Genomic DNA, 56,448 nt, shown 5'->3' with positions numbered 1-56,448 from the left:
TCGACCGCGGCCCCGAGTACGGCCCGGAGTTTGTCGACTCCGGTGACGGCTCCGAGCCCGACGGCGACCGTTACATGGAGTTCTGGAACCTCGTGTTCATGCAGAACCTCCGCGGCGAGGGCACCGGCAAGACCGACTTCCCGATCCTCGGCGACCTGCCCGCCAAGAGCATCGACACCGGCATGGGCATCGAGCGGGTGGCCATGCTGCTGCAGGGCGTGCCCAACGTCTACGAGACCGACCTGATCCGCCCGGTCATCGCCAAGGCCGAGGAGCTCTCCGGCCGCCGCTACGGCGCTGACCAGGTCGACGACGTGCGCTTCCGGGTCATCGCCGACCACGCCCGCAGCGGCGTGATGCTCGTCGGCGACGGCGTCACCCCCGGCAACGAGGCCCGCGGCTATGTGCTGCGCCGCCTGCTGCGCCGCATCGTGCGCTCCATCCGCCTGCTCGGCGTGCAGGAGCCGGTGCTGGGCGAGTTCACCAAGGTCGTCGCCGACGCCATGGCCCCGTCCTACCCGGAGCTCAAGACCGACTTCGACCGCATCGACGCCGTCATGCGCGCCGAGGAGGAGGCCTTCCTGGCCACCCTCTCCAGCGGCTCGAAGATCTTCGACACCGCCGCCGCGCAGACCCGCGCCGGCGGCAGCACCAAGCTGCCCGGCGACAAGGCCTTCCAGCTGCACGACACCTACGGCTTCCCCATCGACCTCACCCTGGAGATGGCCGCCGAACAGGGCCTCTCCGTCGACGAGGACGGCTTCCGCACCCTGATGGCCGAGCAGCGCAACCGCGCCAAGGCCGACGCCGCCGCCCGCAAGACCGGGCACGGCGACCTCACCGTGTACCGCTCGGTGCTGGAGCAGCACGGCCCGACCGAGTTCCTCGGCTACACCGACCTGGCCGGCCAGGCCAGGGTGGTCGGCCTGCTCGTCGGCGGCCAGCCGGTGCGCAGCGCGGGCCAGGGCGCCGAGGTCGAGCTGGTGCTCGACCGCACCCCGTTCTACGCCGAGGGCGGCGGCCAGATCGCCGACACCGGCCGCCTGCTCGGCGCCGGGGCCGAACTGGCCGTCTCCGACGTGCAGCGCAGCGTGCCCGGCCTGTTCGTGCACCGCGCCACCGTGGTCTCCGGTGAGGTCGGCCTGGACGACCTGCTCGAAGCCGAGGTCGACGTGGCCCGCCGCAACGCCATCCAGCGCTCGCACTCGGCCACCCACCTGGTGCACGCCGCCGTCCGCGGCGCCTACGGCAAGCGCGCTGCCCAGGCCGGTTCGCTCAACTCGCCCGGCCGGATGCGCTTCGACTTCACCACCCCCGCCCCGGTGTCGGCCTCGGTGCTCGGCGAGGTCGAGGAGGAGGTGAACGCCTACCTGCAGGAGGACGTGGAGGTCAACTCCTTCACCACCACCATGGACAAGGCCCTGGAGCTGGGCGCGGTCGCCCTCTTCGGCGAGAAGTACGGCGACAGCGTCCGCGTGGTCGACATGGGCGAGTACTCCCGCGAGCTCTGCGGCGGCACCCACGTCCGCAACATCGCCCAGCTCGGCGTGGTCAAGCTGGTCGGCGATGCCTCCATCGGCTCCGGCGTGCACCGCGTCGAGGCCCTGGTCGGCATGGACGCCGTGCGCTACATCAACAAGGAGCACCTGCTGGTCACCCAGCTCGCCGACCAGTTCAAGGTGCCCGCCGCCGAGCTGCCCGAGCGGATCTCCGGCGTGGTGGCCAAGCTGCGCGCCGCGGAGAAGACCATCGAGCAGCTCCGCGTCGGCGAGGTCCTGCGCTCCGCGGGCGACATCGCCGGCCGCGCCGTCCAGCTCGGCGAGCTCTCCGTGGTCGCCGAACAGATCACCGACGGCGTCCCGGCCGGTGACCTGCGCGCCCTGGCCACCGAGGTGCGCAACCGCCTGGGCTCCCGCCCCGGCGTGGTCGCGCTGTTCTCGGTCGACCCGGACGCCGGCAAGGTCGCCTTCGTGGTGGCCACCACCACCGCCGCCCGCGACCTCGGCCACGCCGCCGGCAAGCTCGTGCCGAGCTTCGCCGGTGACCTGGGCGCCCGCGGCGGCGGCAAGCCCGACATGGCCCAGGGCGGCGGCGACAACCCGGCCGGCGTGCCCGCCGCCATCGCCGCCCTGCACCGGACCTTGGGCGGCTCGTGACCCGGCCTGACCAGCCAGCACGTCAGCCTGACCGCCCCGGCGCCCACGACGTGGGCCCGGGGCGGCGGCTCGCCGTGGACGTCGGCTCGGTGCGGGTCGGCATCGCCCTGAGCGATCCCGCTCCCATGCTCGCCACCCCGCTGGTTACCCTGTCGCGTGACGAGAAGACCGGCCGGGACCTGGACCAGCTGGTCGCACTCGTCGCCGAACACGAGGTGGTCGAGGTGGTTGTGGGCCTGCCCAGGACCCTGGCCGGGCGGCACGGCGACGCGGCGCAGACCGCGGCCGCCTACGCCGACCTGCTCGCCGAGCGCGTCGCGCCGGTGCCGGTCCGGTTGACCGACGAACGCCTCACCACGGTCAGTGCCGCGCGGATGCTCAGTCAGCGCGGCGTCAAGGGCAAACGGCAACGTGCCGTCATCGACCAGGCGGCCGCCGTGGAGATCCTGCAGTCCTGGCTGGACGCCAGGGCCAACGCGGTGGCCGCACGCGGCGAGGAGAAACGGTGAGCAGCGACGATCTCGGGTTGTTCGACGAGGGGCAGCACTCCTCGGAGGAGCGCTCCGCCCGTGACAAGAAGGCCAAGCGCACCAAGTTGCTGATCGGCGCCGGGGTGGCCGCCGTGGTCATCGGCGTCGGGGTGTGGATGGGCGCGCTGGAACTGATCGGCATCGGCTCCTACGACGACTACGAGGGCTCCGGCGAGTCCGACGTGGTCGTGCAGATCGAGGCCGGCACGATCTCCAAGACCGGCAAGACCCTCGCCGACGCCGGCGTGGTCGCCAGCGCCCGCGCCTACACCGAGGCCGCCGAGTCCAACACCAAGCTCGGTGGCGTCCAGCCCGGCTACTACCTGCTCAAGGCCAAGATGTCCGGCGCGGCCGCGGGCGCCCGCCTGCTGGAGAAGGAAGCCCGCGTCGGCGACTTCGAGGTCAAGGGCGGCTACCAGCTCTACGACACCAAGCAGCCCGACGGCAAGACCAACCCCGGCATCCTCTCCCGCATCGCCGAGGCCAGCTGCGCCAAGGTCAACGGCAAGGACACCTGCGTCAGCGCCGAGGCCATCCGCGAGGTCATGGAGAAGGCCGACCCCGCGTCCCTTGGCGTGCCGGACTGGGCGATCGGCGGCGTCACCAAGGCCGACCCCAAGCACCGCCTGGAAGGCCTGATCATGCCGGGCCGCTACGACGTCAAGCCGGGCGCGGCGCCCGAGGAGCTGCTCAAGGCGGTGCTGAGCACCTCGGCCACCCGGCTCCAGGCCGTCGGCCTGCCCAAGATCGCCAGGGACACCGGTTTCAGCGACTACGACGTGCTGGTCATCGCCTCCCTGATCGAACGCGAGGGCATCACCAAGGACTTCGCCAAGGTCTCCAGGGTGCTGTACAACCGGCTGGCCAAGGACATGAAGCTGGAGCTGGACTCCACCATCAACTACGCCCTGGACCGTCCGCTGGTGCGCACCACCAAGGAGGACCGGGAGCGAGCGGGCGCGTACAACACCTACGCCAACACCAACCTGCCGCCGACCCCGATCGCCTCCGCCGGCAACGAGGCCATCCTGGCCGCCACCAAGCCCGAGGCCGGGAACTGGATCTTCTTCGTCAAGTGCTACAAGGACGGCACCTCCTGTTTCGCCGAAACCAACGCCCAGCACAACCAGAACCGCAGCGAGGCCCTGGCCCGTGGCGCCTACTGAGCCGCCTGCCGGAGCACGCGGACCACTCGCCGGACCACACCGGGCGGCGATCCTGGGCTCACCGGTAGCCCACTCGCTGTCCCCGGTCCTGCACAACGCCGCCTTCGCCGCGCTCGGCCTGCCCGACTGGCACTACGAGCGCGTCGAATGCGACGAGCACCGCCTGCCGAACCTGCTCACCGAGGCCGCCCAGGCCACCCCGGCCTGGGCCGGTTTCTCGGTGACCATGCCCGGCAAACGCCGTGCCCTTGACCTCGCCACCGAGGCCACCGCACGAGCCAGGCTGGTCGGTGCCGCCAACACCCTGACCCCGTTGCCGGGCAACGGCTGGCGTGCCGACTGCACCGACATCGACGGCGTCACCGGCGCCCTGCGCGCCGCGGGCGGCTTCACCCCGGTCACCCGGGGCCACGCGACCATCCTCGGCGCCGGTGGCACCGCCTTGGCCGCGATCGTCGCCCTGGCCGAACTGGGCCTGACCGAACTCACCCTGGTGGTCCGCGACCCGGCCCGCGCCACCGACGCACTCGACTGCGCCGCCAGGGCAGGCCTGAAAACCGAGACAACCCTCCTCTCCGAAACCGACCTCGCCGACCTGGCCGCGAGCTCCCTGATCCTGGTGAGCACCGTGCCACCGGCCGCGACCGAACCACACGCCACCGCACTGGCCGCGGCCCCCTGCGTGCTGGACGTGATCTACCACCCGTTCCCGACACCACTGGCCACCGCGGTCCTGGCTCAGGGCCACCGCCTGGCCACCGGCCTGGACATGCTGCTGCACCAGGCTTTCGGCCAGTGCGAGCAGTTCACCGGCCGCCCGGCGCCCCGGGAGGCGATGCGCGCGGCCCTGCGCGCCGCCACGGACAACCTGCTGGAACTACCGCTGTAGCACCGGCGGCGGCCCGCGTCCGCCGTTCAGACCCCGGCTAAGCGGCTCTCCAGCGCGGCGGGCGCGTAGCCGTGGGCGTGCCCCAGCGCGTTGGCATGGAAGGAGTCCGTGCTGGGGGAGACCAGTGGGTTGACCCAGCGCGGCGAGCCGCAGATCCCGTGTCCGGCGAACCGGTCCCGCACGTCCGCGTACCGCACCCCGGCGGCCTTGGCCCGCGCCGCGGTGGTGTCCGCGAGCAGGTCCGCGCCCGCGTTGAGCGCCGCGCGCTTGGCCGCGCTCAGCCCGCCGGAGCAGGACTTCGCCTCGAACAGCCGCGGGTAGCCGAGCACGAGCACCTTGGCGTTGGGAGCCTTCGCGCGGATGGCCGCGTAGGTGCGGTCCAGGCGGGCCGGCAGCTCGTCCCGGACGAAGGCGGCGGCCCGGTCCGCCCTGCGCTTGCAGGCGGAGTCTCCATTGAGGACACAGGTGGTCATGACGTCGGTGAAGCCGAGGTCGTTGCCGCCCACCGTGAGCGTCACCAGCGCGGTGTTCGCCCCGAGCTTGTCCAGCTGCCGGTCCACCACGTCCACAGTGGACGCGCCGGAGCAGGCGGGGAAGAGGAAAGCGCTGGGCTGTAAGGACTTCGCTATCAGGTGTGGATAGGCGTTGCGACTTCGCCTGCACGCGCCGCTGCCGGGTTCGTAGGCACCGGCGCCCACTCCGGAGGCGTAGGAGTCGCCCAGCGCCACGTACTCGCCAGCACCGGAGGCGAAGGCGGGCAGCTGGCCGAGGAGCAGGGCGGTCAGGGCGAGCAGACAGGGGAGCAGGGCACGCATGGGGACTCCAGGGGGCGGAAGGGATGTGCCATTCCGGAGTACCACCCTGGCCTGCCCGATCGCGAGCCGCGCGGGCCCACTTGACCCCTTTGTGTACAACGAAAGCCCCTGTGGATAAGTGTCGCGACACTTATCCACAGGGGTCGTCAGCGGAGTGGGATCAGGCCGGTTGCTCCTGGTCGAGGTCGGTGCCGATGAGCGCGGCCACCGCTGCCAGGGCCGCCTCGGCGCCCTCGCCCTCGGCGGCGAGCACCACCTCGTCGCCGTGCATGGCGCCCAGGGTCATCAACCCCAGGACACTGGCCGCGGCCACCGGCTCGCCACCCTCCTTGCGGATGGTGACCGGCACCGGCTGCTCCGCCGCGGTCTTGGCCAGCACGGCGGCCGGCCGTGCGTGCAGACCGACTCGGCTGGCCACCGTGACCCGCAGTTCCGGCATGTCCTACTCCTCCTTGGTAGTGCCCGCTCAGCCCTTGGTGGACCGGGCGGCCTTCTTGTCCTCTTCGGCGTCGGCGGCCGCACTCGGGTCGATCGCCGTGGCGTCGTCCTCGCGACCGGGGGTCGCCAGGTTCCACTTCGTGATCACGAACCGGAACAGGAAGTAGTACACCGCGGCGAAGGCCAGGCCGATCGGGATGAGCAACAACGGCTTCTGCGCGATGCCGAAGTTGAGCACGTAGTCGATCGCACCCGCCGAGAACGAGAAGCCGTGGTGGATGTCCAGCGCGTTCACCAGTGCCAGGGACACACCGGTCAGGATGGCGTGGATGATGTACAGCGGCCACGCGACGAACATGAACGCGAACTCCAGCGGCTCGGTGACGCCGGTGAGGAACGCGGTCAGCGCCGCGGAGAGCATGATGCCGCCGACCAGCTTGCGCTGCGCGGGCTTGGCGGTGTGCCAGATGGCCAGCGCCGCGGCGGGCAGGGCGAACATCATGATCGGGAAGAACCCGGTGAGGAAGGTGCCCGCGCTGGGGTCGCCAGCCAGGAACCGGTTGTAGTCACCGTGCACGACCTTGCCCGTGGCGTCGGTGAAGTCGCCGAAGACCTGCCACACGGTGGTGTTGACGATGTGGTGCAGGCCCAGCGGCAGCAGGAACCGGTTCAGCACGCCGAAGGCGCCGCCGCCGATGACCGCGTTGGCGGTGATCTGCTGGCCCAGCCAGGTGAGGCCGTCGTTGAAGTACGGGTAGATCAGCGCCAGCGGCACCGCGAGAACCGCGATCACCACCGACAGCAGGATCGGCACGAACCGGCGCCCGCCGAAGAACGCCAGGTACGGCGGCAGCTTGATGCGGTGGTACTTCTGCCACAGCAGCGCGGCCACCACGCCGACCAGGATGCCGCCGAGCACCTTGTAGTCGACCAGCGGCTGTTTGGCGCCTTCCGCGGCCTTGCCCAGCACCACGGGGGACAGGGCCTTGAACACGCCCTGCATCACCAGGTAGCCGACCACCGCGGACAGCGCGGTGGAGCCGTCGGCCTTGCGGGCGAACCCGATGGCCACGCCCACCGCGAACAGCAGCGGCAGCCCGTCCAGGATCGCGCCACCGGCCGCGGCGATCACGGCCGCCGCGTCCTGGAACCACGTGAACGAGCCGAGCATGTCCTTGTCGCCCAGACGGGCGAGCAGACCAGCCGCGGGTAGCACCGCGATGGGCAGCATCAGGCTGCGGCCCAGCTTCTGCAGTGTCGCCAGGCCCTTCACTTCGCGACCGCCGGTCGCCGGAGTGGCGCTCATGACCGCTCCTCGCTCATCGGGTACCTCCCGGGTCGGGGTGGGAGCCGGAACCGGGCAGGTTCCGGTCGAGCTGCATGGTCACCTGGTAAAGATCGCCCCGGTACCACGAGGTCATGTCCTCCACCGGCCGCCCACCGCAGGTGGAGACGCGGCGGAAGACCAGCACGGGACTGCCGGGACGGACCCCGAGCAGCCGTGCCGTGGCGGGATCGGCGCCGTCGGCCAGGACCGTCTGGCGGCCATGGTCCAACTGCACCCGATAGGTGTCGGCCAGCAGGCCGTACAGCGAGCGGGACAGGTTCTGCTGCAGGAGTCCGGGCACCTCGCGCGGGTTGTACCAGCCGCGTTCGACCGCCATCGGCGTGCCGTTGGCCGTACGTAGCCGGAACAGCCAGTAGGCGGGCTCGTGCGGACGCAGGCCCAGCGCCGCCGCGGTGTTCTCCGGGGGAACCACCTCGGCGTAGTCGAGTACCTCCGTCGCCGGTTCCATGCCCCGGCGCCGCATGTCCTCGGTGAAGGAGGCCAGGTGCAGCTGTGCCTCCACCCGAGGACGCGCGGTGAACGTGCCCTTGCCGCGGACCCGGCTGAGCAGGCCCTCTGTGACGAGCTGGCCGACCGCTTCGCGCACGGTCAGCCGGGAGACCCCGTAGTGCGTGGCGAGATCCCGTTCCGAGGGCACCGGGGAGCCGGGGGGCAGGTGCTCCTCGGCGAGTCGGCGCAAGATCTCGCGCAGTTGCGCGTGCTTGGGGGTCGGCCCCTCCACCAGGCGTGCCGCCGGTCCGAGGAACGGGTCCTCGATGTTGCTGTCCCCGGCCACGCACACCTCCTTGTCGCTGTCCGGTCCTTCTCGTGGACCACCGTCTCGCCCCACCGCCCGTGGATTGGTACGGTCCGGTCTAAACCAGTTAGTGCGGGAGGATGCTCCGCGACCGCGACGGGTGTCAACGGCCGTTATGGCTTCGTGTCGCCCTGGTGGCAGCATCCGCACACCGCGGATCGAGCAGGACAGTCAGAGGAGGTCACGGTGGCGGACAAGGCGGCGGCGATTCTCGCCGGGCTCGGCGGAGCGGAGAACATCGAGGACATCGAGGCGTGCATCACCCGCCTGCGGTGCGAGGTGGTCGACGGCGGGAAGGTCGACCAGGCGGCGCTCAAGGCCGCGGGGGCGCACGGGGTGATGCAGCAGGGCACCGTGGTGCAGGTCGTGGTGGGTCCGGAAGCGGACAACCTCGCCGACGACATCCAGGACCTGATGTGACCCTGTCGATCCTCTCCCCGGTGACGGGCACCGTGGTGCCCATGAGCGAGGTCCCCGACCCGGTCTTCGCCCAAGCCATGGTCGGCCCCGGCCTCGCGGTCGACCCGGCCCGCGAGGCAGGCGAGGCGGTGGCCCCGATCGACGGCACGGTGGTGACCCTGCACCCGCACGCCTTCGTCGTGGCCACCGACAACGGCATCGCGGTCCTGGTCCACCTGGGCATCGACACGGTGAAGCTCAAGGGCGAGGGCTTCACCCAGCACGTGGTCAAGGGCGAGAAGGTCCGCGCCGGCCAGCCCATGATCACCTGGAACCCGGCGGACATCGAGACCACCGGCTACTCCCCGGTCTGCCCGGTGGTCGCACTGGACGCCCCAGCGGACAAGCTCACCGACCTGCGCGAACCAGGCCCGGTCACCGCGGGCGACCCGCTGTTCACCTGGAACTGAAGCGACGGCCGCTCTCGGCGAAACTCCACCCGAGAGCGGCCTTTCGAATGTCGGTTGGCTTGCCTTTCTTGCATTATTAGTGCTTTGCTTCAGCATTCTGCTGTTCTTCAGATCGCTACTCATTCCTGGTCGGCCGCTTTCGCGCCGCGTGTCACCGCTGATTTTCAGCCTTCAGCGGTTTCCAGTTTTCCGCTTCCGGCCACGTGCCGCTCGCCGCGATACGGCGCCTTACGCGGTGGATCCGCTGTCTCATTTCGCCGTCGCAGCCCTTTCTCCGTCCCTGCGGCCTCCGTCGCCGAGCCGTTCGGCTACCACCTCCCGGCTACCGCACTACCCAACTTCCAGTTCTGCCATTAGTCACCAAGTCCCCGCGTGCTTGCCTCTCCGGTCCTGCGTCCGGTCCAGTCCCGCCGCGTTTCTACTCGCTCTGCCTCGCCCGGCCGCTTCGCACTGACCAACGCCGCCCTGCCCGTCTCGTCTCAGCCCGCTTCGCCCGACTCGCTTTCCTTGCTTCGGCACACTCCTCTCCGCCTTGCTTCGGTCCGCTTCATCCCGCGCGACCCATCGCGCTCCGTCTCGCCTGGCTCTGCCGCGACTCGTCCCACTCCGCCGTGACCTATGAGCCCTCACGGCCCAGTCTTTTCCCGCACACCTCACCTCCGACCCGCCACTTCCCGTGCCCCAGCCGCCTGTTCCCGGCTTCCCGGCCTCCCATCTCCCGCTCAGCCGTTCCCGTCTCGCCATCTCTCGTCCCGCCGCCTCTCGTCCCGCCGCCTCTCGTCCCGCCGCCTCCCGTCCTGCCGCGCCCCGCCCTGCCCCGCCGCGTCCCGCCCAGCTACGTCCCGTCCAGCCGCCTCCGACCTCGCCTCACCATCTCCACCAATTCCCCCATTAATCCCCGCCCGCGCGCGAGGGGGACCCCCCATTTCCACAATATCGACCAGCCTGGCAGTTTCCGCAAATCGCTCATCCACAGGCTGCCAGTTATCCACAGTCTCGTGAATGTTCGCCAATGGCGAACCTTGGCGCCTGATTCCGCAAATACCCACCTTCGAGTGACGGCTTTTGGTCGGAGTCCTCCGCTGAATATGGCAGCATCAATGCCATGCCCCATCTCCTCCCCACATTCATCGCGATCATTCTCGGCGCGCTCCTCGGCCTCCTCGCCGGAACATCCACCCGTGCCCTGCTCCGCAGAACCCCACGTGGCACCGCCATCCCACCGCCCTGGCTCGTGCCCGCCACCGCCATGCTGACCGCGGTCCCCGCCGGTCTGGCCGGGGCCGGTCTGCTCTCCTGGGCCTGGTTGCCGGTTCCGGTCGCGCTCGCCTGGGTCGCGGTGCCGCTGGCGGCCGTGGACATCCGACATCGGCGACTGCCGGATGTCCTCACCCTCACTGCGCTGCCGGTGTTCGCGGTGCTGGTCACGCTGGCCGCGGTGTTGGGCCCGGATGGTGGGATGGCGATACGCGCCGCGCTGGGCGGTGCCTTGTTCTTCCTCACACACCTGGTCGTGCATCTGCTCAGTCCCGGCTCGCTCGGGGCCGGGGATGTGAAGCTGTCCGCCAGTCTCGGTGCGGTGGCGGCTGCGGTGTCGTGGCCTGCGCTGATCGTGGTCGCGGCGGCGGCTGGGACGGTGACCGCGGTCGCTGATCTTGTTCGGCGGCTACGCGTGCGGGCGCCGCCCGCGCCGGCCGGGATGCCGCACGGGCCCGGGCTGCTGGCCGCGACCTGGCTGGTCACGGTGCTGGCGGGGCAGGGCGGAGTCCTCGGCTAACCGGCTGACATGGCAGGATCGACCCGTGTTGCGCTGGATCACCGCTGGAGAGTCGCACGGACCGGCCTTGGTCGCCGTGTTGGAAGGTCTGCCCGCCGGGGTGGAAGTCACCACGGGAGAGCTGGCCACCCAGCTAGCCCGGCGGAGGCTTGGCCACGGTCGTGGGGCCCGGATGAAATTCGAGGCCGATGAGGTCGAGTTCCTCGGTGGTGTCCGGCACGGGCGCAGCCAGGGTGGGCCGGTCGCGGTCCGCGTGGGCAACTCGGAGTGGCCCCGCTGGGACAAGGTCATGTCCGCCGACCCGGTTGACCCGGAAGAGCTGGCCAACCTTGGTCGCAACGCGCCGCTGACCAGGCCGCGGCCCGGTCACGCCGATCTGCCCGGGATGCTCAAGTACGGCTTCGACGACGCGCGTCCGGTGCTGGAACGCGCCAGCGCCCGGGAGACCGCGGCCCGCACCGCGCTGGGCACGGTGGCCAAGGCGTTCCTGAAGCAGACCCTTGGCGCCGAGGTGCTCAGCCACGTCATCTCCATCGGCACCGTCGCCGCCCCGGCCGGAGTGCTGCCCCAGCCCGCCGATCTGGACGCGGTGGACGCCAGCCCGGTGCGGGCGTTCGACCCGGTGGCGAGCGAGGCGATGGTCGCCGAGGTCGACGCGGCGAAGAAGGACGGCGACACCCTCGGCGGTGTGGTCGAGGTGCTGGCCTACGGGCTGCCGCCGGGACTCGGCTCGCACGTGCACTGGGACCGGCGACTGGACTCCCGGCTGGCCGGGGCGCTGATGGGCATCCAGGCCATCAAAGGCGTTGAGGTCGGCGACGGGTTCGAGACCGCCCGGCGGCGCGGCAGCCAGGCGCACGACGAGATCGAACCGGGTGGCGGACCGAGCGGAGTGCACCGCAGGTCCAACCGAGCAGGCGGACTGGAAGGAGGCATCACCAACGGCGAGATTCTGCGCGTGCGCGCCGCGATGAAGCCGATCTCCACCGTGCCCAGGGCGCTGGACACCATCGACACGGCGACCGGTGAGCCCGCGGTGGCCATCAGCCAGCGTTCCGACGTGTGCGCGGTGCCCGCGGCCGGTGTGGTCGCCGAGGCGATGGTCGCGCTGGTGCTGGCCGACGCCGTGCTGGAGAAGTTCGGTGGCGACTCCGTCGAGGAGACCCGGCGCAACGTCGAGTCCTACCTCAAGGCGCTGGAGCACCGCCGGTGAGCCCGCGAGCAGTGGTCGTCGGACCGCCCGGATCCGGCAAGACCACGGTCGGCCGGCTCCTGGCGCAGCGGCTCGGGCTGGACTTCCAGGACACCGACGTCATGGTGGAGCAGACCGCGGGCAAGGTGGTCTCGGAGATCTTCACCACCGACGGTGAACCCGTGTTCCGGCGGCTGGAGGAACAGGCCATCGCCGACGCGCTCGCCGAACACGACGGCGTGCTGTCCCTGGGCGGCGGCGCGGTGCTCTCCGAACGCACCCGCGCGCGGCTGACCGGGCAGACCGTGGTGTTCCTCAACATCGGCATGGCCGAAGGCGTGCGGCGCACCGGGCTGTCCACGGCGCGGCCGTTGCTGGCCGGGGTGAACCCCCGGGCCACGTTCAAGGCGTTGCTGGACGCGCGGCTCCCGCTGTACCGGGAGGTCGCCACGGTGGAGGTGGTGACCGACTCGCGGACCCCGGAGGAGGTCGTCGACGCGGTGATCGCCGGACTGGACGCGGCAACCGCGGCGCCCGGGACACCTGCGGCAGCCACTGGGCCGGGTGTGGCGGCGCCGGACGGCGATGGTGGGCGGCAGGCGCGGATTGAGGAAGGGACACGATGACCGAGCCGGTGCGGATCCGGGTTGCCACTGACTCGCCCTACGACGTGATCGTCGGGCGGGGACTGCTGGGCGAGCTGGTGGAGACGCTGCGGGGAGTCGGCAAGGCGGCCATCGTGCACCAGCCGACACTCGCCGAGACCGCCGAGACGGTGCGGGCCGAACTGGCCGCGGCCGGGGTCGACGCGCACCGCGTGGAGGTGCCCGACGCCGAGGACGGCAAGGCGCTGGGCGTGGCCGCGTTCTGCTGGGAGGTCTTCGGCAAGATCGGGCTGGACCGGACCGGGGTCGTCATCGGGCTCGGCGGCGGGGCGGTGACCGACCTGGCCGGGTTCGTCGCGGGCACCTGGATGCGCGGGGTGCGGGTGGTGCACGTGCCCACCACGCTGCTCGGCATGGTCGACGCGGCGGTCGGGGGCAAGGCCGGGATCAACACCGACGCGGGCAAGAACCTGGTCGGGGTCTTCCACGAACCCACTGCGGTGCTGGTCGACCTGGCCACCCTGGAGGGGCTGCCGCGCAACGAGCTGGTCGCCGGGATGGCCGAGGTGGTCAAGGGCGGGTTCATCGCCGACCCGGTGATCCTCGACCTGATCGAGGCCGACCCGCAGGCCGCGCTGGACCCGGCGGGGGAGGTGCTGGCCGAACTGGTGCGGCGCAAGATCCAGGTGAAGGCGGACGTGGTGTCGGCCGACCTCAAGGAGTCCTCGCTGCGGGAGGTGCTCAACTACGGGCACACCCTGGCCCATGCCATCGAGCGGCGCGAGCGCTACCGATGGCGGCACGGGGCCGCGGTCAGTGTCGGGCTGGTGTACGCCGCCGAGCTCGCCCGCGCCGCCGGACGGCTCGACGACGCCACCGTGGAACGGCACCGCAGCGTGCTCCAGTCCCTCGGGTTGCCGGTGAGCTACGACGCCGACGCCTTCCCGCAGCTGATGGAGGGCATGCGCTCGGACAAGAAGAACCGGGCCGGGGTGCTGCGGTTCGTGGTGCTCGACGGGCTGGCCAAACCCGGCAAGCTGGAAGGTCCCGACCCGAGCCTGCTCGCGGGGGCCTACTCGGCCATCGCCAAGGACGACACCGCGGGCGGGGGAGTGCTGCTGTGAACGTGCTCGTGCTCAACGGCCCCAACCTCGGCAGGCTCGGCACCCGCGAACCCGTCATCTACGGCAGCACCACCCACGACGACCTCATCGCCCTGTGCCTGCGCACCGGGGCCGAGCTGGGCATCGAGGTCGAGGTGCGGCAGACCGACCACGAGGGCCAGATGCTCGAGTGGCTGCACGAGGCAGCCGACGCGCAGCGGCCCGTGGTGCTCAACGCCGGGGCCTGGACGCACTACTCGATCGCGGTGCGGGATGCCTGCGCCGCGCTCACCGCGCCACTGGTCGAGGTGCACATCTCCAACGTGCACAAGCGGGAGCAGTTCCGGCACCACAGCTACCTCTCCGAGCTCGCCGCGGGGGTGATCGTCGGACTGGGAGTGGACGGCTACGCGCTGGCGTTGCGGTGGCTGGCCGGAAACGCATGAGTTTGCCGGTCCTGCGCACCGACCGCCTCGTGCTCCGGCCGTTGCGCGCCGAGCACGAGGAACCCCTGATCACCGCCTTCGCTGACGAAGGACGGGACGGCTCGCCCTACACCTCGGTCGAGCTGGCCGATCCGGGCGCGCTGCGGGCGCTGCTGACCACCAACCTGGCCGAGGAACGCGCCGAGGGGCTCGGGCACTGCGTGTTCGAGGTGGACGGGGTGGTCGCCGGGTTCGGGCGGCTGGCCGGGTTCCGGCAGTTCCCGCCGCCGTTCGTCTCCATCGGCTGGGCGCTGGGCGGCGGCTACCGCGGCAAGGGACTGGCCACCGAGGCGGTGCGAGAGCTGGTCCGGCACGCGCACGAGACCGTGGGCGTGCCCGCGGTGTGGGCGCTGATCCACCCCGACAACCTGCCCAGCAAACGGCTCGCCGAACGAGCCGGGTTCGTCTTCGTCGGCTGGCGGGAGAAGCTCGGCCACCAGGTGGAGGCGCACGTGGCCCTGCGCCCAGGCGCCCGCTGGCCAGTGGGAGACGCCGACTGGCCGGCCGGGAGCGACCGGTGACCAGGGCCGGAGGCGACCCGTGACCGCGGCCGGAGGCGACCGGTGACCCAAGAGCGGAGGTCGCCGATGACGAGGGCGGAGGCGACCCCGACTGTGGACGGAGGCCACCGGTGACCGTGGGCGGAGACCACCGATGACCGTAGGCGGAGACCACCGATGACCGCGCCCGGGGGTGACCGGTGACCGCGGCGGTGTTGCGGACCCGGCGGCTGGTGCTACGGCCGCTGGAGCTGGCCGACGCGCCCCGGCTCGCCGAGGTCTTCGCCGATCCCGGCGCCTCCCGCTGGCTCGGGCGGGACCTGTCCCAGCCGGGGGCGGTGCGGGAGTGGGCGCTGGAGCGGACCGCCGCCGACTACCCCGAGGGCATGGGGTACTGGACGTTCTGGCTGGACGAGGCGGTCATCGGCTACGGGCACCTGCGGCCCTCGCACGAGCTGCCCGCGCCGATGGTGGAGACCGGCTGGTCCATCGGGCCCGGCCACTGGGGACGTGGACTGGCCGGGGAGGCGGCGCGGGCGCTGCTGGAGCTTGGGTTCGGTGAGCTGGGGCTGCCCGCGGTGTGGGCGCTGGTGCGGCCGGAGAACGAGCCGAGCCTGCGGCTGGCCGGGCGGCTGGGCTTCCTCGAGGTCGCCACCGGGCGGCACTACGGGGCCGAGCACCGGGTGATGGTGCGGCTGGGGCAGGTCACGCCGAGGGTGGGCACGCTGCCCAGGCGCTGACCGGCGGCAACCGGAGCCGGCCCAGCCGGCTGGGTCAGGTCGCTGGATGGCTGGGGCGGCGGCCCAGGAGGGTGCCCAGCAGGGCTGGGGCCGCGATGAGCAGGGCGGTGAAGGCCGCGCCGCCGGTCATCGCCGTGCCCAGGGACTCCAGGCCGGTGGCGTCCAGCAGGGTGGACTGGGCCAGGACGCCCAGCAAGCCTGCGATGGGGCCGGCGAGCAGGCCGGTGTAGAACCAGGTCATCGCGCAGGCGGGGCGGCGGCGGCCGTCGACCGTGCCCCAGGCCAGGGTCAGGGCCACCAGGAAACCCAGGGTGAGGGTTTGGGCGAGGGTGGTGGCCGGGGGGTTGTGGATGCGGATGGCGGCGATCGCGGTCTGCCCGGCGGCGTGCAGCAGCGCCAGCACCAGTGCCCGCCACACCCAGGTCCGCATGAGGGCGCACAGTATCGCGCGGGCACCGTAGGCTCCACTCATGCCCGAGTCGCACGCCCGTCGCCGTGCCGCGCTGCGCACTGAACTGCGCGCCCGGCAGCTGGACGCCATGCTGGTCACCAACCTGCTCAACGTCCGCTACCTCACCGGCTTCACCGGCTCCAACGCCGCCTTGATCGTCGCCGCGGCCGACGACCCCGCCGACGAGCGCGGCAGCCTGTTCTGCACCGACGGGCGCTACCTCACCCAGTCCGCGGCCCAGGTCCCCGATCTGGAACGGCGCATCGACCGGCCCTGTGACGTGGCGCTGCTCACCGCGTTCGAGGCCGGGCGGGTCGGGTTCGAGAGCCACCACGTCACCGTGGACGGCTACGACACCCTCGCCGCCGCGGCCGAGAAGATCGAGCTGGCCAGGGCGCCCAAGCTGGTGGAGAAGCTGCGGCTGGTCAAGGACGAGGACGAGGTCGACGCGCTGCGGATGGCCTGTGCGGCCGCCGACCGAGCCCTGGCCGACCTGATCTCCCACGGCGGGCTCCGGCCCGGCCGCACCGAGAAGGAGGTCGGGCGGGAGCTGGAGGACCGGATGGTCGAACACGGCGCGGCCGGACCCTCCTTCGAGACCATCGTGGCCGCCGGGGCCAACTCCGCGGTCCCGCACCACCGGCCGACCGACACCGTGCTGGCAGCCGGTGACCTGGTCAAGCTCGACTTCGGCGCGCGGGTCGGCGGCTACCACTCCGACATGACCCGCACCCTCGTCCTCGGCCGCGCCGCCGACTGGCAGCGGGAGCTCTACGAGCTGGTCGCGGCCGCGCAGGCGGCCGGGCGGGCCGCACTGGCCCCCGGCGTGGAGGTCACCGCGGTGGACGCCGCCGCGCGCGAGGTCATCGAGGCCGCCGGGCACGGCGAACGGTTCCTGCACGGCCTCGGCCACGGCGTCGGACTCGAGATCCACGAGGCTCCGAGCCTGTCCAAGCTGGGCGTAGGTACACTGGCCGCCGGCATGGCGGTCACCGTCGAACCTGGCGTGTACCTGTCCGGTCGGGGCGGCGTCCGCATCGAGGACACGCTCGTGGTGCGCGAGGGCGCGCCCGAGCTGCTCACCCTGACCACTAAGGATCTTGTGGTCGTCTAGCCGCACGAACCTCGTTCACGACAACAGGAGATCCCACCACCGTGGCCACGACCAACGACCTCAAAAACGGGCTGGTTCTGAAGATCGAAAACCAGCTCTGGACGGTCGTCGAGTTCCAGCACGTCAAGCCGGGCAAGGGCCCCGCGTTCGTGCGGACCAAGCTCAAGCACGTGCTTTCCGGCAAGGTGGTGGACAAGACCTTCAACGCGGGCGTGAAGGTCGACACCGCCACCGTCGACCGTCGCGAGATGACCTACCTCTACCGCGAGGGCACCGAGTTCGTGTTCATGGACCTGGACACCTACGACCAGATCCCGGTCAGCGAAGCCGTCGTCGGCGACGCCGCGAAGTACCTGCTGGAGAACTCCAACGCGATGGTCGCCTCGCACGAGGGCGCCCCGCTGTACGTGGAGCTCTCGGCCTCGGTCGAGCTGATCATCCAGCACACCGACCCCGGCCTGCAGGGCGACCGCTCCACCGGCGGCACCAAGCCGGCCACCCTGGAGACTGGCGCGGAGATCCAGGTCCCGCTGTTCGTCTCCACCGGAGAGAAGGTCAAGGTGGACACCAGGGACGGGCGCTACCTCGGACGCGTCAACTCCTGATGGGCGCCAGGAGCAAAGCCCGCAAGCGCGCGGTGGACGTCCTGTTCGAGGCCGACCAGCGCGGCCTCGACCCGGTCACGCTGCTCTCCGGCCGGGTCGGCTCGCCGGACGTGCCGCCGGTCAACGACTACACCGTCACCCTGGTGGAAGGTGTCACCAGCCACCGTGACCGCATCGACGAGCTGATCATCGAGCACTCCGAGGGCTGGAGCCTGTCCCGGATGCCCGCGGTCGACCGGGCAGTGCTGCGACTGGGCCTGTTCGAGCTGCTGTGGGCCACCGACGTGCCCGACGCGGTCGCCATCGACGAGGCGATCGAACTGGCCAAGGCGCTCTCCACCGACGACTCCCCGCGGTTCGTCAACGGCGTGCTCGGCCGGATCGCCGGCATCGCCGACCACCTGCGCGCCGCCAACAACGGCTGAGGCGGTACCAGAGCCAACCCGTCACAGGGGCGTCCCGGACCGGGGCGCCCCTGCGGCGCGTCCGACCTCAGGGGGACAGGCGGCGATGGACTTCTCCCGGCCACTCGGGCCAGGACTGCTCGCCCGGCAGCACTGCCGGCCCGGCGAGCGGCTGCTGTGGGCCACCCGCGGCCAGGTCTTCTACTACGACGTCGACGGCCTCGACCCGCTCGGCCAGCCGCGCAAGAACGCCCTGGTCCGAGGCGTCGGCGCGGTCGGCAGGGGCGTGGGCGGGTTCGTGCTCACCGGGATCGGCGAGGTGCTGCTCGGCGGCGGCAACGACAGCAGCAGCGACAAGCCACCGGAAGCCGACCACCTGATCTTCGGGCCCCGGCCCGGCTGCCTGGCCGAAGCCACCGTCGCGCGGCTCGGCGTGGCGCCCGGGAAGAGGGTGGGCAGGCTGTGGATGCTGACCAGCACCCGGCTCGCCGTGCTCGGCCCCCGCCCCGCACCCGAGCCGCCGCCGGAACCCGAGCCCGCGCCGCAGACCCGCTCGCTGCTCGGCAAGGCCACCGGCTTGGGCAAGGGACTGCTCGACGTCGGCCGGGACATCGCCAAGATCGTCGCCGACACTCGCCGCAGCTACGGGGCACACGTGGAAGGCGAACCGGTGCCCGTGCCCGACCTCGTCCCGCTCGCCGAGATCCCCCGCCAGCGCATCGCCGCGGTGCACGCGGTGGACCGCAAACGCGAACCCTGCCTGCGGGTGTCCCTTGTGGACGGTTCCGGCGTCGACTTCCGGCTGGCCGACCCCGAGCTCGCCGCCCGCGTCGTCGAGCTGACGAACGGGACGCGATGACCAAGCCACTGGACCCCGAGGACAAGATCGTCGAAGCGGAGCTCACCCAGTTCTGGATCCAGCGGGGGGAGCGGCTGCTGCTCGGCTGCCCACCGGTGCGCGGCTACGTCTGCGCCTGGCTCGCCGGGCAGACCCGCCTGCCGCACGAACCGATCTCCGCGATGCCCGAACTGGACCTCGGCCGCCACCGCTGGCCACTGCCCGCAAAGATCACCGCCACCAGCCCCGCGCCCGCCGAGGACTGGGCCGAGGACCCCACCGTCGGCTACTGGGCCGCCGCCACCGACCCGGCCGCCGACGCCATCCGGCTGGCCGACCACCTCGCGCACAGCCGCGGCGAAGCCCGCCTGGTCCTCACCGACCAGCGGGTCGCGATCGTCTACCCGACCAAGCTGTTCCAGCCCAAGAACCCGGCGACGGTGTTCACCACCGGCCTGGAACTGCCCGCGGGGCGGATCGCCGGGGTGCGCGCGCCGTTCGTCGGCAGGGGAGTGCCGATGCCGAGGGTCCTCGAGATCACCTTCGCCGAGGGCTCGGTACTCCAGCTACGTCTGCCACAGGCCGCGGCGCGGGTCCAGCGTGCACTGGCGCGCGGGGCGGCCTGAGGCGGTGACGGGGTGGGTGGTTCCACGACAACCACCCACCAGCCGTTCAGTCCTCCTTGGCCGGACGGGCCTCGGGGGGCAGCACGCCCCAGTCGATGAGCTGCTCGGTGAGCTCACCGGGGGACATGTCGTAGATGATCGCCAGCGAACGCAGGTCCTCGGTCCGGATGGAGAGGACCTTGCCGTTGTAGTCCCCGCGCTGGCTCTGGATGGTCGCGGCGTAGCGGGCCAGCGGACCGACCTTCTCCGCTGGTAGCTGCTGCAATCGCTCCAGGTTGATCACGATCTTGGTGGCCGGTTCGGCGCCCGAGGGGACGCGGCCCTCCGGCAGCAGCTCCGCCACCGGGACGCCGTAGAAGTCGGCCAGCTCTGCCAGTTTCTGCACCGTGACGGCACGGTCCCCGCGCTCGTAGGAGCCGACGACAACGGCCTTCCAGCGACCGCCCGACTTCTGCTCCACGCCATGCAGGGACAGGCCCTGCTGCTGGCGGATCGCGCGGAGCTTGGCACCCAGCGCCTTGGCGTAGTCGCCCATGTGGCGGTTCTCCGTTCGTTCGCCCCGTCAGCCGGTACCACTTACCGCGGGGAAAGCTCAGATCAATACGGAGAGTAATGGTTACTCGTCGAAGTCACCAGGTCAAGCTGATCTCGTTGCGGCATGCGGGCGAGCGGGGCGCAACCACCCGGATGGTTGACCCTTCGCACGTCATCGCCCCAGTTGAGCGGGCAGTAACCGGCTCTGTGTCAGCCCGTGAGCAAGTTGGTGACGGGGTGTCGTTCACCCTGCGGTCATTCGGGTGATGTCCGGTCTTCGCTAGTTGGCTCCTCGTAGACGGCAATCTTCCATAACACGTCTAGACCACTTCGAAGGAGGATGCATGCGGCTACCACTGCGTAGCTCAGCGGGGGCGATTGCTGCGGCGATCGGGCTACTGCTCACCGCGATTTCACCTGTCGCGGCCGCGGCGCCGGCGCCGAAGGTGCTGGTCATCGGCATTGACGGGCTGCTGGTGTCCAAGATCGCCGAGGCCAAGGCGCCGACCCTGCAGGGCCTGCAGCGCACCGGCACCGACGCGCGCAGCCTGCTCTACGCCGGCCCGATGGCCGCCACCTCCTCCGGCCCCGGCTGGTCCACCATCCTCACCGGCGCCTGGCCCGACCAGCACGGCGTGAAGGAGAACAGCTTCACCGGCAACCGCCTGGCCGAGCACCCGGACTGGCTCAGCCGGGTGGAGGCCGCCGACCCGAGCAGGGACACCTGGGCGGCGATGGACTGGAAGCCGATCGGCGACCGGATCATCGGGAACAAGCTGGACACCAAGATCGTCCTCGACGGCGACCGGGACGGCTACGTCCAGCACGACGCCACCATCGTCGAGCGCGCCGAGGCGCACCTGCGCGAGGACAAGGCGGACGCGAGCTTCGTCTACCTCGGGCAGCAGGACATCGTCGGGCACAACAAGGGCGCGGCCAGCCCCGAGTACCTCGCCGAGATCGCCAAGGTGGACGGCTACGTCAAGCGGCTGCTCGACGCCGTCGCCGCCCGCGCCGGCCGGTCGGCGGAGAGGTGGCTGGTCATGATCACCACCGATCATGGCCACACCCCCGGCGGCGGTCACGGCGGGCCCAGCCTGGACGAGCGGTCCACCTTCGTCCTGGCCACCGGGGACGGCGTGCCCGCGGCCAAGCCCACCACCACCCGCCTGGTCGACGCCGCGCACACCGCGCTCACCCACCTCGGCGTGGCACCCGACGCCAAGCTGGCCGGGCGCTCGCTGTTCGCGCCGGTGACCGACGCCTTCGAGGGCGCTCGGCTCACGCCCGCGCAGACGGAGCAGATCCCGGCCTCGGTGCTCGGCTGGACCCAGGAGCTGCCCGGCGGCTGGAGTGTGGACAACGCCGCCATGCCGGCCGGGGGCGTGCCGGAGTGGCGGGGCTGGACGCTGACCTCCGACGCGTTCTGGTCGCTGACCCAGGGCGGGCAGAACCGGGAGACCTTCGTCCGCGGCCGCGGCGTGATCGCCGTCGCCGACTCCGACGAGTGGGCCGACACCGACGACGCCACCGGCAAGAAGTTCGACTCCACCCTCTGGGCCCCCGCCGACACCGGCGCCGGCAGCAAGCTGAAGGTGGACCTGACCCACTACTACCGGCAGGAAGGCGGCCAGCTCGCGCAGCTTCTTCTGCAGGTCGACGGCGGCACGCCGGTCGAAGTGCGGAAATGGACCGCCGACACCACCGGTGGGCGCGAATCCGTGACCGTTCAACTACCCAGTGGCGCGAAAACCGCCCGAATCGGGCTCCGGCTCAGTGGCGTGAACAACTGGTACTGGGCGGTAGACGAGGTTTCTGTCACTCGGCAGCCCTGAAACCACAGATGGGGACCGGTGGTGCTTCGCCGGTCCCCGTCTTGTTTGTTACCGTGCGGACACATCCTTTAAGGACCCGTCCCGTGAGGCGGAGAAGGAGGTCTCCCTCGTGCCACGCCCGCAGCGGGGTGGCGCGGCGGACCCGGCCGGAGAGCGCGAGCTGCTCTCGGTCGGCGATGTCGCGCGCACCATCGCCAGGATGGCCCACCAGGTCATCGAGAAGACCGCGCTGGACGCGGCGGGCAGCGCGCCCGTGGCGCTGCTCGGCATCCACACCCGCGGCGCCCCACTGGCCCGCAGGCTGGCCGAGCGGATCGCCGACTTCAGCGGCGTCGAGGTCGAGCTGGGCTCCCTGGACGTCACCCTCTACCGCGACGACCTGCGCCGCCGCCCCAACCGGCCCCTGGAGCGCACCCGGCTGCCGGAGAGCGGCATCGACGACCACCTGGTGATCCTGGTCGACGACGTGCTCTTCTCCGGCCGCACCATCCGCGCCGCCCTGGACGCGCTGCGTGACCACGGCCGCCCCAGCGCCGTGCAGCTGGCCGTGCTGGTCGACCGCGGCCACCGCGAACTGCCCATCCGCGCCGACTACGTCGGCAAGAACGTGCCGACCTCCCGCACCGAGGAGGTGGCCGTGCTGCTGTCCGAAGTGGACGGCCACGACGCGGTCGTGCTGCGCCGGAGCGAAGAAGGAGACAACCAGCGGTGAAGCACCTGCTCTCCACCGCGACGCTGGACGCGAGCTCGGCGACCACGCTGCTCGACACCGCCGCGGAACTCAAGACCACCCTGCTCGGCCGACAGGTGCGCAAGCTGCCCACCTTGCGCGGGCGCACCGTGATCACCCTGTTCTACGAGAACTCCACCCGCACCAGGGTCTCCTTCGAGGTCGCCGGGAAGTGGATGAGCGCCGACGTGGTCAACGTCTCGGCCAGCGCCTCCTCGGTGAACAAGGGCGAGTCCCTGCGCGACACCGCGCTCACCCTCTCCGCCATCGGCGCGGACTGCGTGATCGTCCGCCATCCCGCCTCCGGCGCCGCGCACCGGCTGGCCGGCTGGCTGGCCGGCACCGGCACCGTGGTGATCAACGCCGGGGACGGCATGCACGAGCACCCCACCCAGGCCCTGCTGGACGCGGCCACCCTGCGCGAACGCCTCGGCGAGCTGGCGGGCAGGCGGATCGGCATCGTCGGCGACCTGCTGCACAGCCGGGTGGCCCGCTCCAACGTGCACCTGCTGCGCACCCTCGGCGCCGAGGTGGTGCTCATCGCCCCGCCCACGCTGGTGCCTGCCGGCATCGAGCAGTGGGGGGTGCCGGTCTGCTACGACCTGGACGCCGAACTGCCCGCGCTGGACGCGGTGATGCTGCTGCGCGTGCAGGCCGAGCGGATGCACGGCGGGTTCTTCCCCTCCGCCAAGGAGTACTCGATCGCCTACGGCCTCAACGAGGCCAGGCTGCGGATGCTGCCCGAGCACGCGGTCGTGCTGCATCCCGGCCCGATGCTGCGCGGCATGGAGATCGCCTCCGCGGTCGCCGACTCGCCACGCGCGGCCATCACCGACCAGGTCAGCAACGGAGTGCACATGAGGATGGCGGTTCTGTACCACCTGCTGGCCGGAGAGGAGGCGGTCGCGTGAGCACCCTGATCAAGGGCGCCAAGCTCTACGGCGACGGCGAGCCGGTGGACGTGCTCGTCCGCGACGGCGTGATCGCCGGCATCGGCGCCGGCCTCGCGGCCGGGGACGCCGAGGTCATCGAGGCCGGGGGAGCGGTGCTGCTGCCCGGGTTCGTCGACCTGCACGTGCACCTGCGCGAACCCGGCCGCGAGGACACCGAGACCATCGCCACCGGCTCGGCCGCCGCCGCGCTCGGCGGCTACACCGCGGTCTTCGCCATGGCCAACACCGACCCGGTCGCCGACAACGCGCTCATCGTCGAGCACGTGCATGCCGAGGGGCAGCGGGTCGGCCTGGTCGACGTGCACCCGGTCGGCGCGGTCACCGTCGGCCTGGCCGGGACCAAGCTCGCCGAGCTGGGCACCATGGCCAAGTCCAAGGCGAACGTGCGGATGTTCAGCGACGACGGGCACTGCGTGCACGACCCGCTGATCATGCGCAGGGCACTGGAGTACAGCAAGGCCCTGGACGCGGTGATCGCCCAGCATGCCGAGGAGCCCAGGCTCACCGTCGGCGCGCAGGCCCACGAAGGGGAGAACGCGGCCCGGCTCGGCCTCCAGGGCTGGCCCGCCGCGGCCGAAGAGTCCATTGTGGCCCGTGACTGCCTGCTCGCCCAGCACGCCGGGGCGCGCCTGCACATCTGCCACGTCTCCACCGCGGGGACCGTGGACGTGCTGCGCTGGGCCAAGGACCGCGGCACCCAGGTCTCGGCCGAGGTCACCCCGCACCACCTGCTGCTCACCGATGAGCGGCTGGAGACCTTCGACCCGGTCAACAAGGTCAACCCGCCACTGCGCGCGGCCAGTGACGCGCAAGCGCTGCGCGCCGCGCTGGCCGAGGGCGTGGTGGACTGCGTGGCCACCGACCACGCCCCGCACGCGGTGCAGGACAAGGACTGCGAGTGGGCCGCGGCCCGCCCCGGCATGCTCGGCCTGCAGACCGCGCTCTCCGTGGTGGCCCGGACCATGGTGGAGACCGGCCTGCTGGACTGGCGCGGCGTGGCCCGGGTGATGAGCGAGCGCCCGGCCGCCATCGCCGGACTGCCCGACCAGGGCCGTCCCCTGGCCGAGGGCGAACCCGCCAACCTGGTGCTCGTCGACCCGGACGCCCGCTGGAGCGTGCGCGGCAAGGAGTTCGCCTCCCTCGCCGACAACACCCCCTTCGAGGGCATGGAACTGCCCGCCAAGGTGGTGCTGACCATGCTGCGCGGCAAGGTCACCGCCGCCGACGGGAAGGTGCGCGCCTGATGCGCCTGCTGCTCACCCTAGCCGTGCTCGCGCTGATCCTGCTCTGCGCCTACGGCATGCTGCACGGCTGGCGCAAGCGCTCCCGCAGCCAGGCCGCCGAACTGCCCCCGTTCCCCGCCCCGCCCGCAGGACTGTCCACAGTGGATCCGGTGCTGTCACCGGAGACCGGCGTGTACGTGGGCACCACCGCGGCGGAGAACTGGGTGGACCGGATCACCGCCGGCGACCTCGGCCACCGCGCCGAGGCCACCGCGACCCTGTACCCGCAAGGACTTCTGCTCGACCGCACCGGCGCCAGTCCACTGTGGATCGACACCGGCGCCGTCCGCGCGGCCCGCACCGCGCGCGGGCTGGCCGGCAAGGTGGTCGGCCGCAACGGGCTGCTGGTGGTCACCTGGCAACACGGCGACCACCTGCTGGACACCGGTTTCCGTGGCGATGACAAGACCGGCTACGCCGACTGGGTCACCGCCCTCACTCCTCAAGGGAAGGCTGCTCGATGAGTTCGCGAAACGCCGCCGTGCTCGTGCTGGAAGACGGCAGAACCTTCCGCGGCGAGGCCTACGGCGCCACCGGCACCTCGCTCGGCGAGGTCGTCTTCTCCACCGGCATGACCGGCTACCAGGAGACCCTGACCGACCCCTCCTACCACCGGCAGATCGTGGTGCAGACCGCCCCGCAGATCGGCAACACCGGCTGGAACGACGAGGACGACGAGTCCAGCCGGATCTGGGTGGCCGGCTACGTCGTACGCGACCCCGCCCGCACCCCGTCGAACTGGCGGGCCACCCGCTCCCTGGACGAGGAGCTGGTGCAGCAGGAGATCGTCGGCATCGCCGGGGTGGACACCCGCACCCTGACCAGGCACATCCGCGAGCGCGGCGCCATGCGCGCCGGGATCTTCTCCGGCGCCGGCCTGGCCGGGGCCGAGGAGCTGCTCCAGCGGGTCCGCCAGGCCCCGGAGATGAAGGGGGCCAACCTCGCCGGGGAGGTCACCACCGAGCAGACCTACGTGGTGCCCGCGATCGGGGAGAAGAAGTACACCGTGGCCGCGCTGGACCTGGGCATCAAGGCCAACACGCCGCGGATGATGTCCGCCCGTGGCATCGAGGTGCACGTGCTGCCGGTCGGCTCCGGCATCCAGGACATCCTCGCGCTCAACCCCGACGGGGTGTTCCTGTCCAACGGGCCCGGCGACCCGGCCACCGCCGACCACGCCGTCGCGGTCACCCGCGAGGTGCTCGGCCGGAAGCTGCCGCTGTTCGGCATCTGCTTCGGCAACCAGATCCTCGGCCGCGCGCTGGGCCGCGGCACCTACAAGATGCGCTACGGGCACCGGGGCATCAACATCCCGGTCATCGACGTGGCCACCGGCAAGGTCGCGATCACCGCGCAGAACCACGGCTTCGCCGTGCAGGGCTCGCCCGGCGAGCGCTTCGACTCCGAGTTCGGCGCCGCGATGATCAGCCACTACTGCCCCAACGACGACACCGTGGAAGGCCTGCGCGCACTCGACGTGCCCGCCTTCAGCGTGCAGTACCACCCCGAGGCCGCGGCCGGTCCGCACGACGCCGCGCCCCTCTTCGACGAGTTCGTGAGCCTGATGGCGAACAAGGACGGGAAGAACTGATGCCGAAACGCACCGACATCAAGCACGTCCTGGTGATCGGGTCCGGCCCGATCGTGATCGGCCAGGCCTGCGAGTTCGACTACTCCGGCACCCAGGCGTGCCGGGTGCTGCGGGAGGAGGGCCTGCGCGTCTCGCTGGTCAACTCCAACCCGGCCACCATCATGACCGACCCGGAGTTCGCCGACGCCACCTACGTCGAGCCGATCACCCCGGAGTTCGTGGAGAAGGTCATCGCCAAGGAGCGCCCGGACGCCATCCTGGCCACCCTGGGCGGGCAGACCGCGCTCAACACCGCGATCGCCCTGCACGAGCGCGGCACCCTGGAGAAGTTCAGCGTCGAGCTGATCGGCGCCGACATCGAGGCCATCCAGCGTGGTGAGGACCGGCAGAAGTTCAAGGACATCGTCGCCTCCATCGGCGGTGAGACCCCGCGCAGCCGGGTCTGCCACACCATGGAGGAGGTCCGCGCCACCGTCGCCGAGGTCGGCCTGCCGGTGGTCATCCGCCCCTCCTTCACCATGGGCGGCCTGGGCTCCGGCATGGCCTACACCGACGAGGAGCTGGAGCGGCTGGCCGCCACCGGCCTCGCGGAGAGCCCGGTCACCGAGGTGCTCATCGAGGAGAGCGTGCTCGGCTGGAAGGAGTACGAGCTCGAGCTCATGCGCGACCACCGGGACAACGTGGTGGTCATCTGCTCCATCGAGAACATCGACCCGATGGGCGTGCACACCGGCGACTCGGTCACCGTGGCCCCCGCGATGACCCTGACCGACCGCGAGTACCAGCACATGCGCGATGTCGGCATCGACGTGCTGCGCGCGGTCGGGGTGGACACCGGCGGCTGCAACATCCAGTTCGCCATCCACCCGCAGACCGGCCGCATGGTCGTCATCGAGATGAACCCGCGGGTCTCCCGGTCGAGTGCGCTGGCCTCCAAGGCCACCGGCTTCCCGATCGCCAAGATCGCCGCCAAGCTGGCCATCGGCTACACCCTGGACGAGATCCGCAACGACATCACCCAGGAGACCCCGGCCTCCTTCGAGCCGACCCTGGACTACGTGGTGGTCAAGGTCCCGCGCTTCGCCTTCGAGAAGTTCCCCGGCGCGGACCCCACACTGACCACCACCATGAAGAGCGTCGGCGAGGCCATGTCCATCGGCCGCAACTTCACCGAGGCCCTCGGCAAGGCGCTGCGCTCCATGGAGACCAAGGCCGCCGGGTTCTGGACCAGGCCCGACCCCGAGGACGCCACCCTGGAGTCCGTGCTGGCCAAGCTGGAACGCGGCCACGACGGGCGGCTGTACACCGTGGACCTGGCGCTGCGCCTGGGCGCCACCGTCGAGCAGGTGCACGAGGCCTCCGGCATCGACCCCTGGTTCATCGACCAGATCCTGTCCCTGGTGGAGCTGCGCGCCGAGGTGCTGGCCGCGCCGGTGCTCGACGAGCAGCTGCTGCGCCGGGCCAAGCGGGCCGGTTTGTCCGACCGGCAGATCGCGGTGCTGCGCGACGAGCTGGCCGGTGAGGACGGGGTGCGCACCCTGCGGCACCGGCTCGGCGTGCGCCCGGTGTACAAGACGGTGGACACCTGCGCCGCGGAGTTCGCGGCCAAGACCCCGTACCACTACTCCGCCTACGAGCTCGACCCCGACGCCGAGTGCGAGGTCACCGCGCAGCCGGACAAGCCCAAGGTGCTCATCCTCGGCTCCGGGCCCAACCGGATCGGCCAGGGCATCGAGTTCGACTACTCCTGCGTGCACGCCGCGCTCGCCCTGCGCGAGGCCGGGTACGAGACGGTGATGGTCAACTGCAACCCGGAGACCGTCTCCACCGACTACGACACCTCCGACCGGCTCTACTTCGAGCCGCTCACCTTCGAGGACGTGCTGGAGGTGGTGCACTCCGAGCAGCGCTCCGGCACCGTGGCCGGCGTCATCGTGCAGCTGGGCGGGCAGACCCCGCTGGGCCTGGCGCAGCGGCTCACCGACGCCGGCGTGCCCGTGGTGGGCACCCCGGCCGGGGCGATCCACCTGGCCGAGGACCGCGGCTCCTTCGGCGACGTGCTGGTCGGCGCGGGCCTGCCCGCGCCCAAGTACGGCACCGCCACCTCCTTCGCCGGGGCCAAGAAGATCGCCGACGAGATCGGCTACCCGGTGCTGGTGCGCCCCTCCTACGTGCTCGGCGGGCGCGGTATGGAGATCGTCTACGACGAGCAGTCCCTGGCCGGCTACATCGCCCGCGCCACCGAGGTCAGCCCCGAGCACCCGGTGCTGGTGGACCGCTTCCTCGACGACGCCATCGAGATCGACGTGGACGCCCTCTGCGACGGCCAGGAGGTCTTCCTGGGCGGGGTGATGGAGCACATCGAGGAGGCCGGCATCCACTCCGGCGACTCCGCCTGCGCGCTGCCGCCGATCACCCTGGGCCGCACCGACATCGAGGCGGTCCGCCGCTCCACCGAGGCCATCGCCCGCGGCATCGGCGTGCGCGGCCTGCTCAACGTGCAGTACGCGCTCAAGGACGACGTGCTCTACGTGCTGGAGGCCAACCCGCGCGCCTCCCGCACCGTGCCCTTCGTCTCCAAGGCCACCGCGGTCCCGCTGGCCAAGGCGGCCGCGCGGGTGATGCTCGGGGCCAAGATCTCCGAGCTGCGCACCGAGGGCATGCTCCCGGCCACCGGCGACGGCGCCGAGCTGCCGGCCAACGCGCCGGTGGCGGTCAAGGAGGCGGTGCTGCCCTTCCACCGCTTCCGCACCCCCGAGGGCAAGGGCGTGGACTCGCTGCTCGGGCCGGAGATGAAGTCCACCGGCGAGGTGATGGGCATCGACGTCTCCTTCGGCAAGGCCTTCGCCAAGTCCCAGGCCGCCGCCTACGGCTCGCTGCCCACCAGCGGCAAGGTCTTCGTCTCGGTGGCCAACCGGGACAAGCGGGCCATGGTCTTCCCGATCAAGCGGCTGGCCGACCTCGGGTTCGAAATCCTTGCCACCGAGGGCACCGCCGAGGTCCTCCGGCGCAACGGGATCCCGTGCACCGTGGTAAGGAAGCACTTCGAGGGTCAGGGCGACATCGTCGAGCTGATCAACGACGGCGCGGTGGACATGGTCATCAACACCCCCTACGGCAACTCCGGGCCGCGCATCGACGGCTACGAGATCCGCACCGCCGCGGTGGCCAAGGACATCCCGTGCATCACCACCGTGCAGGGCGCCGCCGCCGCCGTGCACGGCATCGAAGCCCTGATCAGGGGCGATATCGAGGTCCGGCCGCTGCAGGCGCTGCAGGCCGCCCTCAAGGACGCCCGGTGACCGCCGCCTTCGGCGCTCGCCTGCACGCAGCGGTCTCCGCCAGGGGACCGCTGTGCGCGGGCATCGACCCGCACCCCGGCCTGCTCGCCGCCTGGGGCCTGGACGCCGACGCGGCCGGCCTGGAGCGCTTCGCGCTGACCGCGGTGGAGGCCCTGGCCGGGGAGGTGGCCGTGCTCAAGCCGCAGGCCGCCTTCTTCGAGGCCTACGGCTCCCGGGGCGTGGCGGTACTCGAACGGGTGATTGCGGAGGGCAGGGCGGCGGGCGCCCTGGTGCTCGTGGACGCCAAACGGGGTGATATCGGGTCCACCATGGCCGCCTATGCCGCCGCATATCTGACCGAAGGTTCACCTTTGGCCGGGGACGCGGTGACACTTTCGCCGTATTTGGGATTCGGTTCTCTGGACCCGGCCGTGCGCGCCGCGCAGGAAAACGGCAGGGGAATTTTCGTGCTGGCGCTCACATCGAACCCGGAGGCGCGCACCGTCCAGTCCGCGCGCACCGAGCACGGCAAAACGATCTCACAGTCCATTGTGGACGCGGCGGCGGAGGTCAACTCCGGCGCCGCCCCGCTGGGTGCGATCGGCGTGGTCATCGGGGCCACCGTCGGCCGTCACGGACTGGAGTTGTCGCAGCTCAACGGCCCTATCCTGGCTCCTGGCTACGGGGCGCAGGGGGCCGGTCCGGCCGAGCTGAAATCGGTCTTCGGGGACGCCCTGCCGCTGGTCCTGCCGAGTAGTTCGCGAGACATCCTGCGGCACGGTCCGGACGTCGCAGCACTTCGCGGGGCTGCTCGCAAAACTCTCGAAGACGTGGCCGCGCTGTCCTCCGTGTGACCTACAAGATCGAGGCGACCGACCGCGGCGGGTGGCGTCAACAGGGTCTGAGCTGGTAGTAGTTGCGGCCGGTGCCAGATACGGCCGACGAGAACGGCGTCCCGAACTGGGTTCGAAACCAGGCCGGAACCGGAAATTTCGAAGGACGACATCGAACCAAGTCCGTCGCGAGAACGACGACCCGGCGCACGGGATTCAGCCCTCAGGCTGATTTCCGGCGGAGGACGGGACTACTCCAGCGCTAGCTTGCGCCAGAGAATCCGGACCCGCGTTGTGCCGAGTCGGAAGCCCTCGGTACGGTCGCGGCACCTTTCCAGAGGACACCCCACATACGGAGGAATAACGTGGCCCTTCCCCAGCTGACCGAGGAGCAGCGGGCCGCAGCGTTGGAGAAGGCGGCTGCGGCTCGTCGTGCCCGCGCGGAGCTCAAAGAGCGCCTCAAGCGCGGCGGCACCACTCTCAAGGACGTGCTCGCGGCCGCGGAGACCGATGAGGTCCTGGGCAAGATGAAGGTCTCGGCCCTTCTTGAGGCCCTTCCCGGCGTTGGCAAGGTTCGCGCCGCTCAGATCATGGAGCGGTTGGAGATCGCGGCGAGCCGTCGTCTTCGCGGACTCGGTGAGCGGCAGCGCAAGGCGCTGCTGACCGAGTTCAGCGGCGAGTGACTGACTCAACCACGAGGGGCCGGCTGGTAGTACTGGCCGGCCCCTCGGGCGTCGGTAAGAGCAGCGTGGTCGGGCGGCTGCGCAAGATCATGCCCGACCTGTGGTTCAGCGTGTCCGCCACCACCAGGGCCCCGCGCCCCGGTGAGGTGGACGGGCGGGACTACCACTTCGTCAGCCCCGCCGAGTTCGATCGCATGATCGAGGCGGGGGAGCTGCTGGAGTGGGCGGAGATCCACCGGGGCACCCACCGTTCGGGCACCCCGAAAGGACCGATCGAGCAGCGTCTCGACCAGGGACTTCCCATCCTGGTCGAGGTCGACCTCCAGGGCGCGCGGGCCATCCGGCAGGCCGCCCCCGAGGCCGTCCAGGTCTTCCTGGCGCCGCCGAGCTGGGAGGTGCTGGTCGGCCGCCTGGTCGGTCGCGGCACCGAACCGGAGCAGGTCGTGCGCCGCCGCCTGGACACCGCCCGGGAGGAACTGGCGGCCAAGGCCGAGTTCGACGTGGTGATCGTCAACCACGACGTGCAACGCGCCGCCGAGGACTTGGTAACCTTGTTGACCGGCACTGATACTCATCCGGTGCGCAACACGACCGCAGGAGCATGCGAGTGAGCATCCCCACTGAGCTGGGTGTGCTGGCCGACCCGGCCAGCACCCCGCTGGGCATCACCAACCCGCCGATCGACGACCTGCTCGAGAAGGTCACCTCGAAGTACGCGCTGGTGATCTACGCCGCGAAGCGGGCCCGTCAGATCAACGACTACTACGCGCAGCTCGGCGAGGGCCTGCTGGAGTACGTCGGACCGCTGGTGGAGCCGGGCGCGCGGGAGAAGCCGCTGTCCATCGCCATGCGCGAGATCCACGCCGGTGTGCTCGAACACACCGAAGGCGAGTGAGTTCCACCCCAGCAGAGCACCGGCCGCGGGTCGTGCTCGGCGTGGGCGGCGGGATCGCCGCCTACAAGGCCTGCGAGGTCCTGCGCAGGCTGACCGAGTCCGGCCACGCGGTGCGCGTGGTGCCGACCGAGGCGGCTCTCCGCTTCGTCGGCGCCGCCACTTTTGAAGCGCTCTCCGGCCAGCCGGTGGCCACCGGCGTGTTCAGCGACGTGCCTGAGGTCCCGCACGTGCGCATCGGGCAGAGCGCCGACCTGGTCGTCATCGCCCCCGCCACCGCCGACCTGATGGCCAAGGCCGCCGCGGGCATGGCCGACGACCTGCTCACCGGCACGCTGCTCACCGCGCGCTGCCCGGTGCTGATGGTCCCGGCCATGCACACCGAGATGTGGGAGCACCCGGCCACCCAGGCCAACGTGGCCACCCTGCGCTCCCGGGGCGTGATCGTCGCCGAACCCGCCGCCGGGCGGCTGACCGGCAAGGACACCGGCAAAGGCCGCCTGCCCGAGCCGAGTGAGATCGTCGCGCTGGCCACCCTGCTGCTGGAGCGCCCCGACGCGCTGCCCCGCGACCTCACCGGCGTGCGGGTGGCCATCTCCGCCGGCGGCACCCGCGAGCCCCTCGACCCGGTGCGGTACCTGACCAACCGGTCCTCCGGCAAACAGGGCTACGCGCTGGCCAGGGTCGCCGCCCAGCGCGGCGCACAGGTGACCCTGGTCTCCACCGTCACCGGCGGCGCGCTCAGCGACCCCGCCGGCGTGACCATGGTCTCCGCGAGCACCGCCGAGCAGCTGCGCGCGGCCATGCTCGAGGCCGCCGAACAGGCAGACGTGGTGGTCATGGCCGCCGCCGTCGCCGACTTCCGACCGGCAGAGTTCGTGGATCACAAAATTAAGAAAACCGAAGGTTCCGAGCCACACCCGCTTGAACTCCGGCGAAACCCTGACATCCTGGTGGAGCTGGTCAAGGGACGACGCCCGGGGCAACTGGTCGTCGGGTTCGCCGCGGAGACTGGAGATCCAGGCGGCGATGTGCTGGACCACGCACGAGCGAAGCTCGCCCGCAAGGGTTGCGACCTGCTGGTCGTCAACGCGGTGGGCGACGGCAAGGCCTTCGAGGTCGAGCACAACCAGGGATGGCTGCTCACGGCAGACGGCGCAGAGGCGCCCATCCCACAGGGCTCGAAAGCCCGGTTCGCGTCCACAGTGTGGGACGCGATCGCGCGGCTTTCCGGCTCTGCCCGCCTGTGAGCCATGCTCTAGGCACCCCCACTAAGCTACTTAGCCATACCTAACTTGTCTCCAGGGGAGAACCGTGAGCCAGAACAGCCGTCTGTTCACCAGTGAGTCCGTGACCGAGGGGCACCCGGACAAGATCTGCGACGCCATCAGCGACTCGATCCTCGACGGGCTGCTGTCCAAGGACCCGCGCAGCCGGGTCGCGGTGGAGACGCTGATCACCACTGGCCAGGTGCACGTCGCGGGCGAGGTGACCACCGAGGCCTACGCCGACATCCCGACCATCGTGCGGGAGAAGATCCTGGAGATCGGCTACGACTCCTCGGCCAAGGGCTTCGACGGCCACTCCTGCGGCGTGAACGTCGCCATCGGCTCGCAGTCCCCCGACATCGCGCAGGGTGTGGACACCGCGCACGAGTCCAGGGTCGAGGGCGCCGAGGACGAGATCGACAAGCAGGGCGCGGGCGACCAGGGCCTGATGTTCGGCTACGCCAGCACCGACACCCCGGAGCTGATGCCGCTGCCGATCGCGCTGGCGCACCGCCTGTCCCGCCGCCTGACCAAGGTCCGCAAGGACGGCGTGCTGCCCTACCTGCGCCCCGACGGCAAGACCCAGGTCACCATCGAGTACGCCGGTGACCGCCCGGTCCGCCTGGACACCGTGGTCGTCTCCTCCCAGCACGCCGCCGACATCGACCTGGAGCAGATGCTCGCCGTCGACATCCGCGAGCAGGTCGTGCTGCCCGAGCTGGCCGGCCTGGACCTCGACACCAGCGACGTCCGCCTCCTGGTCAACCCCACCGGCCGCTTCGTCATCGGCGGCCCCATGGGCGACGCCGGCCTGACCGGCCGCAAGATCATCGTCGACACCTACGGCGGCATGGCCCGCCACGGCGGCGGCGCCTTCTCCGGCAAGGACCCGTCGAAGGTCGACCGCAGCGCCGCCTACGCCATGCGCTGGGTCGCCAAGAACGTCGTCGCGGCCGGCCTGGCCACCCGCGCCGAGGTCCAGGTCGCCTACGCCATCGGCAAGGCCGCCCCGGTGGGCCTGTTCGTGGAGACCTTCGGCACCGAGACCGTGGACCCGGAGAAGATCCAGCAGGCCATCACCGAGGTCTTCGACCTCCGCCCGGCCGCGATCATCCGCGACCTGGACCTGCTGCGCCCGATCTACGCGCCGACCGCCGCGTACGGCCACTTCGGCCGGACCGACATCGACCTGCCGTGGGAGAACACCGACCGCGCCGACGCCCTCAAGGGCCTGCTGGTCTGAGCTTGACCTGACAACGGCCGAGCCTGCCCACCCGGGTGCGCTCGGCCGTTGCCGTGTCCGGGTGCCAACACCCGGGTGGGCTGGCCTGTCACCGAGAACTTTCGGTGGCGTGATAGACCAGGTAGGTGGCCAAACCAGGCGCGTACCGACGTGGGGAACAGCAGCCCGCCGCCATCGAACCGGTGGCGCGGATCTGCGTGGACGTCCCGCTGGCGCACCTGGACCGGCCCTTCGACTACCTGGTGCCGGACAAGTACGCCGAGGACGCGGTGCCCGGGTGCCGGGTGCGGGTGCGCTTCGCCGGGCAGTTGGTGGACGGGTACCTGCTGGAGCGGGTCGCCGAGTCCGGGCACCAGGGCAAGCTCGCCTACCTGGACCGGGTGCTCTCCGCCGAACCCGTGCTCTCCCCGGAGATCCTCTCGCTGGCCCGCGCGGTGGCCGACCGGTACGCCGGCACCCTGATCGACGTGCTGCGGCTGGCCATCCCGCCCCGGCACGCCAAGGCCGAGGCCGCCCCGCCGCGCGAGCCCGCGCCGCTGCCCGAGCCGCCTGACCCGGCCGGGTGGGCACGCTATCCCCGGGGTGGGGCGTTCCTGGAGGCATTGCGGGGGAACCGGCCCGCGCACGCGGTGTGGCAGGCGCTGCCGGGGGAGGACTGGCCCGCGCGGCTGGCCGAGGCGGCGGCGCAGGTGGCCGCGGCTGGGCGGGGGGCGGTGCTGGTGGTGCCCGACCACCGGGACCTCGCTCGGGTGCACGCGGCCTGTGTGCGGGTGCTGGGGGAGGCCGGGGTGGTGGCGCTGGCCGCCGAGCTCGGGCCGGCCGAGCGGTACAAGCGGTGGCTGGCGGTGCGGCGCGGGGCGGTCAAGGTCGTGGTGGGCACCAGGGCGGCGGCGTTCGCGCCGGTGGCCGACCCCGGGTTGCTGGTGGTCTGGGACGACGGCGACGACCTGCACGCCGACCAGCGCTCGCCCTACCCGCACACCCGCGATGTGCTGATGCTGCGCGCCCATGCCACCGGGGCGGCGCTGCTGGTCGCCGGGTTCGCCAGGACCGCGGAGGCCGCGCTGCTGGTGCGCACCGGGTGGGCGCACGAGATCGTCGCCGCCCGCGAGCAGCTGCGCGCCGCCGCGCCCAGGGTCACCTCCATCGGCGAGGACGACCGCCAAGAGGCCCGGGACGCCGCCGCCAGGGCCGCGCGGCTGCCCTCGGTGGCCTTCGAGGCCGCCCGCGGCGCGCTGGCCGCCGGTGCGCCGGTGCTGGTGCAGGTGCCCCGGCGCGGCTACGTGCCCGCGCTGGCCTGCGGCGGCTGCCGGGCCCCTGCTCGCTGTCGTCGCTGTTCAGGGCCGTTGGCGCTGCCCGCGGGGGGCGGGGATGTGCCGCGGCCGGCCGCCTGCCGGTGGTGCGGGGCGACCGAGGCCGGGTTCTCCTGCCCGGCCTGCGGCTCGCGGCGGCTGCGGTTCGTGGTGGTCGGCGCGAAACGCACCGCCGAAGAGCTCGGCCGGGCCTTCCCCGGGGTCCCGGTGCGCACCTCCGGGGCGGAGGAGGTGCTCGCCGAGGTTCCGGCCAAGCCCGCGCTGGTGGTGGCCACCCCCGGCGCGGAACCCTACGTCGAAGGCGGCTACGGGGCCGCGCTGCTGCTGGACGGCTGGGCCATGCTGGCCAGGGCCGACCTGCGCGCCACCGAGGAGGCGCTGCGCCGCTGGCTCACCGCCGCCGCGCTGGTCCGCGGCTCCGCCGACGGCGGCCGGGTGGTGGTCATCGCCGACTCCAGCCTGCCCGTGGTGCAGGCACTGGTCCGCTGGGACCCGGTCTGGCACGCCGAGACCGAGCTGGACGCGCGCACCGAGCTCAGCTTCCCGCCCGCGGTGCGCATCGCCACCGTGGACGGCACCCCGGCCGCGGTCAACGACTTCCTCGACGGCCTGGCCCTGCCGCCCAGCGCGCAGATCCTCGGCCCGGTGCCGCTGGAGACCCGCGGCCAGGAGGAGGAACGCGAACGCGCGCTCATCCGCGCCCCGCGCACCGACGGCAGGGCGCTCTCGGCCGCCCTGCACGACGCGGTCGCCGCCCGCACCGCGCGAAAAGAGCCGGACCTGGTCCGGGTCCGGCTCGATCCACTCGAACTGCTCTGAGTCGCTACTCCGGGTACAGCTGCCCCGAGCCCAGCACCTTGCCCGTCGCGTCCTTGGCCACGTAGGTGACCCTGGGGATGTCCAGCTGCGCCGAGGTCAGCGGCGCGCCGGTCACCTGGGCGGTGAAGGTGCCGTTCTTGAGCGTGACCCGCAGCGGGGTGCCGTTGGGCAGGGCCAGGCTCAGCTCCGCCACCCGCTCCGAGACCTCCCCGGTGAAACCGGCGTGCACGGCATCCGTCCCGTCCTGGGCGAGCGGCTTGTCCGACTCGACGGTGAGCTGACCGGAGTAGCCGACGAACTCGTTGAGCGGTGGCCGCACATCGTCGAAGGCTCGGTTGAGGCCCAGCCGGTAGTCCCCGGAGCGCTGGTTCCAGGCACAGGTCGCCATCTGGTTCTTGTACCGGGCCACCACCGCCCACTGCTTCTTGCCCGTTGGGCTCTGGTACTCGGTGTAGGCGCCGGGAACCAGCAGCTCCGCGCCGACCAGCGGGGTGAAGTGCCTGGTCCGCTCGTTCGTGATGCACTCGGCCAGCTTCCTCCCGGCCACCGAGGTGCGCTCGGCGGGCGGCAGCGGCCGGTCCAGCACGGTGACCAGCGGTCCCTGCGGGTCCGGGTACTGCACGTCGTCGAACCTGTACTGCTCCCCGGCCTTCTGCGTGCCCACGTGCACCTTCGCGCCCCTGGGCAGCTGCCGCGGCTCGCCGACCCGCACCCCGTAGAACACGTCGTAGGGCTCCAGGGCGGCCACCTCGCCGCCACGCGCGGACTGGTCAACGCCGACGATGGTCTTACCGACCCCGTCGCGCACGTTCACCGCCGAACCGCCGTTGGGAGTGAGCATCATCAGCCGGATCGGCGTGGGGTCATCCGGGGCCAGCGGTGTCTGCGGCTCGGACAGCCACACCGTGGTCTCGCTGAGCTCGCAGGCCGCGACGCGCTGGCCGAGCCGCAGCCCGACCTGCTGCACCTGGCCCCAGTTCATCTGCCGCCCGCCCATCCACTCCTCGCGGCGGCTGGGGTAGCGGTCGGCCTGCGGGCTGGCTATCGCCGCCCGCCAGCAGCGGTCCACCAGGCTCCGGTCCGCCATGCCCTGGTTCCAGCTCTGGTACCCCTCGGTCGGGTTCGGCGAGGTGGTGGTCTCCTTCGGGTCGTTGGCGGAGTGGTCGTCCTGCACCGACTGCACCACCACGGCCGCACCCACCGCGACCACCAGGATCGCCGCCGCCGCGGCCACGAACCGGCGGCCCCTGCCCTCCGGCTCGAACTGCGGGTCGTCCATCCGCATCCGCACCGTGGCGCGCATCCGGTCCTTGATGTCCTCCGGCAGCTCCCGCCGCGGAGGCAGCTCGAACTTGTCGTCCATCACAGCTCCTCCTCCAGCAGGCCACGCAGCCGGCTGCGGGCACGGGATATCCGGGAACGCACACTCACCTCGGCCACCCCGAGGGCCTCGGCGGCCTCGGCGATGGACAGCTCGCCGAGCAGGCACAGCTGCACGGCCTCACGTTCGGCCCTGGGCAGCTCACCCACCGCCGCCAGGACCTTGCGTAGTCGCCGGTCGCCGTCGACTTGGTCGACCACGTCCTCGGCGTGGTCGCGCACCACGTGCAGGTGCGGCATCCGGGACAGCGCCCGCCGGAACCGACCGGCCCGGCGGAACTCGGTGCGGGCCAGGTTGCCGGCCACCGTGTACAGCCAGGGCAGCGCGGACTCGCGGACCAGGGTGAGCTCAGCCCGCTTGCGCCAGGCGGTCAGAAAGGTGCTGGAGGTCAGGTCCTCGGCCGCGGACCAGGACCCGGTCAGCCGGTAGGCGTGGTTCCACACCGCCTCGGCGTGCCGCTCGAACAGCTCACCGAAGGCGTTGCGGTCATCCGCCGCCGCCCGCTGCCACAGGACCCGATCGTCATCGCGTCCGTCAGCTCGCGGAACCGGCTCAGGCTGGCCGGCAGGTTGGGCCAAGACCATCGCACCCCAGTTCTGTCTCACGAACGCCGTCACATGGGTAAGTGACCGCTCGGCGTCCAACGTTGCGGATTATTTTCAACCTCTAGACTCGACCAGTCCGAACCGCCCTGAAGGGAGCCGTGTGACAGTCCAGCCGATCAGGCTATTCGGGGACCCGGTGCTGCGGACCCCCGCCACCGAGGTCGTCGACTTCGATGCCGAGCTGCGCCACCTGGTCAAGGACCTCTGGGACACCATGGAGGGCCAGGGCGGGGCCGGGCTCGCCGCGCCGCAGATCGGGGTCGGGCTACGCGTGTTCACCTACCACTGCGACGGCTTCGCCGGACACCTGATCAACCCGACCTTCGACGTGGTCGGCGAGGACGAGCAGGACGGCCCCGAGGGCTGCCTGTCCATCCCCGGCCTGCGCTGGGACTGCCGCCGCCACCTGCACGTGGTCGCCAAGGGCTGGAACATGCACGGCGAGCCCGTCGAGGTCGAGGGCTCCAACCTGCTGGCCCGCTGCATCCAGCACGAGACCGACCACCTGGACGGGGTGCTGTTCGTGGACCGGCTGGACGCCGAGACCCGCAAGCTCGCGCTCAAGCAGATCCGCGAGTCCGGCTGGTTCGGCCAGGAAACCGCCGCCCCGGTGATCAAGCAGAGCCCGCACCCGCTCTTCGGCGGGGGTCGCTGACATGCGCCTGGTCTTCGCCGGCACGCCCGAGGTGGCGCTGCCCTCCCTGCGCGCCCTGATCGACTCGCCGCGGCACGAGGTGGTGGCCGTGGTCACCCGCCCCGACGCGCCCGCCGGTCGTGGCCGCAGCCTGCACCGCTCCCCGGTCGGTGCCCTGGCCGACGAGCACGGCATCGAGGTGCTCACCCCGGAGAAAGCCGGGGATGAGCAGTTCCTGGCGCGGCTGCGCGAGCTCGACCCCGACTGCTGCCCGGTGGTCGCCTACGGGGCGCTGCTGCCCCAGCGCACCCTGGACATCCCCAGACACGGCTGGGTGAACCTGCACTTCTCGCTGCTGCCCGCCTGGCGCGGCGCGGCTCCGGTGCAGGCCGCGATCAAGGCGGGCGACGAGATCACCGGGGCCAGCGCCTTCCGGATCGTCAAACCCCTCGACGCCGGACCCGTCTTCGGCGTGGTCACCGAGACCGTCCGGGACCGCGACACCGCCGGTGAGCTGCTGGACCGGCTGTCCCGCTCCGGCGCGCGGCTGCTCACCGCGACCATGGACGGCATCGAAGACGGCACCCTGGAGGCCCGGCCGCAGCCGGAGGAGGGCGTCACCTACGCGGGCAAGGTCACCGTGGAGGACGCCAAGGCCGACTTCACCCAGCCGGCCACCGCGGTGGACCGGCTGGTCCGCTCGGTCACCCCCGAACCGGGGGCCTGGGCGGAGTTCCGCGGCGAACGCCTCAAACTCGGACCGCTCACCCCGGTCGAAGCCGAGGCGCTGCCGCCCGGCGAGCTGCGGGTGGAAAAACGCAGGGTGCTCGTCGGCACCGCGACCGGACCACTCGCCCTCGGCGAGGTCCAGGCCCAGGGCAAGAAACGGATGGCCGCCACCGACTGGGCTCGGGGCGTGCGGCCGGAACAGGGAGAACGGCTCGGATGATGCACCAGCCCAACCGTCGGCAGGCCCGCTCGGACCGCAGCGGACCCCCGCGCCGGCGCTCGGGGCCGCGCCGTCCGCCGGAGACCGACCCGGCCCGCAAAGCCGCCCTGGACACCCTGACCGCGGTCCGCGAACGCGACGCCTACGCCAACCTCGTGCTGCCCGGCCTGCTCCGCGACCGGCGCCTGCACGGCCGCGACGCCGGACTGGCCACCGAGCTCACCTACGGCGCCTGCCGCGCCCAGGGCCTCCTCGACGCGGTCCTGCAGGCGTGCAGCGACCGGCCGCTGGCCGAAGTGGACGGTGTCGCGCTGGACGCGCTGCGGCTGGGCGCCTACCAGCTGCTGCGCACCCGCGTCCCCGCGCACGCCGCGGTCGCCTCCACCGTGGACCTGGTCCGCCTGGAACTGGGCACCGGCGCCGGCGGTTTCGCCAACGCGGTGCTGCGCCGGGTCGCCCAGCAGGACGAGGAGGCCTGGGTCGCCGAGCTCGCCCCCGACGAGGACAGCGACCCGGTCGGGCACCTGGCCTTCGCCAACGCCCACCCCAAGTGGATCGCCCAGGCCTTCGCCGAGGCCCTCGGCCCGGAGAAGGCCGAACTGGCCGCCGCGCTGGCCGCCGACGACGCCCGGCCGGCCGTGCACCTGGCCGCGCGTCCCGGCGAGGTCACCGCCGAGGAGCTGGCCGCCATCACCGGCGGCGAGGAAGCCCCCTACTCGCCCTACGGCGTGCACCTGGACCCCGGGGCGGGCGACCCCGGCGACCTGGACCCGCTGCGCGAGGGCCTGGCCGCGGTGCAGGACGAGGGCAGCCAGCTGTGCGCCCTGGCACTGAGCCGAGCGCCGCTGGCGGGCCCGGACGAGACCTGGCTGGACCTGTGCGCCGGACCCGGCGGCAAGGCCGGCATGCTGGCCGCGCTGGTCAGCATGCAGGGCGGCACCCTGGACGCGGTGGAGAAGGCCCCGCACCGCGCCGACCTGGTCCGCAAGGCCACCTCCGGCCTGCCCATCACCGTGCACATCGCCGACGGCCGCGACCCCGGCCTGCCCGAGGGCGGCTACGACCGGGTCCTGGTCGACGCCCCGTGCACCGGGCTGGGCGCGCTGCGCCGCCGCCCGGAGGCCCGCTGGCGCCGCCGCCCCGACGACCTGGCCGAGCTGACCAAGCTCCAGCGCGAGCTGCTGCTCTCCGCGCTGAACCTGGTCCGCCCCGGCGGGGTGGTCGCCTACGTGGTCTGCTCGCCGCACCTGCGGGAGACGGTCAGCGTGGTCGCCGAGGTCGCCCGCCGCACCGGCGCGGAACAGCTGGACACCCGCGAGTACTTCCCGAACGTGCCCGACCTCGGCCCCGGCCCGTCGGTGCAGCTGTGGCCGCACCGGCACGGCACCGACGCCATGTTCTGCGCCCTGTTCCGCCGCCCGGCGGAGTGAGTCAGACCGTGGCCAGGTAGCGCTCCGCCGCGGCTTCGGTGAAGAACCACTCCTGGAGGTCAGGTGGGTTGACGAAGCCGTTGGCGAAGCGTTCGGCGATCGCCGGGCGCATCGCGGCCAGGCCGAGCAGCTTCTGCACGTGCGCCGGCGGCGGGGCCAGCAGAGCGTGGGAGAACTTCGTCGACCACTGGGCGTGCGACCAGAACTCGGCGAAGCAGCGGTGCATCCAGGCTTCGTCGAACGGGCCGTCGTGGCCGCGGATCGCCCGGTGCGTCACGGCCGCGTGGTGGGCGGCGTTGTTCGCGCCCTGACCGGCGATCGGGTCGTTGAGCACCACCACGTCGGCCAGGCCCAGCACCGGTTTCCCACAGGGCAGGGTGGTCACCGGGGCGCGCTCGGTGGGCTGGAGACCGCTCGGGTGGGCCAGCCAGGCGTGCTCGTCGACCAGCTCCGCGCCGCGGAAACCCTCGGCCTCCCACGGGAAGAACTCGGTCAGCAACTCCTCGGTGAGCGCCAGGTGCGCCCGCGGGGTAGCGCTTTCCGCCCAGCGGTCCATCGGGCCGCCGGGGACCGACTCCAGCAGCATGAACCAGGCCGGGCCGTCCGCGGTGACCGCGGGGATGGCGATCACCTCGCCGACCGTGGGCAGGATGCTGAAACGCACCCGGTCCGGGCTGCTCACCCGCAGGCCGTGCACCGCGCACAGGCCCAGGGTGCGCGCGACGGGGGACTGTGCGCGCACCGGGAAGATCTTGCTCAGCCCGCCCTTGCCGCTGGCCACCACGGTCAGATCGTGGTGCGCCGCAATGCGATCCAGCGACTCCGGGGTGACCTGCTCGATCACCAGCCTGCCGCCCAGCTGCTCGAAGACCGCCAGCCAGGCCGGGTACTTCACCCGCTGGTCCACGGCCTGGGCGGCGGCCCGCAGCGGGGTGTCCCACCCCACCGCGGTGCCGCCCGCGCCGTCGCCGATCCGCAGCCGCAGACCGTCGATCAACGGATCCTCGTTGTCCCACAACGACAATCCCGCCGCCCGCTCCAGCTCCCTGGCCGCGCCGAAGACCGCGGCGCTGGAGGGGAGCCGGCCCGAGGCGATCTGCTCCGCGGTGACGGGGGAGTAGAGGGTGATGTCGTGGTCGCCGTCCCGCAGGAGCGCGACACCGAGCTGGAGTCCGGACTGACCTGAGCCAACGATGGCGATTCGACCCATGTGGCCAGTCTGGTGGGACCCCGGCTCGGCGCGCAGCCGGAGATCAGGTGCCTACCGTCAGACGGGGGACAACTTCGCCCGGTTGGCCGTATCCGCGAGCTCACCGGAACGTTCGGTGACGAACAGTCTCGGGGCCAGCACCAGGATCGCCGCGGCGGAGAGGGTGTAGGCGTTGCCCAGCACGTGCTGGGCCAGGTTCCAGCCCAGGTGGTCGTAGTAGGAGAACCACCAGTGCGGGGACAGGAAGGTGACGAGTCCGAACACCCCGGCCAGCGAGAGCGCCAGCTTGTCCTTGGCCCGCGCGCCGTGCACCACCAGGCACAGCAGCACCGGCATCGCCCACACCCAGTGGTGCGACCAGGACACCGGCGAGACCAGCAGCCCGCCCAGCGCGTTGAGCGAGAGCGCCCACGGCGCGCCGACGGTGTCGAAGGCCTGGCGCATGCCGCGCAGCAGCAGGAACAGCACACCGAGGGACAACAGCAGCCACAGCACGGTCAGTGGCACGCCCTCCAGGCCGGTCCTGGCCAGCAGGCCCTTGATCGACTGGTTGCCCGGGTAGGTGGCGCCGCCGATGCGGCCGGTGTCGAACAGGGTCTCGGTCCAGTACTGGGCCGAGTCGCGGGCGGCCAGCAGGAAACCGAGCGCGGTCGCGCCCAGGAAGCTCAGCACCGTGGTCAGCGCGGCCCGCCGGTCCTTGTTCAGCAGGAAGAACAGCAGGAACACCGCGGGGGTGAGCTTGATCGCGGCCGCGATGCCGATCAGCAGGCCGCGCGGCCAGCGCGGGGCGCGGGCCAGGCAGTCCACCGCGACCAGGGCCAGCAGGATCATGTTGATCTGCCCGAACCCGGCGGTGCCGCGGATCGGGTCCAGCGCCAGCGCCAGCGGCAGCGCGGTCAGCAGCGGCCACGGCACCCGGCCGGCCGCGCGAACGCCGAGCCGGTTGAGCACCATGGCGGCCACCAGCGCGGTCAGCGCCGCGGTCAGCGAGGTCAGCGCCAGCGCGGCGGTGCTCCAGGAGATCCAGGTCAGCGGCACGAACAGCACCGCGGCCAGCGGCGGGTAGGTGAACGGCAGGCCCACCCCGGCCTGGGTCAGCGGCATCGTCCCGTACAGCTCGCCGCCGTCCAGCCACACCTGCGCGCCGATCCGGTAGACGTCCAGGTCGATCGGCGTGGTGAACACGAACAGCCCTTGGTCGCCCCACCGCGTGAACAGGGCGATCAGCGCGACCAGGTTCGCCACGATGATCCCCGCGCGCCCGAGTGGGCTGCGCCACAGTCTCTCCAGCGCAGTGCGCACCGGCCACCTCCACCATCCACTCCGGACGCAACACACGCCCGGCTGTGGCGTCAGGTCTATGTGGCGGTGCTTATCGGGCCGCTAAGGACGATCTTTATGGATCGCTGACAGAACGGGGATCGGGACATGCGGGTGCTGCTCGGGGAGGCCGCGCACCGGAGGTCCGAGGACGAGGTCGAGGCGTTGCGGCGGCTCTCGATCGCGGTGGACCACTGCCGCGACACCGCGGGGGTGCTGGCGCGGCTGGGGGTGCACGACTACGACGTGCTGGTGCTGGACCAGCAGCTGCCCGGCTGGGACCGGTTGTGCGCCAAGACATCCGTGCTCGCGCCGGAGGCCAGGCTGCTGCTGGTCACCGGCCCCGCGCTGGCCGATCGCCTGCACGGCCTGGAGCTGGGCGCCGACGACTGCCTGGCCCGCCCCTACGCCTTCGCCGAGCTGCTGGCCCGCATCCGCGCCCTGGGCAGGCGGGCCAGCCCCGCGCTGCCACCGGTGCTGGAACACCGCGGCGTGGTGCTGGACCTGGCCCGGCACCGGGCGCTGCGCGACGGCACGCCGTTGTTGTTGTCGCCCAAGGAGTTCGCCGTGCTCGAGGTGCTGCTGCGCGCGCAGGGCTCGGTGGTCAGCCCGGAACAGCTGCTGGAGAAGGCCTGGGACGAGCACGCCAACCCGTTCACCAACGCGGTCCGGATGGCGGTGATGACGTTGCGCCGCAAGCTCGGCGAGCCCTGCGTCATCCGCACCGTGCCCAGGGCGGGCTACCAGCTGACCTGAGGCCTGGCAATCAGTCCACTGTGGAAGTGGCACGATGGTCCCTTGTGGAACACCAGGGGCTGCGCCGGGAGCTGACCGGCAGACAGGTCGGCATGATCGCCATCGGCGGGGCCATCGGCACCGGCCTGTTCCTCGGCTCCGGACTGGCCATCTCACTGGCCGGGCCCGCGGTGGTGCTGGCCTACCTGCTGGCCGCCGTCGCCGCGCTTGCGCTGGCCTACGCGCTGGCCGAGATGACCGTGGTGCACCCCGAACCCGGCGGCTTCGGCACGGTCGCGCACCGCTACCTCGGGCCGATGGCCGGGTTCGTGCAGCGCTGGATCTATGTGGCCGCGCAGGTGGTCAACATCGGCAGCGAGGTGGTCGCCGCCGGGCTGTACGCGCGGTTCTGGTTCCCGCAGCTGCCGCTGTGGCTGCCGGTGCTGCTGTTCTCCCTCGGCGTGCTCGCGGTCAACTTCGCCTCGGTGCGCTTCTTCGGCGAGTTCGAGTACTGGTTCGCCATGATCAAGGTCGCCACCATCGTGGTGTTCGTGCTGCTCGGCGCGGCCTACCTGGCCTTCGGCCTGCCCGGCCACCCCTCGCCGGGACTCTCGGCCTGGCACGACGGCGGGTTCGCGCCCAACGGGCTCGGCGCGGTCTGGCTGGCGGTGACCGTGGTCACCTTCTCCTACCTGGGCACCGAGGCGGTCGCGGTCACCGCCGCGGAGTCCAAGGACCCCGCCAGGGACGTGCCGCGCGCGGCCAAGGGCATGGTGGCCAGGCTGGTGCTGTTCTACGTGCTCGGCATGGCCGTGGTGGTCAGCATCGTGCCGTGGCGGGAGACCGCCTCCGCGCAGGGGGTCCTGGAGAGCCCGTTCGTGAGGTTGTTCACCTTCGCCGGCATCCCCGCCGCGGCCGGGATCATGAACTTCGTCATCCTCACCGCCGCGCTCTCGGCGATGAACACCAACCTCTACCTCAGCTCCCGGATGCTCTACTCGCTGGCCCGCGACGGGCACGCCCCCCGCGCGCTGGCCAAGGTCTCCGGGCGCGGCTCGCCCACCCGCGCGCTCGGCGTGGTCGCGCTCGGCCTGGTGATCGCGGTGCTGGTCTCCGTGCTGTCCCCGGCCGAGGCGTTCCCGCTGCTGGTGGGCCTGGCGCTGTTCGGCGCGCTGGTCGCCTGGATCCTCATCTTCGCCACCCAGCTGGCCTTCCGGAGACAGCGTGCCGCCGCCGGGCTGCCGCCCTCCCCGGTCCGGCTGCCCGGCGCGCCTTACACCACGGTGGCCGCGATGCTCTTCGTCGCCGCCGTGCTGGTCACCACCGCCTTCACCGAGCAGTTCGCCACCGCCTGGCTGGCCGGGGTCCCGTTCCTGCTCATGCTCGTGGGCGCATACCTGCTGTCCAGGCGGCGTCAGCGGGCGGCATAGACTCACCGGCGTGTGCCGCCAGCCGATGATCGCGCCGTCGATCCTCTCCGCCGACTTCGCCCGTCTCGCCGAGGAGACCGCCGCCGTGCGCGGCGCCGACTGGCTGCACGTGGACGTGATGGACGCCCACTTCGTGCCCAACCTGACCCTCGGCCTGCCCGTGGTCAAATCGCTGCTCAAGGCCACCGACATCCCGATCGACTGCCACCTGATGATCGAGGACCCGGACCGCTGGGCGATCGGCTACGCCGAGGCGGGCGCCTACAACGTCACCGTGCACGTCGAGGCGGCCAAGGACCCGGTCAAGCTGGCCAAGGACCTCAAGGCCGCAGGCGCCAAGGCCGGGCTGTCGATCAAGCCCGGCACCCCGCTGGAGCCCTATCTCGAGGTGCTCAAGCACTACGACACGCTGCTGGTCATGTCGGTCGAGCCCGGCTTCGGCGGCCAGTCCTTCATGCCGGAGGTGCTGGACAAGGTCCGCACCGCCCGCCGCCTGGTCGACACCGGCCACCTGAAGCTGGTGGTGGAGATCGACGGCGGCATCAACGACGACACCATCGAAGCCGCCGCCGAGGCCGGGGTGGACTGCTTCGTGGCGGGCTCGGCCGTCTACGGCGCGGACGACCCGGCCGCCGCCGTCAGCGCGCTGCGCGCCAAGGCCGCCGCGGTCCGGGGATGAGCCCCCAGGACCGGCTGCCGCTGGTGGAGGCGATGCGCACGGCCATCGCCGCCAGCACCGCCGTGCTGGGCACCACCAGCCCCAACCCGCCGGTCGGCGCGGTCATCCTGGACGCCGACGGCGCCGTGGCCGGGGTGGGCGCGACCCAGCCGCCCGGCGGCCCGCACGCCGAGGTGATGGCCCTGCGCGAGGCGGGGGAGAAGGCCAGGGGCGGCTGCGCCGTGGTGACCCTGGAACCCTGCAACCACACCGGCCGCACCCCGCCCTGCGTGGACGCCCTGCTCACCGCGGGCGTCGCCGAGGTGCACTACGCGGTGGCCGACCCCAACCCCAGGGCGGCCGGTGGCGCCGACCGGCTGCGCGCCGGGGACGTCGAGGTCAGCGAGGGCCTGCTGGCCGAGCAGGTGCGGCGCGGGCCGCTGCGTGCCTGGCTGCACCACGCCCGCACCGGCCGCCCGCACGTGACCTGGAAGTACGCCGCGACTCTGGACGGGCGGGTGGCCGCCGCCGACGGCACCAGCCGCTGGATCAGCTCCCCGGAGTCCAGGGCCGAGGTGCACCGGCTGCGCGGCCAGGCTGACGCGATCATGGTCGGCCGCGGCACCGTGCTCGCCGACGACCCCGAGCTCACCGCCCGCACCCCCGACGGCGGCCTGGCGCCGCGGCAGCCGCTGCGCGTGGTGGTCGGCGCGGGCGACCTGCCCGCCGCGGCCAGGGTGCGCAACGACGCGGCGCGGACCCTGCACCTGCGCACGCACGAGCCCAAGATGGTGCTGGCCGAGCTGGCCGCCCTCGGCGCGGTGGACGTGCTGCTGGAAGGCGGGCCGCGGCTGGCCGGGGCCTTCGCCGCCGCCGGGCTGATCGACCGGGTGCTGCTCTACCTGGCCCCCGGCCTGCTCGGCGCCGGTCCGGCCGCGCTGGCCGAGGCCGGGGTGGGAACGATCGCCGACACCGTGCGGTTGCAGTTCGAAGAGGTCGGCAGGAGCGGACCGGACGTGCGGATCAGCGCGGTACCCGCGCCGTAGGAGGAGGACGACGTGTTCACCGGGATCGTGGAGGAACGAGGCTATCTCGTCGCGGTCGAGCAGCTCACCGACGCGGCGCGGATCACCGTGGCCGGGCCGCTGGTCACCTCCGACGCCAAGCACGGCGACTCGATCGCGGTCAACGGCGTCTGCCTGACCGTGGTCGAGGCCGGGGACGGCGTGTTCACCGCCGACGTGATGCGCGAGACCCTCCAGCGCAGCAACCTCGGCAAGGCCGCCGCCGGCGACCCGGTCAACCTGGAGCGCGCCGCCGCCGTGGGCCAGCGCCTGGGCGGGCACATCATGCAGGGCCACGTGGACGGCACCGGCGCCATCGCCGCGCGCGAGCCCTCCGCGCACTGGGAGCTCGTCCGGGTGGCCATCCCGCCGGCGCTGTCCCGCTACCTGGTGGAGAAGGGCTCGGTGGCCATCGACGGCGTCTCGCTGACCGTGGTCGAGGTCGGCGAGGACTTCTTCACCGTGAGCCTCATCCCAACAACGCTCGACTTGACCACACTTGGTATCCGGCAGCCCGGGGACCAGGTCAACCTGGAAGTGGACGTGCTCGCGAAGTACGTCGAGAAGCTCGCCAGCGGGGCCATCACGGCCGCTACCAAGGAGACCCGGTGACCGAATTCGACACCATCGAGGCAGCCATCGCCGACATCGCGGCGGGCAGGCCCGTCATCGTGGTCGACGACGAGGACCGGGAGAACGAGGGCGACCTCATCTTCGCCGCGGAGAAGGCCACCCCGGAGCTGATCGCCTTCACCGTGCGCTACACCTCCGGCTACATCTGCGTGCCGCTGCCGGAGTCCGACTGCGACCGGCTCGACCTGCCGCCGATGTACCACACCAACCAGGACGCCCGCGGCACCGCTTACACCGTGACGGTGGACGCCCGCAGCGGCGTGTCCACCGGTATCTCCGCCGCCGACCGGGCGTACACCATCCGGCTGCTCGCCGACGCCGCCTCCACCGCGGCTGACTTCAACCGGCCCGGCCACGTGGTCCCGCTGCGCGCCAAGGAAGGCGGCGTGCTGCGCCGTCCCGGCCACACCGAGGCCGCCGTGGACCTGGCCCGCCTGGCCGGACTCCGGCCCGCCGGGGTGCTGTGCGAGGTGGTCAGCCAGAAGGACGACGGCGACATGGCCCGCCGCGACGAGCTGGAGGTCTTCGCCGCCGAGCACGACCTCAAGCTGATCAGCATCGCCGGGCTCATCGCCTACCGCCGCCGTTTCGAGAAGCAGGTGCAGCGGGTCGCCGAGGCCCGCATCCCCACCGCGCACGGCGTCTTCCGCGCGGTCGGCTACGACAGCCTGCTGGACGGCATCGAGCACGTGGCCCTGGTCACCGGCGAGCTCGGCGACGGCGAGGACGTGCTGGTGCGGGTGCACTCCGAATGCCTCACCGGCGACGTGTTCGGCTCGCTGCGCTGTGACTGCGGGCCCCAGCTCGACGCCGCGCTGGCCGCGGTCGCCGCCGAGGGCCGCGGCGTGGTGCTCTACATGCGCGGCCACGAGGGCCGCGGCATCGGCCTGATGCACAAGCTGCAGGCCTACCAGCTGCAGGACAATGGCGCCGACACCGTGGACGCCAACCTCGCCCTGGGCATGCCGGCCGACGCCCGCGACTACGGCACCGGCGCGCAGATCCTCTCCGACCTGGGCATCCGCTCCATGCGGCTGCTCACCAACAACCCGGCCAAGCGCGTGGGCCTGGAGGGCTACGGCCTGCGCGTGGTCGACCGGGTGCCGATGCCGATCCGGCCCAACCCGGAGAACCTGCGCTACCTGCGCACCAAGCGGGACCGGATGGGCCACGAGCTGTACGACCTCGAGAACCTCGGGGCGGAGACGGGAGACCGGGCATGAGCGGGGCAGGACGGCCGGAGATCGAGGTTCCGGAGGCCGGTGGGCTGAGCGTGGCGATCGCGGCCACCCGCTGGCATCCCGAGATCACCGACCTGCTGGTGGAGCGCGCGCTGGCCGCCGCGGCCAAGGCCGGCGTGCCCGAGCCGACCGTGGTCCGGGTCGCGGGCGCGATCGAGCTGCCGGTGGTCTGCCAGGAGCTGGCCCGCCGCTACGACGCGGTGGTCGCCCTCGGCGTGGTCATCCGCGGCGGCACCCCGCACTTCGAGTACGTCTGCGACGCGGTCACCGACGGCCTCACCCGGATCGCCCTGGACGAGTCCACCCCGGTCGGCAACGGCGTGCTCACCTGCGACACCCTGGAACAGGCCCTGGACCGCTCCGGGCGGCCGGGCAGCGCTGAGGACAAGGGCTTCGAGGCCTGTGTGGCGGCCATCGACACCGCGGTGACGCTGCGGCAGCTGCGAGGTGGAAAATGACGGTCGTGGCAGAGCAGACCGAGACCGCGACCCCCGCCGCCGTCGTCATCCGCCCGCACCTGGTCCGGATCATCGGGTTCACCTTGGCCCCGATCCTGTTCCTGGCCTTCGCCAGCGCCGGGATCTTCATGCGGGCCACCTACACCGGCGCGCACTTCCGGATCTCCGACCAGGTGGCCATGGTCATCGTCGGCGTGCTGCTGGCCGCGGGCGCGCTGGTGCTGACCAGGCCCCGGCTGGTCATCGACGCCGACGGGGTGGACGTGCGCGGGTTCGTCGCCCGCAAACGCCTGTCCTGGCAGGAGATCCTCGGCATCAGCTTCCCGGACAAGGCCTACTTCGCCAAGCTGGACCTGCCGCACGACGAGCACTACCCGGCCGTGGCCATCCAGTCCTGGGACGGGCCGCGCGCGGTCAAGGCGATCCGGGTGCTGCGGGAGAGGTACGTTGGGGCGCATGGAGATTCGCCTCGGTGAGCTGACCTTCGACGTGGCCGTGTCCGGACCGGCCGACGGCGAGGTGGTGCTGCTGCTGCACGGTTTCCCGCAGTCCCACCACTGCTGGGACGAGGTCGTCGAGCTGCTCAACGCCCGCGGCTACCGCACCGTCGCCCCGGACCAGCGCGGCTACTCACCCGGCGCCCGGCCGGAGGCGGTCGACGGCTACGACATCCCGCTGCTGGCCGCCGACGCGATCGGCATCCTGGACGCCCTCGACGTGCCCGCCGCGCACGTGGCCGGCCACGACTGGGGCGCCATCGTGGCCTGGAACGTGGCCGTCCGGCACCCGGCGCGGACCCGCACGCTGACCGCGCTGTCCGTGCCGCACCCGGCCGCCTTCGCCTGGGCCCGCGCGCACGATGCCGACCAGCAGGCCCGCTCCGCCTACATCGAGTTGTTCCGCACCGAGGGCAAGGCCGAGGACGTGCTGCTCGCCGAGGATGCCCAGCGCTTGCGCGAGACCATGGTCCCGCCGCTGACGCCGGAGCAGGCGGCCCCGCACCTGGCCCTGCTCGGGCAGCGGGCGGCGCTGACCGGGGCGCTCAACTGGTACCGGGCGATCGGCCCCGAGCTCGGCGAGCTCGGCCGCGTCACCGTGCCCACCACCTACCTCTGGAGCACCGAGGACCGCGCCCTCGGCCGGGCAGGCGCGGAGCGTTGCGCGCAGCACGTGACCGGGCCCTACCGGTTCGTCGAGGTCGAGGGCATCACGCACTGGATTCCGGAACAGGTGCCCAAACTCGTCACCGAGGAGATCGTCCGGCTGGCCACCGGCTGAACCCGGTTCGCGGAGCTCTCGTAGTACAGGGCACCAACTGGACCGTCCACCCACCACAGGAGGTTCCCGTGCCCGCTCCCGAGCTGCCCAGACCCACCCGGCGCACCGTGCTGTGCGGACTGGCCGCGGCCCTGCTCGTGCCCGCCGGGCTGGTCTCGGCCTGCGGCACCGAGACACCGGCCGGATCCGGACCCGGCGGCACACCCGGCGGCACCGGCGGGGCGGCCCCGGGCGGGGCGCTGGCCAAGCTGGCCGACATCCCGGTCGGCAAAGGCGCCGTGGTCACCGGGCCGCAGGGACCGTTGCTGCTGGTCCGGGCCTCGGAGACTGAGGTCAGGGCGTTCAACGCGGCCTGCCCGCACGCCGGCACCCCGGTCGCGCCACCGGCCAACGGCACCATCACCTGCCCCAACCACGGCAGCCAGTTCGACGCCGGCTCCGGCGCGGTGAAGAAGGGACCGGCCACCACCGGGCTGACCCCGGTCAAGGTCACCGTGGCCGACGGGCAGGTGCTGGCGGCCTGATTCACCGTCGAGCAATATGATGGAAACTCGGATTAGCCGCCGTCATACCGTGATTTGCCCGTTATGGGAACCCCCTGATGGCGGCTCTTTCGGGTGATTCTTGCGATTAAAGAATCTCTAAGCATCTCGCATGACACCTGATGTTCGATCGGGGATGATTTCCCATCACTTGATGGACCAAGCATAATTGCACCAATCGAGTGAGTAAGTGCGATATACCAGTGCGTGCTGAGCCCTCGCGGGGGTCCGGAACGTGGAGGTAGATGAACATCCAAGTGTCCGTGCTCGGCCAGTTGGAGGTGCTGCGCGGCGGGGTGGCCATCACGCCGAGCCCACCAAAACTGCGTCAGGTGCTAGCTCTTCTCGCGGTCAGCGCGAACAGTGTCGTGCGCGTGGACGAGCTCATGGCCGAGCTGTGGGACGGAACTCCGCCGCCAACCGCCACCACGACCCTGCAGACCTACGTCTCCCACCTGCGCAAGCTGTTCGGGGCCACCGGCCGCAACGCCCCCGAGTCGGCCTCCGTCGTGCTGCACACCCATCGCGTCGGCTACTCCCTGACCCTGCCCTCGGGCACCCTGGACGTGCAGCGCTTCACCGAGCTGGCCCAGCGCGGCCGGGGCGAGCTGGAGAACGGCCAGCTGGACCAGGCCGCCGACTCGCTGCGCGGCGCGCTGGCGGTCTGGCGCGGCCCCGCCCTGTCCGATGTGGACCCGGGGCCGGTGCTGCGCGGGCACGTGGCCCGCCTGGCCGAGAGCCGGGCCAGCGTGACCGACCAGCGGATGGAGGTCGAGCTGATGCTCGGCCGCCACCACCAGCTCATCGGCGAGCTGACCACCCTGGCCGAGGCGCACCCCACGCACGAGGGCCTGCACACCAAGCTGATGCTGGCCCTGCACCGCTCCGGCCGCCGCTCGGAGGCCCTGCGCGTCTTCCAGCGCCTGCGCGCCACCCTGGTGGACCGCCTCGGCCTGGAACCCGGCCCCGAGCTGCAGCGCCTGCACCGCACCCTGCTCAACGGCGGCGATGAGACCGAACCGGCGCCGCCGCTGACCACCCAGGTCCGCCCGGCCCCCAGCTGGGCCGAGCCGCCGGCGCAGCTGCCGCCGGACTTGCCGTCCTTCGTCGGCAGGGCCGCCGAGCTCGCCGCGGCGGAGTCGCTGCTGACCGCGGGGTCGCAGAGCGCGCCGCCGGTGGTCTCGGTGGTCGGCCCGCCGGGGGTGGGCAAGTCCGCGTTCTGCACGCACGTGGCCAACCGGGTGCGGGCCCGCTTCCCGCACGGCCAGCTCTACGCCGACCTCGCCGAGACCGAGCCCGAGGAGGCCCTGGCGGGTTTCCTGCGCGCCATCCGTGGCCCGAACACCCCGCTGCCCACCGAGCTGCGCGAGCGCAGCCAGCTCTTCCGCAGCTGGACGGTGCAGCGCAAGGTGGTCGTGGTGCTGGACAACGCGTGCAGCGCCGCCCAGATCGCCCCGCTGGTGCCCAGCGGCCCCGGCTGCGCGGTGCTGGTCGCCTGCCGCCGCCGGGTCCCCTTCCACGGCGCCGCGCTCACCGTCGACCTCACCCCGCTGGATGCCACGGACTCCTTGGAGCTGCTGCGCTCGGTCATCGGCGCGCCCAGGGTCGAGCAGGACGCCGGTTCCGCGCAGACCCTGGTCGAGCTCTGCGGCGGCCTGCCACTGGCCCTGCTGGCCGCGGCCACCCGGCTGACCCTGCGCCCGCACTGGTCCATCGGCCGCCTCACCGACCGCCTGGTCTCGGAGGACCAGCGGCTGCGCGAGCTGGCCAGCGGCAAGCTGGACGTGCGGGCCAGCGTGGAGGCCAACTACCGCCTCCTCGCGGGCCGCTACCGCACCGCCTTCGTCCGCCTGGGCTCGCTGCCCGGCGGGCCGATCTCGGTGGAGCAGGCGGCCCTGGCGCTCAACATCGACGAGGACGCCGCGGAGGCGGTGCTGGAGCGCCTGGTGGAGTTCCAGCTCGCCGAGGTCGCCTCCACCGAGCCGGAGAACCACGGCGCCTACTTCCGCTACCGCTTCCACCCGCTGATGCAGCTGGCCGCCCGGGCCCTGGCCGCGGCCGGCGTGCTGGAGGAGCGGCCGCTGGGGTTCCCGCTGGCGAGCACCCCCAGCGACCGCTAGCCGGCTAGTGGTCGGCGCAGCAGGGCGTCGGGTTGGGCACCTCGAACGGTGCCAAGCCGTCGCCCGCCGGGGTGACGGTCAGCGTGAGCACGCCCTCGCGCCACTCCGGGCGGACGTGGTCCCTGGTGTGCAGCACCGCCTCCGGCGCGGGCTCGGGGCCGCCGAGCACCACGATCCGCTCGACCGCGGTGTCCAGGACCCGCGCCACCGGCACCGCCCCGGTCAGCCCGCCCGAGCCGGGGAAGATCACCGCCCGGCCGGCGGTCCGGGACCGGTGCTCGGCCGCGGCCAGCTCCGCCCCCGGCGAGTCGTCGGCTGGCAGCGCGCCCGGGTAGCCGGCCGGGGCCGCGAAGGACAGCGCCACGTGCGGGGTCTGCGTGCGCACGAAGTGCGTGCACACCAGGACCTCCTCCGGCAGCGCGAACTCCGCGACCAGCTCGCGGGCCAGGTGGTCGGCCGCGGCCAGGTCCTTGCTGCCGCGGTCGACCCCGGTCACCAGGGCAGGGCCCAGATCGGGTTGGTGTAGAACCACAGATCCCTCCACGGGTCAGCGTCGCCGATGACGTCCATGGCCGGGCCGTGCGGGTCCACCGAGGCCCCACGTAGCCCGACCGCTTGCCGGTTGCCGTCCGTGCCGCGCAGCCGCAGGTAGCACGGACTGTCCAACCTGCCCAGCTGGTGCACGATCCGGAGTGTGCCTTCCGGCCGCACCTCGAAGGCCTGGGTGACCTTGGTGTCCGGGGCGGTGGTGGCGTCCCGGTCGGTGACCGGCCCGGTCACCTTGCCCTGGATGAGGTCCACCCGCGCCAGTTTCGGCACGAACGACGCCCAGTTCGGCAGCCGGGCCGCCTCGATGGTGACCACCAGCTCCAGCCTGGTGCCGCGGCGGGCGTGCAGGACGCCGCCCAGGGGCACCGACTGCTGGCCCCAGCGGTCGGCGGTGCGCAGCTGCACGTCCAGGCCGGCGACCAGCGCGCCGTGGTCGACCCACACCCGGCCCGCGCGGATCGCCTCCAGGACCGCGCCGTAGGAGTGGTCCCTGGCGCCGACGTGGGTGCGGCTGTAGTAGCCGGGGAAGAAGTCGCCGGCGCCGAGGTCGGGCTTGCCGCCGTGCACCGGGTCGCTGTGCTTGCCGTTGGCGGTGAAGTCGGTGTTCGGGCCGCGCACGGCGGTGTCGGCATAGACGTTGTGCGAGTCGGAGTTCGCGGTGACCCACCACGGCTTGCCCTCGGCGAGCAGGCTGTCCCAGAGGCCGCCGACGGTGGCGGTCATCCAGTCGAAACCGCCGAAGGTCCGGTAGGACTCCAGCGGATAGCCCGGCCAGGAGTCCGGGCCGGGGCTGGCGTCGTAGAGGCCGCGCGCGCCGCCGGGGCCGTTCGGCTTGGGGATGCCCGCGGCCTGGTGGCCGGGCGCGCCCTCCATGCCGACCGCGATCCTGGGCTGGGCGTCCCGCCAGCCGCGGATCTCGTGCGGGGAGTCCAGGCCCTTGCGCGCGGGGTGGTTGGCCAGGAACAGCACGTCCTCGATCCGCCTGCGCCCCACCGCGTCGGCCAGGAAGTTGAGGCCGGAGATGGCCAGCGCCTCGTTCGCCGCGGTGGCCGCGCCCGCGTTGCGGGTGCGGCCGTCGAAGCCGGTCTCGAACTCCTTGAGCACCGAGACCTCGTTGCGGCCGGGGTGCACGATCACGGTGCCGTGCTCGGCGGCCGGGATGTTCCACTCCAGGCCCTGGAACACCAGGGTGCCGGTGTCCCGGCGGGCGGCCACGATGTCCGGGTTGACCTTGTCCACGCCGAGCTTGGCGTGCACCGGCCCGCCGTGGTCGGTGATCACCACCCAGTCCAGCCCGTGCGCGCCCGCGTGCCGGACCTGGTCGATCACCCGGTACTTGCCGTCGTCGCTGTACTGGGTGTGGATGTGGTGGTCCCCGGCCAGCCACCGGTAGCCGCCGCGCGGCGGCCGGGCCGAGGGCGCGGCAGCCTCCTCGGCTGCTCGGGTACGCGGAACGGCCCTCCCCGACGGGAAGGGCCGTTCCTGGTGGCGTGCTTACTCGGCCGG

The 56,448-nt window shown here is 72.0% G+C and carries 58 protein-coding genes (1 of these 58 only partly in view); 46 read left to right on the top strand and 12 right to left on the bottom strand.

All coding sequences use genetic code 11. The annotated features are described in order from the left end of the window. The 4 genes in view from alaS to ACWDY5_RS07865 are tightly spaced (each overlapping or abutting the next) and all read left to right on the top strand, a layout consistent with a single transcriptional unit that may run on beyond the window. Nucleotides 1-2,156 carry the 3' portion of an alanine--tRNA ligase gene (gene alaS, locus ACWDY5_RS07880; protein ID WP_449721505.1) on the top strand. It extends 526 nt beyond the left edge of the window, so the window shows 2,156 of its 2,682 coding nt (coding positions 527-2,682); its start codon lies off the left edge, out of view; the stop codon is at nt 2,154-2,156. Continuing rightward, nucleotides 2,153-2,665 carry a Holliday junction resolvase RuvX gene (gene ruvX, locus ACWDY5_RS07875; protein ID WP_252482740.1) on the top strand — a complete coding sequence of 171 codons (513 nt, stop codon included), beginning with the start codon at nt 2,153-2,155 and terminating at the stop codon, nt 2,663-2,665. The genes alaS and ruvX overlap by 4 nt, the downstream gene beginning before the upstream one ends. Beyond that, on the top strand, nt 2,662-3,852 hold the full coding sequence (mltG, locus tag ACWDY5_RS07870; protein WP_449721504.1) for an endolytic transglycosylase MltG: 1,191 nt from the start codon (nt 2,662-2,664) through the stop codon (nt 3,850-3,852). Before ruvX ends, mltG begins: the two co-directional genes overlap by 4 nt. Continuing rightward, a complete protein-coding gene (locus tag ACWDY5_RS07865) occupies nt 3,839-4,741 on the top strand; it encodes a shikimate dehydrogenase (RefSeq protein WP_449721503.1) in 903 nt (300 codons plus the stop codon). The genes mltG and ACWDY5_RS07865 overlap by 14 nt, the downstream gene beginning before the upstream one ends. A gap of 26 nt (nt 4,742-4,767) precedes the next feature. Here ACWDY5_RS07865 and ACWDY5_RS07860 read toward each other — a convergent pair whose 3' ends face one another. The 4 genes from ACWDY5_RS07860 to ACWDY5_RS07845 form a co-directional block, all read right to left on the bottom strand. Further along, complete coding sequence (locus tag ACWDY5_RS07860; protein WP_449721502.1) at nt 4,768-5,556, bottom strand: SGNH/GDSL hydrolase family protein; 789 nt, start codon at nt 5,554-5,556, stop codon at nt 4,768-4,770. Between the two features lie 160 nt (nt 5,557-5,716). Continuing rightward, nucleotides 5,717-5,995 carry an HPr family phosphocarrier protein gene (locus tag ACWDY5_RS07855; RefSeq protein ID WP_252482737.1) on the bottom strand — a complete coding sequence of 93 codons (279 nt, stop codon included), beginning with the start codon at nt 5,993-5,995 and terminating at the stop codon, nt 5,717-5,719. A gap of 27 nt (nt 5,996-6,022) precedes the next feature. Then, nucleotides 6,023-7,300, bottom strand: coding sequence for a PTS transporter subunit EIIC (locus ACWDY5_RS07850; protein ID WP_449721501.1), 1,278 nt, complete (start codon nt 7,298-7,300; stop codon nt 6,023-6,025). Between the two features lie 13 nt (nt 7,301-7,313). Beyond that, a complete protein-coding gene (locus ACWDY5_RS07845) occupies nt 7,314-8,117 on the bottom strand; it encodes a GntR family transcriptional regulator (protein ID WP_449721500.1) in 804 nt (267 codons plus the stop codon). On the opposite strand from ACWDY5_RS07845, the gene ACWDY5_RS07840 reads away from it, so the two are divergent. The 9 genes from ACWDY5_RS07840 (at nt 7,998) to ACWDY5_RS07800 (ending at nt 15,409) form a co-directional block, all read left to right on the top strand. Continuing rightward, entirely contained in the window at nt 7,998-8,558 is a 561-nt protein-coding gene (locus tag ACWDY5_RS07840) for a glucose PTS transporter subunit EIIB (protein WP_449721499.1), read from the top strand. The two genes, ACWDY5_RS07845 and ACWDY5_RS07840, sit on opposite strands and share 120 nt — an antisense overlap. Then, complete coding sequence (locus ACWDY5_RS07835; RefSeq protein WP_252482733.1) at nt 8,555-9,007, top strand: PTS sugar transporter subunit IIA; 453 nt, start codon at nt 8,555-8,557, stop codon at nt 9,005-9,007. The genes ACWDY5_RS07840 and ACWDY5_RS07835 overlap by 4 nt, the downstream gene beginning before the upstream one ends. Nucleotides 9,008-10,112: 1,105 nt before the next feature. Then, on the top strand, nt 10,113-10,784 hold the full coding sequence (locus ACWDY5_RS07830) for a prepilin peptidase (protein WP_449721498.1): 672 nt from the start codon (nt 10,113-10,115) through the stop codon (nt 10,782-10,784). Nucleotides 10,785-10,809: 25 nt separating this feature from the next. Beyond that, on the top strand, nt 10,810-11,997 hold the full coding sequence (aroC, locus tag ACWDY5_RS07825; RefSeq protein ID WP_449721497.1) for a chorismate synthase: 1,188 nt from the start codon (nt 10,810-10,812) through the stop codon (nt 11,995-11,997). After that, nucleotides 11,994-12,602, top strand: a complete 609-nt coding sequence (locus tag ACWDY5_RS07820) for a shikimate kinase (protein ID WP_449721496.1) — start codon at nt 11,994-11,996, stop codon at nt 12,600-12,602. Before aroC ends, ACWDY5_RS07820 begins: the two co-directional genes overlap by 4 nt. Continuing rightward, nucleotides 12,599-13,705 carry a 3-dehydroquinate synthase gene (gene aroB, locus ACWDY5_RS07815; protein ID WP_449721495.1) on the top strand — a complete coding sequence of 369 codons (1,107 nt, stop codon included), beginning with the start codon at nt 12,599-12,601 and terminating at the stop codon, nt 13,703-13,705. The genes ACWDY5_RS07820 and aroB overlap by 4 nt, the downstream gene beginning before the upstream one ends. Then, nucleotides 13,702-14,130 carry a type II 3-dehydroquinate dehydratase gene (gene aroQ / locus ACWDY5_RS07810; protein ID WP_449721494.1) on the top strand — a complete coding sequence of 143 codons (429 nt, stop codon included), beginning with the start codon at nt 13,702-13,704 and terminating at the stop codon, nt 14,128-14,130. Before aroB ends, aroQ begins: the two co-directional genes overlap by 4 nt. Then, on the top strand, nt 14,127-14,690 hold the full coding sequence (locus tag ACWDY5_RS07805) for a GNAT family N-acetyltransferase (RefSeq protein ID WP_449721493.1): 564 nt from the start codon (nt 14,127-14,129) through the stop codon (nt 14,688-14,690). Before aroQ ends, ACWDY5_RS07805 begins: the two co-directional genes overlap by 4 nt. A 179-nt stretch (nt 14,691-14,869) precedes the next feature. Next, on the top strand, nt 14,870-15,409 hold the full coding sequence (locus ACWDY5_RS07800) for a GNAT family N-acetyltransferase (protein WP_449721492.1): 540 nt from the start codon (nt 14,870-14,872) through the stop codon (nt 15,407-15,409). Nucleotides 15,410-15,443: 34 nt separating this feature from the next. Here the strand turns inward: ACWDY5_RS07800 and ACWDY5_RS07795 are convergent, their stop codons facing one another. Then, a complete protein-coding gene (locus tag ACWDY5_RS07795; protein WP_449721491.1) occupies nt 15,444-15,839 on the bottom strand; it encodes a hypothetical protein in 396 nt (131 codons plus the stop codon). A 40-nt stretch (nt 15,840-15,879) separates the two neighbouring features. On the opposite strand from ACWDY5_RS07795, the gene ACWDY5_RS07790 reads away from it, so the two are divergent. The 5 genes from ACWDY5_RS07790 to ACWDY5_RS07770 all read left to right on the top strand — a co-directional run bounded on the left by ACWDY5_RS07790 (nt 15,880) and on the right by ACWDY5_RS07770 (nt 19,447). Next, nucleotides 15,880-16,974, top strand: a complete 1,095-nt coding sequence (locus ACWDY5_RS07790) for a M24 family metallopeptidase (protein WP_449721490.1) — start codon at nt 15,880-15,882, stop codon at nt 16,972-16,974. Between the two features lie 41 nt (nt 16,975-17,015). Further along, nucleotides 17,016-17,579, top strand: coding sequence for an elongation factor P (gene efp, locus ACWDY5_RS07785; protein ID WP_449721489.1), 564 nt, complete (start codon nt 17,016-17,018; stop codon nt 17,577-17,579). Next, nucleotides 17,579-18,004 carry a transcription antitermination factor NusB gene (nusB, locus tag ACWDY5_RS07780; RefSeq protein ID WP_252482722.1) on the top strand — a complete coding sequence of 142 codons (426 nt, stop codon included), beginning with the start codon at nt 17,579-17,581 and terminating at the stop codon, nt 18,002-18,004. The genes efp and nusB overlap by 1 nt, the downstream gene beginning before the upstream one ends. A gap of 85 nt (nt 18,005-18,089) precedes the next feature. Beyond that, nucleotides 18,090-18,842, top strand: coding sequence for a hypothetical protein (locus ACWDY5_RS07775; RefSeq protein ID WP_449721488.1), 753 nt, complete (start codon nt 18,090-18,092; stop codon nt 18,840-18,842). After that, on the top strand, nt 18,839-19,447 hold the full coding sequence (locus tag ACWDY5_RS07770) for a hypothetical protein (RefSeq protein WP_449721487.1): 609 nt from the start codon (nt 18,839-18,841) through the stop codon (nt 19,445-19,447). Before ACWDY5_RS07775 ends, ACWDY5_RS07770 begins: the two co-directional genes overlap by 4 nt. 46 nt (nt 19,448-19,493) lie before the next feature. Here ACWDY5_RS07770 and bldD read toward each other — a convergent pair whose 3' ends face one another. Then, complete coding sequence (bldD, locus tag ACWDY5_RS07765) at nt 19,494-19,982, bottom strand: transcriptional regulator BldD (protein WP_016698573.1); 489 nt, start codon at nt 19,980-19,982, stop codon at nt 19,494-19,496. Between the two features lie 343 nt (nt 19,983-20,325). Here bldD and ACWDY5_RS07760 point away from each other — a divergent pair, with 343 nt between their 5' ends. From ACWDY5_RS07760 to ACWDY5_RS07695, 14 genes are all read left to right on the top strand, one after another. Next, entirely contained in the window at nt 20,326-21,816 is a 1,491-nt protein-coding gene (locus tag ACWDY5_RS07760; protein ID WP_449721486.1) for an alkaline phosphatase family protein, read from the top strand. Between the two features lie 109 nt (nt 21,817-21,925). After that, nucleotides 21,926-22,528, top strand: a complete 603-nt coding sequence (gene pyrR / locus ACWDY5_RS07755) for a bifunctional pyr operon transcriptional regulator/uracil phosphoribosyltransferase PyrR (protein ID WP_308202842.1) — start codon at nt 21,926-21,928, stop codon at nt 22,526-22,528. Beyond that, nucleotides 22,525-23,457, top strand: coding sequence for an aspartate carbamoyltransferase catalytic subunit (locus ACWDY5_RS07750; RefSeq protein WP_449721485.1), 933 nt, complete (start codon nt 22,525-22,527; stop codon nt 23,455-23,457). Before pyrR ends, ACWDY5_RS07750 begins: the two co-directional genes overlap by 4 nt. After that, nucleotides 23,454-24,743, top strand: a complete 1,290-nt coding sequence (locus ACWDY5_RS07745; protein WP_449721484.1) for a dihydroorotase — start codon at nt 23,454-23,456, stop codon at nt 24,741-24,743. The genes ACWDY5_RS07750 and ACWDY5_RS07745 overlap by 4 nt, the downstream gene beginning before the upstream one ends. Further along, a complete protein-coding gene (locus ACWDY5_RS07740) occupies nt 24,743-25,246 on the top strand; it encodes a PH-like domain-containing protein (protein ID WP_449721483.1) in 504 nt (167 codons plus the stop codon). Before ACWDY5_RS07745 ends, ACWDY5_RS07740 begins: the two co-directional genes overlap by 1 nt. After that, entirely contained in the window at nt 25,243-26,373 is a 1,131-nt protein-coding gene (gene carA, locus ACWDY5_RS07735; protein ID WP_449721482.1) for a glutamine-hydrolyzing carbamoyl-phosphate synthase small subunit, read from the top strand. Before ACWDY5_RS07740 ends, carA begins: the two co-directional genes overlap by 4 nt. Next, entirely contained in the window at nt 26,373-29,675 is a 3,303-nt protein-coding gene (carB, locus tag ACWDY5_RS07730; RefSeq protein ID WP_449721481.1) for a carbamoyl-phosphate synthase large subunit, read from the top strand. Before carA ends, carB begins: the two co-directional genes overlap by 1 nt. Further along, entirely contained in the window at nt 29,672-30,508 is an 837-nt protein-coding gene (gene pyrF, locus ACWDY5_RS07725) for an orotidine-5'-phosphate decarboxylase (protein ID WP_449721480.1), read from the top strand. The genes carB and pyrF overlap by 4 nt, the downstream gene beginning before the upstream one ends. Nucleotides 30,509-30,852: 344 nt before the next feature. Continuing rightward, nucleotides 30,853-31,170, top strand: coding sequence for an integration host factor, actinobacterial type (mihF, locus tag ACWDY5_RS07720; protein ID WP_252482708.1), 318 nt, complete (start codon nt 30,853-30,855; stop codon nt 31,168-31,170). Next, a complete protein-coding gene (gmk, locus tag ACWDY5_RS07715; protein WP_449721479.1) occupies nt 31,167-31,781 on the top strand; it encodes a guanylate kinase in 615 nt (204 codons plus the stop codon). The genes mihF and gmk overlap by 4 nt, the downstream gene beginning before the upstream one ends. Then, on the top strand, nt 31,778-32,065 hold the full coding sequence (gene rpoZ / locus ACWDY5_RS07710) for a DNA-directed RNA polymerase subunit omega (RefSeq protein ID WP_449721478.1): 288 nt from the start codon (nt 31,778-31,780) through the stop codon (nt 32,063-32,065). Before gmk ends, rpoZ begins: the two co-directional genes overlap by 4 nt. Then, nucleotides 32,062-33,312 carry a bifunctional phosphopantothenoylcysteine decarboxylase/phosphopantothenate--cysteine ligase CoaBC gene (coaBC, locus tag ACWDY5_RS07705; protein WP_283660091.1) on the top strand — a complete coding sequence of 417 codons (1,251 nt, stop codon included), beginning with the start codon at nt 32,062-32,064 and terminating at the stop codon, nt 33,310-33,312. Before rpoZ ends, coaBC begins: the two co-directional genes overlap by 4 nt. Nucleotides 33,313-33,376: 64 nt before the next feature. After that, a complete protein-coding gene (gene metK, locus ACWDY5_RS07700; RefSeq protein ID WP_449721477.1) occupies nt 33,377-34,573 on the top strand; it encodes a methionine adenosyltransferase in 1,197 nt (398 codons plus the stop codon). A gap of 125 nt (nt 34,574-34,698) precedes the next feature. Next, nucleotides 34,699-36,705, top strand: coding sequence for a primosomal protein N' (locus ACWDY5_RS07695; protein ID WP_449721476.1), 2,007 nt, complete (start codon nt 34,699-34,701; stop codon nt 36,703-36,705). A 4-nt stretch (nt 36,706-36,709) separates the two neighbouring features. Here ACWDY5_RS07695 and ACWDY5_RS07690 read toward each other — a convergent pair whose 3' ends face one another. Further along, on the bottom strand, nt 36,710-38,068 hold the full coding sequence (locus ACWDY5_RS07690; protein WP_449721475.1) for a hypothetical protein: 1,359 nt from the start codon (nt 38,066-38,068) through the stop codon (nt 36,710-36,712). Beyond that, nucleotides 38,068-38,664, bottom strand: coding sequence for an RNA polymerase sigma factor (locus tag ACWDY5_RS07685; RefSeq protein ID WP_449721474.1), 597 nt, complete (start codon nt 38,662-38,664; stop codon nt 38,068-38,070). Before ACWDY5_RS07685 ends, ACWDY5_RS07690 begins: the two co-directional genes overlap by 1 nt. A gap of 127 nt (nt 38,665-38,791) precedes the next feature. On the opposite strand from ACWDY5_RS07685, the gene def reads away from it, so the two are divergent. The 3 genes from def to ACWDY5_RS07670 are packed head-to-tail and all read left to right on the top strand — an operon-like array spanning nt 38,792 to nt 41,704. Next, nucleotides 38,792-39,346, top strand: a complete 555-nt coding sequence (gene def / locus ACWDY5_RS07680; RefSeq protein WP_449721473.1) for a peptide deformylase — start codon at nt 38,792-38,794, stop codon at nt 39,344-39,346. A gap of 1 nt (nt 39,347) precedes the next feature. After that, a complete protein-coding gene (fmt, locus tag ACWDY5_RS07675) occupies nt 39,348-40,274 on the top strand; it encodes a methionyl-tRNA formyltransferase (protein WP_449721472.1) in 927 nt (308 codons plus the stop codon). Next, nucleotides 40,271-41,704: an RsmB/NOP family class I SAM-dependent RNA methyltransferase gene (locus ACWDY5_RS07670; RefSeq protein ID WP_449721471.1), complete on the top strand. Its 1,434-nt coding sequence runs from the start codon at nt 40,271-40,273 to the stop codon at nt 41,702-41,704. The genes fmt and ACWDY5_RS07670 overlap by 4 nt, the downstream gene beginning before the upstream one ends. 1 nt (nt 41,705) lies before the next feature. On the opposite strand, the gene ACWDY5_RS07665 is transcribed toward ACWDY5_RS07670, so the two are convergent. Continuing rightward, nucleotides 41,706-42,914: a styrene monooxygenase/indole monooxygenase family protein gene (locus tag ACWDY5_RS07665; RefSeq protein ID WP_449721470.1), complete on the bottom strand. Its 1,209-nt coding sequence runs from the start codon at nt 42,912-42,914 to the stop codon at nt 41,706-41,708. 57 nt (nt 42,915-42,971) lie between these two features. Then, nucleotides 42,972-44,216: a glycosyltransferase 87 family protein gene (locus ACWDY5_RS07660; RefSeq protein ID WP_449721469.1), complete on the bottom strand. Its 1,245-nt coding sequence runs from the start codon at nt 44,214-44,216 to the stop codon at nt 42,972-42,974. A 126-nt stretch (nt 44,217-44,342) separates the two neighbouring features. Here ACWDY5_RS07660 and ACWDY5_RS07655 point away from each other — a divergent pair, with 126 nt between their 5' ends. The 11 genes from ACWDY5_RS07655 (at nt 44,343) to ACWDY5_RS07605 (ending at nt 54,393) form a co-directional block, all read left to right on the top strand. Continuing rightward, nucleotides 44,343-44,990: a response regulator transcription factor gene (locus ACWDY5_RS07655; protein WP_449721468.1), complete on the top strand. Its 648-nt coding sequence runs from the start codon at nt 44,343-44,345 to the stop codon at nt 44,988-44,990. A gap of 44 nt (nt 44,991-45,034) precedes the next feature. Continuing rightward, entirely contained in the window at nt 45,035-46,399 is a 1,365-nt protein-coding gene (locus tag ACWDY5_RS07650; RefSeq protein ID WP_449721467.1) for an amino acid permease, read from the top strand. A 25-nt stretch (nt 46,400-46,424) separates the two neighbouring features. Then, nucleotides 46,425-47,078 (top strand): ribulose-phosphate 3-epimerase, encoded by a 654-nt coding sequence (rpe, locus tag ACWDY5_RS07645; RefSeq protein ID WP_449721705.1) that lies wholly within the window; start codon nt 46,425-46,427, stop codon nt 47,076-47,078. Further along, entirely contained in the window at nt 47,075-48,103 is a 1,029-nt protein-coding gene (gene ribD, locus ACWDY5_RS07640) for a bifunctional diaminohydroxyphosphoribosylaminopyrimidine deaminase/5-amino-6-(5-phosphoribosylamino)uracil reductase RibD (protein WP_449721466.1), read from the top strand. The genes rpe and ribD overlap by 4 nt, the downstream gene beginning before the upstream one ends. Nucleotides 48,104-48,115: 12 nt before the next feature. Continuing rightward, nucleotides 48,116-48,733: a riboflavin synthase gene (locus tag ACWDY5_RS07635; protein ID WP_449721465.1), complete on the top strand. Its 618-nt coding sequence runs from the start codon at nt 48,116-48,118 to the stop codon at nt 48,731-48,733. Continuing rightward, nucleotides 48,730-49,977, top strand: coding sequence for a bifunctional 3,4-dihydroxy-2-butanone-4-phosphate synthase/GTP cyclohydrolase II (locus ACWDY5_RS07630; protein ID WP_449721464.1), 1,248 nt, complete (start codon nt 48,730-48,732; stop codon nt 49,975-49,977). The genes ACWDY5_RS07635 and ACWDY5_RS07630 overlap by 4 nt, the downstream gene beginning before the upstream one ends. Beyond that, entirely contained in the window at nt 49,974-50,453 is a 480-nt protein-coding gene (gene ribH / locus ACWDY5_RS07625; protein WP_449721463.1) for a 6,7-dimethyl-8-ribityllumazine synthase, read from the top strand. The genes ACWDY5_RS07630 and ribH overlap by 4 nt, the downstream gene beginning before the upstream one ends. A 5-nt stretch (nt 50,454-50,458) precedes the next feature. Then, on the top strand, nt 50,459-50,929 hold the full coding sequence (locus ACWDY5_RS07620) for a PH domain-containing protein (RefSeq protein WP_449721462.1): 471 nt from the start codon (nt 50,459-50,461) through the stop codon (nt 50,927-50,929). Further along, on the top strand, nt 50,910-51,731 hold the full coding sequence (locus ACWDY5_RS07615) for an alpha/beta fold hydrolase (protein ID WP_449721461.1): 822 nt from the start codon (nt 50,910-50,912) through the stop codon (nt 51,729-51,731). The genes ACWDY5_RS07620 and ACWDY5_RS07615 overlap by 20 nt, the downstream gene beginning before the upstream one ends. Nucleotides 51,732-51,799: 68 nt before the next feature. Then, a complete protein-coding gene (locus ACWDY5_RS07610) occupies nt 51,800-52,255 on the top strand; it encodes a Rieske (2Fe-2S) protein (RefSeq protein ID WP_283660074.1) in 456 nt (151 codons plus the stop codon). Between the two features lie 263 nt (nt 52,256-52,518). Next, entirely contained in the window at nt 52,519-54,393 is a 1,875-nt protein-coding gene (locus ACWDY5_RS07605; RefSeq protein WP_449721460.1) for a BTAD domain-containing putative transcriptional regulator, read from the top strand. 4 nt (nt 54,394-54,397) lie between these two features. On the opposite strand, the gene ACWDY5_RS07600 is transcribed toward ACWDY5_RS07605, so the two are convergent. Next, nucleotides 54,398-54,889 (bottom strand): hypothetical protein, encoded by a 492-nt coding sequence (locus ACWDY5_RS07600; RefSeq protein WP_449721459.1) that lies wholly within the window; start codon nt 54,887-54,889, stop codon nt 54,398-54,400. Next, entirely contained in the window at nt 54,886-56,307 is a 1,422-nt protein-coding gene (locus tag ACWDY5_RS07595; protein WP_449721704.1) for a histidinol-phosphatase, read from the bottom strand. The genes ACWDY5_RS07600 and ACWDY5_RS07595 overlap by 4 nt, the downstream gene beginning before the upstream one ends. Nucleotides 56,308-56,448 lie beyond the last annotated feature (141 nt).

Source organism: Crossiella sp. NPDC003009, from assembly GCF_053591555.1.
Note: the sequence above shows the minus strand (reverse complement) of the source record. Positions and strands in the feature narration are given on the sequence as shown.

Bases quoted from the DNA above. Each gene is read 5' to 3' on its own strand.
- ACWDY5_RS07860 (WP_449721502.1), bottom strand. From the start codon at position 5,556: ATGCGTGCCCTGCTCCCCTGTCTGCTCGCCCTGACCGCCCTGCTCCTC.
- ACWDY5_RS07855 (WP_252482737.1), bottom strand. From the start codon at position 5,995: ATGCCGGAACTGCGGGTCACGGTGGCCAGCCGAGTCGGTCTGCACGCA.
- ACWDY5_RS07850 (WP_449721501.1), bottom strand. From the start codon at position 7,300: ATGAGCGCCACTCCGGCGACCGGCGGTCGCGAAGTGAAGGGCCTGGCG.
- ACWDY5_RS07830 (WP_449721498.1), top strand. From the start codon at position 10,113: ATGCCCCATCTCCTCCCCACATTCATCGCGATCATTCTCGGCGCGCTC.
- aroB (WP_449721495.1), top strand. From the start codon at position 12,599: ATGACCGAGCCGGTGCGGATCCGGGTTGCCACTGACTCGCCCTACGAC.
- ACWDY5_RS07805 (WP_449721493.1), top strand. From the start codon at position 14,127: ATGAGTTTGCCGGTCCTGCGCACCGACCGCCTCGTGCTCCGGCCGTTG.
- ACWDY5_RS07795 (WP_449721491.1), bottom strand. From the start codon at position 15,839: ATGCGGACCTGGGTGTGGCGGGCACTGGTGCTGGCGCTGCTGCACGCC.
- ACWDY5_RS07790 (WP_449721490.1), top strand. From the start codon at position 15,880: ATGCCCGAGTCGCACGCCCGTCGCCGTGCCGCGCTGCGCACTGAACTG.
- nusB (WP_252482722.1), top strand. From the start codon at position 17,579: ATGGGCGCCAGGAGCAAAGCCCGCAAGCGCGCGGTGGACGTCCTGTTC.
- ACWDY5_RS07775 (WP_449721488.1), top strand. From the start codon at position 18,090: ATGGACTTCTCCCGGCCACTCGGGCCAGGACTGCTCGCCCGGCAGCAC.
- ACWDY5_RS07770 (WP_449721487.1), top strand. From the start codon at position 18,839: ATGACCAAGCCACTGGACCCCGAGGACAAGATCGTCGAAGCGGAGCTC.
- bldD (WP_016698573.1), bottom strand. From the start codon at position 19,982: ATGGGCGACTACGCCAAGGCGCTGGGTGCCAAGCTCCGCGCGATCCGC.
- ACWDY5_RS07760 (WP_449721486.1), top strand. From the start codon at position 20,326: ATGCGGCTACCACTGCGTAGCTCAGCGGGGGCGATTGCTGCGGCGATC.
- ACWDY5_RS07740 (WP_449721483.1), top strand. From the start codon at position 24,743: ATGCGCCTGCTGCTCACCCTAGCCGTGCTCGCGCTGATCCTGCTCTGC.
- carA (WP_449721482.1), top strand. From the start codon at position 25,243: ATGAGTTCGCGAAACGCCGCCGTGCTCGTGCTGGAAGACGGCAGAACC.
- carB (WP_449721481.1), top strand. From the start codon at position 26,373: ATGCCGAAACGCACCGACATCAAGCACGTCCTGGTGATCGGGTCCGGC.
- ACWDY5_RS07690 (WP_449721475.1), bottom strand. From the start codon at position 38,068: ATGGACGACAAGTTCGAGCTGCCTCCGCGGCGGGAGCTGCCGGAGGAC.
- fmt (WP_449721472.1), top strand. From the start codon at position 39,348: ATGCGCCTGGTCTTCGCCGGCACGCCCGAGGTGGCGCTGCCCTCCCTG.
- ACWDY5_RS07670 (WP_449721471.1), top strand. From the start codon at position 40,271: ATGATGCACCAGCCCAACCGTCGGCAGGCCCGCTCGGACCGCAGCGGA.
- ACWDY5_RS07665 (WP_449721470.1), bottom strand. From the start codon at position 42,914: ATGGGTCGAATCGCCATCGTTGGCTCAGGTCAGTCCGGACTCCAGCTC.
- ACWDY5_RS07655 (WP_449721468.1), top strand. From the start codon at position 44,343: ATGCGGGTGCTGCTCGGGGAGGCCGCGCACCGGAGGTCCGAGGACGAG.
- rpe (WP_449721705.1), top strand. From the start codon at position 46,425: ATGATCGCGCCGTCGATCCTCTCCGCCGACTTCGCCCGTCTCGCCGAG.
- ribD (WP_449721466.1), top strand. From the start codon at position 47,075: ATGAGCCCCCAGGACCGGCTGCCGCTGGTGGAGGCGATGCGCACGGCC.
- ribH (WP_449721463.1), top strand. From the start codon at position 49,974: ATGAGCGGGGCAGGACGGCCGGAGATCGAGGTTCCGGAGGCCGGTGGG.
- ACWDY5_RS07615 (WP_449721461.1), top strand. From the start codon at position 50,910: ATGGAGATTCGCCTCGGTGAGCTGACCTTCGACGTGGCCGTGTCCGGA.
- ACWDY5_RS07605 (WP_449721460.1), top strand. From the start codon at position 52,519: ATGAACATCCAAGTGTCCGTGCTCGGCCAGTTGGAGGTGCTGCGCGGC.